Annotated in this window: 60 protein-coding genes and 3 tRNA genes (1 of these 63 only partly in view); 45 read left to right on the forward strand and 18 right to left on the reverse strand. The window is 54.3% G+C overall.

Annotated elements, in window-relative coordinates; all coding sequences use genetic code 11:
* The 6 genes from treY to PHC90_02695 form a co-directional block, all read right to left on the reverse strand.
* A partial coding sequence (treY, locus tag PHC90_02670) for a malto-oligosyltrehalose synthase (GenBank protein MDD3845248.1) occupies positions 1-2,670 on the reverse strand: 2,670 nt, incomplete at its 3' end.
* A gap of 2 nt (positions 2,671-2,672) precedes the next feature.
* Complete coding sequence (gene treZ, locus PHC90_02675) at positions 2,673-4,553, reverse strand: malto-oligosyltrehalose trehalohydrolase (GenBank protein ID MDD3845249.1); 1,881 nt, start codon at positions 4,551-4,553, stop codon at positions 2,673-2,675.
* Between the two features lie 54 nt (positions 4,554-4,607).
* Positions 4,608-5,819, reverse strand: a complete 1,212-nt coding sequence (locus PHC90_02680) for a glycosyltransferase (protein MDD3845250.1) — start codon at positions 5,817-5,819, stop codon at positions 4,608-4,610.
* Positions 5,813-6,502, reverse strand: a complete 690-nt coding sequence (locus PHC90_02685) for a DUF5752 family protein (GenBank protein MDD3845251.1) — start codon at positions 6,500-6,502, stop codon at positions 5,813-5,815. The genes PHC90_02680 and PHC90_02685 overlap by 7 nt, the downstream gene beginning before the upstream one ends.
* Before the next feature lie 63 nt (positions 6,503-6,565).
* Positions 6,566-6,814 carry a LapA family protein gene (locus PHC90_02690; protein ID MDD3845252.1) on the reverse strand — a complete coding sequence of 83 codons (249 nt, stop codon included), beginning with the start codon at positions 6,812-6,814 and terminating at the stop codon, positions 6,566-6,568.
* 43 nt (positions 6,815-6,857) lie between these two features.
* The gene (locus tag PHC90_02695) at positions 6,858-8,069 is read right to left on the reverse strand and encodes a hypothetical protein (GenBank protein MDD3845253.1); all 1,212 of its coding nucleotides are present in this window, start codon (positions 8,067-8,069) and stop codon (positions 6,858-6,860) included.
* Positions 8,070-8,174: 105 nt separating this feature from the next.
* Here PHC90_02695 and PHC90_02700 point away from each other — a divergent pair, with 105 nt between their 5' ends.
* Positions 8,175-9,062, forward strand: coding sequence for an HAD-IIB family hydrolase (locus PHC90_02700; GenBank protein MDD3845254.1), 888 nt, complete (start codon positions 8,175-8,177; stop codon positions 9,060-9,062).
* 14 nt (positions 9,063-9,076) lie between these two features.
* Here the strand turns inward: PHC90_02700 and PHC90_02705 are convergent, their stop codons facing one another.
* Genes PHC90_02705 through PHC90_02720 form a run of 4 tightly spaced genes read right to left on the reverse strand, consistent with a single transcriptional unit; the run spans position 9,077 to position 12,561 of the window.
* Complete coding sequence (locus PHC90_02705; GenBank protein MDD3845255.1) at positions 9,077-10,381, reverse strand: TRAP transporter large permease subunit; 1,305 nt, start codon at positions 10,379-10,381, stop codon at positions 9,077-9,079.
* 1 nt (position 10,382) lies between these two features.
* On the reverse strand, positions 10,383-10,865 hold the full coding sequence (locus tag PHC90_02710) for a TRAP transporter small permease (protein MDD3845256.1): 483 nt from the start codon (positions 10,863-10,865) through the stop codon (positions 10,383-10,385).
* On the reverse strand, positions 10,862-11,845 hold the full coding sequence (dctP, locus tag PHC90_02715) for a TRAP transporter substrate-binding protein DctP (GenBank protein MDD3845257.1): 984 nt from the start codon (positions 11,843-11,845) through the stop codon (positions 10,862-10,864). Before dctP ends, PHC90_02710 begins: the two co-directional genes overlap by 4 nt.
* A complete protein-coding gene (locus PHC90_02720; protein MDD3845258.1) occupies positions 11,842-12,561 on the reverse strand; it encodes a Crp/Fnr family transcriptional regulator in 720 nt (239 codons plus the stop codon). The genes dctP and PHC90_02720 overlap by 4 nt, the downstream gene beginning before the upstream one ends.
* Positions 12,562-12,876: 315 nt before the next feature.
* Here PHC90_02720 and PHC90_02725 point away from each other — a divergent pair.
* Together PHC90_02725 and PHC90_02730 are read left to right on the forward strand one after the other, a co-directional pair.
* A tRNA-Gly gene (locus PHC90_02725) sits at positions 12,877-12,951 on the forward strand.
* Positions 12,952-13,031: 80 nt separating this feature from the next.
* Positions 13,032-13,106 (forward strand) — tRNA-Cys (locus PHC90_02730).
* Positions 13,107-13,253: 147 nt separating this feature from the next.
* On the opposite strand, the gene PHC90_02735 is transcribed toward PHC90_02730, so the two are convergent.
* Genes PHC90_02735 through PHC90_02745 form a run of 3 tightly spaced genes read right to left on the reverse strand, consistent with a single transcriptional unit; the run spans position 13,254 to position 14,534 of the window.
* Positions 13,254-13,718: a hypothetical protein gene (locus tag PHC90_02735; GenBank protein MDD3845259.1), complete on the reverse strand. Its 465-nt coding sequence runs from the start codon at positions 13,716-13,718 to the stop codon at positions 13,254-13,256.
* Positions 13,719-13,759: 41 nt separating this feature from the next.
* On the reverse strand, positions 13,760-14,143 hold the full coding sequence (locus tag PHC90_02740) for a secondary thiamine-phosphate synthase enzyme YjbQ (protein ID MDD3845260.1): 384 nt from the start codon (positions 14,141-14,143) through the stop codon (positions 13,760-13,762).
* A gap of 7 nt (positions 14,144-14,150) precedes the next feature.
* A complete protein-coding gene (locus tag PHC90_02745; GenBank protein MDD3845261.1) occupies positions 14,151-14,534 on the reverse strand; it encodes an iron-sulfur cluster assembly scaffold protein in 384 nt (127 codons plus the stop codon).
* Between the two features lie 130 nt (positions 14,535-14,664).
* Here PHC90_02745 and PHC90_02750 point away from each other — a divergent pair, with 130 nt between their 5' ends.
* The 6 genes from PHC90_02750 to PHC90_02775 all read left to right on the forward strand — a co-directional run bounded on the left by PHC90_02750 (position 14,665) and on the right by PHC90_02775 (position 19,005).
* On the forward strand, positions 14,665-15,804 hold the full coding sequence (locus PHC90_02750) for an alanine--glyoxylate aminotransferase family protein (GenBank protein ID MDD3845262.1): 1,140 nt from the start codon (positions 14,665-14,667) through the stop codon (positions 15,802-15,804).
* 55 nt (positions 15,805-15,859) lie between these two features.
* Complete coding sequence (locus tag PHC90_02755; GenBank protein MDD3845263.1) at positions 15,860-16,507, forward strand: HAD family hydrolase; 648 nt, start codon at positions 15,860-15,862, stop codon at positions 16,505-16,507.
* A gap of 189 nt (positions 16,508-16,696) precedes the next feature.
* A complete protein-coding gene (locus PHC90_02760; GenBank protein ID MDD3845264.1) occupies positions 16,697-17,464 on the forward strand; it encodes a DsbC family protein in 768 nt (255 codons plus the stop codon).
* 33 nt (positions 17,465-17,497) lie between these two features.
* A complete protein-coding gene (locus PHC90_02765) occupies positions 17,498-18,019 on the forward strand; it encodes a gamma carbonic anhydrase family protein (GenBank protein MDD3845265.1) in 522 nt (173 codons plus the stop codon).
* Positions 18,020-18,073: 54 nt separating this feature from the next.
* Positions 18,074-18,469, forward strand: a complete 396-nt coding sequence (locus PHC90_02770) for a cupin domain-containing protein (protein ID MDD3845266.1) — start codon at positions 18,074-18,076, stop codon at positions 18,467-18,469.
* A gap of 2 nt (positions 18,470-18,471) precedes the next feature.
* The gene (locus PHC90_02775) at positions 18,472-19,005 is read left to right on the forward strand and encodes a hypothetical protein (protein MDD3845267.1); all 534 of its coding nucleotides are present in this window, start codon (positions 18,472-18,474) and stop codon (positions 19,003-19,005) included.
* A 97-nt stretch (positions 19,006-19,102) separates the two neighbouring features.
* Here the strand turns inward: PHC90_02775 and PHC90_02780 are convergent, their stop codons facing one another.
* On the reverse strand, positions 19,103-20,749 hold the full coding sequence (locus PHC90_02780) for a methyl-accepting chemotaxis protein (GenBank protein ID MDD3845268.1): 1,647 nt from the start codon (positions 20,747-20,749) through the stop codon (positions 19,103-19,105).
* Positions 20,750-21,006: 257 nt separating this feature from the next.
* Here PHC90_02780 and hisF point away from each other — a divergent pair, with 257 nt between their 5' ends.
* A complete protein-coding gene (gene hisF / locus PHC90_02785; GenBank protein MDD3845269.1) occupies positions 21,007-21,771 on the forward strand; it encodes an imidazole glycerol phosphate synthase subunit HisF in 765 nt (254 codons plus the stop codon).
* An 88-nt stretch (positions 21,772-21,859) separates the two neighbouring features.
* On the opposite strand, the gene PHC90_02790 is transcribed toward hisF, so the two are convergent.
* Positions 21,860-23,032 (reverse strand): class I SAM-dependent rRNA methyltransferase, encoded by a 1,173-nt coding sequence (locus tag PHC90_02790; GenBank protein ID MDD3845270.1) that lies wholly within the window; start codon positions 23,030-23,032, stop codon positions 21,860-21,862.
* Between the two features lie 128 nt (positions 23,033-23,160).
* On the opposite strand from PHC90_02790, the gene PHC90_02795 reads away from it, so the two are divergent.
* The 3 genes from PHC90_02795 to PHC90_02805 all read left to right on the forward strand — a co-directional run bounded on the left by PHC90_02795 (position 23,161) and on the right by PHC90_02805 (position 24,613).
* Positions 23,161-23,766: a molybdopterin-dependent oxidoreductase gene (locus tag PHC90_02795; protein MDD3845271.1), complete on the forward strand. Its 606-nt coding sequence runs from the start codon at positions 23,161-23,163 to the stop codon at positions 23,764-23,766.
* Between the two features lie 91 nt (positions 23,767-23,857).
* The gene (gene trxA, locus PHC90_02800) at positions 23,858-24,181 is read left to right on the forward strand and encodes a thioredoxin (protein MDD3845272.1); all 324 of its coding nucleotides are present in this window, start codon (positions 23,858-23,860) and stop codon (positions 24,179-24,181) included.
* Between the two features lie 3 nt (positions 24,182-24,184).
* Positions 24,185-24,613, forward strand: a complete 429-nt coding sequence (locus PHC90_02805) for a PaaI family thioesterase (protein ID MDD3845273.1) — start codon at positions 24,185-24,187, stop codon at positions 24,611-24,613.
* A gap of 94 nt (positions 24,614-24,707) precedes the next feature.
* Here PHC90_02805 and lptA read toward each other — a convergent pair whose 3' ends face one another.
* On the reverse strand, positions 24,708-26,234 hold the full coding sequence (lptA, locus tag PHC90_02810) for a lipopolysaccharide transport periplasmic protein LptA (protein MDD3845274.1): 1,527 nt from the start codon (positions 26,232-26,234) through the stop codon (positions 24,708-24,710).
* Positions 26,235-26,280: 46 nt separating this feature from the next.
* On the opposite strand from lptA, the gene PHC90_02815 reads away from it, so the two are divergent.
* The 12 genes from PHC90_02815 to PHC90_02870 all read left to right on the forward strand — a co-directional run bounded on the left by PHC90_02815 (position 26,281) and on the right by PHC90_02870 (position 35,715).
* Positions 26,281-26,898 carry a class I SAM-dependent methyltransferase gene (locus tag PHC90_02815; protein ID MDD3845275.1) on the forward strand — a complete coding sequence of 206 codons (618 nt, stop codon included), beginning with the start codon at positions 26,281-26,283 and terminating at the stop codon, positions 26,896-26,898.
* A 27-nt stretch (positions 26,899-26,925) separates the two neighbouring features.
* Positions 26,926-27,696 (forward strand): AAA family ATPase, encoded by a 771-nt coding sequence (locus PHC90_02820; GenBank protein ID MDD3845276.1) that lies wholly within the window; start codon positions 26,926-26,928, stop codon positions 27,694-27,696.
* A complete protein-coding gene (locus PHC90_02825) occupies positions 27,693-28,499 on the forward strand; it encodes a ParB/RepB/Spo0J family partition protein (GenBank protein ID MDD3845277.1) in 807 nt (268 codons plus the stop codon). The genes PHC90_02820 and PHC90_02825 overlap by 4 nt, the downstream gene beginning before the upstream one ends.
* A 136-nt stretch (positions 28,500-28,635) precedes the next feature.
* Positions 28,636-29,061, forward strand: a complete 426-nt coding sequence (locus tag PHC90_02830; protein MDD3845278.1) for a hypothetical protein — start codon at positions 28,636-28,638, stop codon at positions 29,059-29,061.
* Positions 29,061-29,555, forward strand: coding sequence for an ATP synthase F0 subunit B (locus PHC90_02835; protein ID MDD3845279.1), 495 nt, complete (start codon positions 29,061-29,063; stop codon positions 29,553-29,555). The genes PHC90_02830 and PHC90_02835 overlap by 1 nt, the downstream gene beginning before the upstream one ends.
* Complete coding sequence (gene atpH, locus PHC90_02840) at positions 29,552-30,094, forward strand: ATP synthase F1 subunit delta (protein MDD3845280.1); 543 nt, start codon at positions 29,552-29,554, stop codon at positions 30,092-30,094. Before PHC90_02835 ends, atpH begins: the two co-directional genes overlap by 4 nt.
* A gap of 5 nt (positions 30,095-30,099) precedes the next feature.
* Positions 30,100-31,608, forward strand: a complete 1,509-nt coding sequence (gene atpA / locus PHC90_02845) for a F0F1 ATP synthase subunit alpha (GenBank protein ID MDD3845281.1) — start codon at positions 30,100-30,102, stop codon at positions 31,606-31,608.
* Between the two features lie 11 nt (positions 31,609-31,619).
* Complete coding sequence (atpG, locus tag PHC90_02850; GenBank protein MDD3845282.1) at positions 31,620-32,480, forward strand: ATP synthase F1 subunit gamma; 861 nt, start codon at positions 31,620-31,622, stop codon at positions 32,478-32,480.
* 17 nt (positions 32,481-32,497) lie between these two features.
* Positions 32,498-33,919 carry a F0F1 ATP synthase subunit beta gene (gene atpD / locus PHC90_02855; GenBank protein ID MDD3845283.1) on the forward strand — a complete coding sequence of 474 codons (1,422 nt, stop codon included), beginning with the start codon at positions 32,498-32,500 and terminating at the stop codon, positions 33,917-33,919.
* 9 nt (positions 33,920-33,928) lie between these two features.
* Positions 33,929-34,330, forward strand: a complete 402-nt coding sequence (locus PHC90_02860) for a F0F1 ATP synthase subunit epsilon (GenBank protein MDD3845284.1) — start codon at positions 33,929-33,931, stop codon at positions 34,328-34,330.
* Positions 34,330-35,028: a phenylalanine--tRNA ligase beta subunit-related protein gene (locus PHC90_02865; protein MDD3845285.1), complete on the forward strand. Its 699-nt coding sequence runs from the start codon at positions 34,330-34,332 to the stop codon at positions 35,026-35,028. The genes PHC90_02860 and PHC90_02865 overlap by 1 nt, the downstream gene beginning before the upstream one ends.
* A 33-nt stretch (positions 35,029-35,061) precedes the next feature.
* On the forward strand, positions 35,062-35,715 hold the full coding sequence (locus tag PHC90_02870) for a nitroreductase (protein ID MDD3845286.1): 654 nt from the start codon (positions 35,062-35,064) through the stop codon (positions 35,713-35,715).
* 13 nt (positions 35,716-35,728) lie between these two features.
* Here PHC90_02870 and PHC90_02875 read toward each other — a convergent pair.
* Positions 35,729-35,807, reverse strand: a tRNA-Pro gene (locus PHC90_02875).
* A 112-nt stretch (positions 35,808-35,919) separates the two neighbouring features.
* Between PHC90_02875 and ahbC the strand changes: the two genes are divergently transcribed.
* From ahbC to PHC90_02890, 3 genes are all read left to right on the forward strand, one after another.
* On the forward strand, positions 35,920-37,104 hold the full coding sequence (gene ahbC, locus PHC90_02880; GenBank protein MDD3845287.1) for a 12,18-didecarboxysiroheme deacetylase: 1,185 nt from the start codon (positions 35,920-35,922) through the stop codon (positions 37,102-37,104).
* A gap of 210 nt (positions 37,105-37,314) precedes the next feature.
* Positions 37,315-38,301 (forward strand): porphobilinogen synthase, encoded by a 987-nt coding sequence (gene hemB / locus PHC90_02885; protein ID MDD3845288.1) that lies wholly within the window; start codon positions 37,315-37,317, stop codon positions 38,299-38,301.
* Positions 38,277-39,293: a radical SAM protein gene (locus PHC90_02890; protein ID MDD3845289.1), complete on the forward strand. Its 1,017-nt coding sequence runs from the start codon at positions 38,277-38,279 to the stop codon at positions 39,291-39,293. Before hemB ends, PHC90_02890 begins: the two co-directional genes overlap by 25 nt.
* Positions 39,294-39,297: 4 nt before the next feature.
* Here PHC90_02890 and PHC90_02895 read toward each other — a convergent pair whose 3' ends face one another.
* The gene (locus PHC90_02895) at positions 39,298-40,497 is read right to left on the reverse strand and encodes a prolyl oligopeptidase family serine peptidase (protein MDD3845290.1); all 1,200 of its coding nucleotides are present in this window, start codon (positions 40,495-40,497) and stop codon (positions 39,298-39,300) included.
* Positions 40,498-40,734: 237 nt separating this feature from the next.
* Here PHC90_02895 and PHC90_02900 point away from each other — a divergent pair, with 237 nt between their 5' ends.
* The 17 genes from PHC90_02900 to nuoL all read left to right on the forward strand — a co-directional run.
* Positions 40,735-42,702, forward strand: coding sequence for a thioredoxin domain-containing protein (locus tag PHC90_02900; protein MDD3845291.1), 1,968 nt, complete (start codon positions 40,735-40,737; stop codon positions 42,700-42,702).
* Positions 42,703-42,832: 130 nt separating this feature from the next.
* Positions 42,833-43,450 (forward strand): DUF502 domain-containing protein, encoded by a 618-nt coding sequence (locus tag PHC90_02905; GenBank protein MDD3845292.1) that lies wholly within the window; start codon positions 42,833-42,835, stop codon positions 43,448-43,450.
* Positions 43,429-44,139, forward strand: a complete 711-nt coding sequence (locus PHC90_02910; GenBank protein ID MDD3845293.1) for a twin-arginine translocase subunit TatC — start codon at positions 43,429-43,431, stop codon at positions 44,137-44,139. The genes PHC90_02905 and PHC90_02910 overlap by 22 nt, the downstream gene beginning before the upstream one ends.
* A 171-nt stretch (positions 44,140-44,310) precedes the next feature.
* On the forward strand, positions 44,311-44,886 hold the full coding sequence (locus PHC90_02915; GenBank protein ID MDD3845294.1) for a DedA family protein: 576 nt from the start codon (positions 44,311-44,313) through the stop codon (positions 44,884-44,886).
* Positions 44,873-45,097 carry a hypothetical protein gene (locus PHC90_02920; protein MDD3845295.1) on the forward strand — a complete coding sequence of 75 codons (225 nt, stop codon included), beginning with the start codon at positions 44,873-44,875 and terminating at the stop codon, positions 45,095-45,097. Before PHC90_02915 ends, PHC90_02920 begins: the two co-directional genes overlap by 14 nt.
* Positions 45,094-46,119 (forward strand): lytic transglycosylase domain-containing protein, encoded by a 1,026-nt coding sequence (locus PHC90_02925; GenBank protein MDD3845296.1) that lies wholly within the window; start codon positions 45,094-45,096, stop codon positions 46,117-46,119. The genes PHC90_02920 and PHC90_02925 overlap by 4 nt, the downstream gene beginning before the upstream one ends.
* A gap of 239 nt (positions 46,120-46,358) precedes the next feature.
* Positions 46,359-46,712 (forward strand): NADH-quinone oxidoreductase subunit A, encoded by a 354-nt coding sequence (locus PHC90_02930; protein ID MDD3845297.1) that lies wholly within the window; start codon positions 46,359-46,361, stop codon positions 46,710-46,712.
* On the forward strand, positions 46,703-47,197 hold the full coding sequence (locus PHC90_02935) for an NADH-quinone oxidoreductase subunit B (protein MDD3845298.1): 495 nt from the start codon (positions 46,703-46,705) through the stop codon (positions 47,195-47,197). The genes PHC90_02930 and PHC90_02935 overlap by 10 nt, the downstream gene beginning before the upstream one ends.
* Entirely contained in the window at positions 47,194-47,685 is a 492-nt protein-coding gene (locus tag PHC90_02940; protein MDD3845299.1) for an NADH-quinone oxidoreductase subunit C, read from the forward strand. The genes PHC90_02935 and PHC90_02940 overlap by 4 nt, the downstream gene beginning before the upstream one ends.
* On the forward strand, positions 47,686-48,858 hold the full coding sequence (nuoD, locus tag PHC90_02945) for an NADH dehydrogenase (quinone) subunit D (protein MDD3845300.1): 1,173 nt from the start codon (positions 47,686-47,688) through the stop codon (positions 48,856-48,858).
* 8 nt (positions 48,859-48,866) lie between these two features.
* Complete coding sequence (locus PHC90_02950) at positions 48,867-50,816, forward strand: FAD-dependent oxidoreductase (protein ID MDD3845301.1); 1,950 nt, start codon at positions 48,867-48,869, stop codon at positions 50,814-50,816.
* Between the two features lie 13 nt (positions 50,817-50,829).
* Positions 50,830-53,238, forward strand: coding sequence for a 2Fe-2S iron-sulfur cluster-binding protein (locus PHC90_02955; protein MDD3845302.1), 2,409 nt, complete (start codon positions 50,830-50,832; stop codon positions 53,236-53,238).
* 3 nt (positions 53,239-53,241) lie between these two features.
* Complete coding sequence (gene nuoH / locus PHC90_02960) at positions 53,242-54,234, forward strand: NADH-quinone oxidoreductase subunit NuoH (protein ID MDD3845303.1); 993 nt, start codon at positions 53,242-53,244, stop codon at positions 54,232-54,234.
* Complete coding sequence (locus PHC90_02965; GenBank protein ID MDD3845304.1) at positions 54,234-54,653, forward strand: NADH-quinone oxidoreductase subunit I; 420 nt, start codon at positions 54,234-54,236, stop codon at positions 54,651-54,653. The genes nuoH and PHC90_02965 overlap by 1 nt, the downstream gene beginning before the upstream one ends.
* On the forward strand, positions 54,650-55,183 hold the full coding sequence (locus PHC90_02970) for an NADH-quinone oxidoreductase subunit J (GenBank protein MDD3845305.1): 534 nt from the start codon (positions 54,650-54,652) through the stop codon (positions 55,181-55,183). Before PHC90_02965 ends, PHC90_02970 begins: the two co-directional genes overlap by 4 nt.
* A gap of 9 nt (positions 55,184-55,192) precedes the next feature.
* Positions 55,193-55,504, forward strand: a complete 312-nt coding sequence (nuoK, locus tag PHC90_02975) for an NADH-quinone oxidoreductase subunit NuoK (protein ID MDD3845306.1) — start codon at positions 55,193-55,195, stop codon at positions 55,502-55,504.
* Positions 55,505-55,518: 14 nt separating this feature from the next.
* On the forward strand, positions 55,519-56,098 hold the 5' portion of the coding sequence (nuoL, locus tag PHC90_02980) for an NADH-quinone oxidoreductase subunit L (GenBank protein MDD3845307.1). 1,406 nt of this gene lie beyond the right edge of the window; only the first 580 of its 1,986 coding nucleotides appear in the window; the start codon lies at positions 55,519-55,521; its stop codon lies off the right edge, out of view.

Consider the following 56,098-nt stretch of genomic DNA (forward strand, 5'->3'; position numbering starts at 1 on the left):
TTCGAAGACCTCCCTGGTCTTCCGGCGAAGGCCGAGAGCCCTGTACGTTATGTACAGCTTTATTCTGCCGTCTTGCATGGAGCTTGTCAAATCTTTCGCATAAGCGGCCTCGCCTTTTTGGGAGAGCTCCTCCTTCATCTCGTCAAGCATACGCATGCGAAGCCCGTAATCGACAGGCATCCTGTTGTCGGGGTCGACGAGTCTGAAATCCCATATCTCCGTTCCCTGGTAGAAATCGGGTATTCCAGGGGAACATATCTTGAGAAGGGTTTGCGCCGCCGAGTTATACATGCCGTAGAGGGACACCCGCTTTTGAAAAGGAATGAAATCATCGAGAAAAAGGTTTTCCCTGTTCCTGTCGAGAATGGTATCCACGAATACGGTGAGAGCCTCTTCATATATCCTGTCCGGGTTTATCCAGCTGGTGTTGACCTTTGCTTCCTTTACCGCCTTGACCATGTAGCCCTTGATCCGTTCCCTGTATGATTCGTGTTGCTCATCACTCACCGCGCCCAGGGGCCAGCTGCCGACAAGCGTTTGGTAGAGAAGGTACTCTTCGTTTCCGTCAGGTACGCGGCGGTTGTTGACGACGATCTTTTTTCTCCTGTTCAGCTTTGCCCAGAGGATGGAATGCTCCCTCCACTCCCCGGGTATCTCGGAAAGGACGTTTATACGCGCCCGGACATCCTCGCTGCGCTTTGTGTCATGAGTGGAGGATGTGATAAGGGCATAAGGCCAGCTCTTGATGCGCTCTATGTTCTGCCCGTGGAAGGTGTCCGGAGGGGTGCCGAACCTGTCCGGACTGCCGCCGACCTCATTGAGGGATACGAGGCGGTTATAGATGTAGAATGCCGTGTCCTCCACTCCCTTTGCCATGACGGGACCTGTTATCTGCTGGAACTTCATGGTGAAATCGAGGCGTGCCTGGCGCTCCTCGTCGTTCATGTCGGCAGAAAACTCAAGGAGAAGGACGCTTTTCATGAAGAGGAAGATCGATTCATTGAGGCCGGGATTTCTTCTGACAGCCCGGGAGACTGCAAGCTCGATATAATGGCGGTCCCTTTCTTTCACGTCGGGTCCGTTTATGTAGGTCCTGTATACGGGAAAGCAGGCAATGACCTCGATGATGGTCTTTATGAGACTGTTCAGGGTAAAATCGCGGGTCTGGCGGTTCATTTCAGTGATCCTGTTCAAACTATGACCCAGCGTGTTGATTTCGCTCGACATGGCGGCTTCCATGACCAGCTTCTTGTTCTGGTAGAGCACCTCATGGAAATCCATCCCTATCCGTGTGAACCGTCTGTAAAGGGCATCGAAGGCCTTCGCGTTCCGGCCGTCCACGAAGAGCCCGCTCAAGGAGTTCAGGAATACATAGCCCGTGGTACTGAACAGGGGCCATTCCTCGGGCATGATCTCGCCCCTCCCGAGTATCTTCTCCGCGACGATATAGAAAGGCTTGAAGTGCTTCTGCATCTTCAAGGCCTCCTCATAGCGTTTCGATATGGTCGATTCTATATAGGTTCTTCCGTAAGGGAGTTCGACGTTCTCCCTGACCTCTTCCACGTGTGATTTCATTGCTATGGCGAAGCATTGCCGCTGGAGGCGGTCGAAGTATTCCGAAGGGTCATAGAGACCGTCCGGGTGGTCCACCCTCAAACCGGTGACGCTTCCGGCTTCGATGAGCTCGAAGACAAAGCGATGCGTCTCCTCGAAGACCACGGGGTCTTCCACCCTGATGGCGGCGAGGCTGTTGATGTCAAAAAACCTCCTGTAGTTGATCTCTTCCGTTGCAACCTGCCAGTACGACAGCCGGTATATCTGTCTGGACAGCAGATCGTCAAGGAGGTCGAAACTCTTCTGGTCGCCCGCTGTACCGTTGAAAACTGCTATGTTCCTCTCCACGAAGGCACGTATGTCCGTATTGCTTCGATACATCTCGTTGAGCCTTTTCTTTATGATCTCTTTTTCCCGGATCCGCTCGGCCGCCATTTCCGGATCTGTCTCGAGATATGTGGGAAGTCTTCCCGTCGAAGCCACGATGCTGAGGAACTCGTCGAAACATGTCGTGCCGCGGATGCTCTCCTCGAGGTCCTCTATCTTCCAGGAAAGGATGTCAGAGTATGTTTCAGGAAGAAGAGGCAGCTTGCTGTCATAGACGCAGACAAAAAAGGAGCCTTCCTCGAACCTCAACTGGATCTGTTTGTTCTCAAGGGCGACCCCGTACTGGTCCCCGAGAAAGGGCAGAAGGATCTTGTTGCACAGTTCCTTCTTGACCGGGTCCCAGTCGATGTCAAAAAAACCGCTGCACGACGAAGCCAGCCCATTTTCCAGGAGGTCCATCCAGTATTGATTGTTGCTGTCGATGCACATGTGGTTGGGAACGATGTCAAGGATCTGTCCCATATCGTTATCCCGCAGTGTCTTTACGAAGAGATCGTAGTCCGCCGGGGTGCCGACCTCGGGATTTATCCTGGTGGGGTCTGTGATGTCATAACCGTGAAGACTGCCGGGATGGGCCGCAAGGTAGGGGGACGCGTAGAGGTCGGTGATGCCCAGTTCCTTGAGATAGGGGATTATCGCCGCGGCCGCGCTGAACCGGAAGCCGTGATTGAATTGGACCCTGTACGTCGAAAGAGGTATCCGCAGATTTCGGAAGACGGGTTTTTCCATAACTAGTTCCTCGGGTGTTCCATATATTGTTCTCTTCTGTATACGACGGCATTCAAGGGGCCGAGAGAAAACTGGGCCCCGGCCCTCGCTGAAATACGTGCCGGCGCCGTTTCGCCGCTTCCGCCCCACTGTGGTGAAAGCGTGTCGACGATCTTCAGCCATGAGCCTTCATGGAGAGGTGACGCAAGGGATGCCCCCCGTTCATTGAAATTGAAAAAGCAGGCGATATCGCCTGAGTCCAGAGACATCGTTACACAGACCGGTGCCCTGTCGTCCTGGTACTCGACGGCAGGCCATCCATCTGTTATCTCCCACATCCTGAGAGATCTCCGCAGTCCGCAGAGGTGCCTGTAGAACGCGAAGATGAGATCGTGGGGTTTTTTGAAGCGAAGCCCCCGGTCTGTTTTTGATCGAAGGAATGTCTCTTCCGCCTGGGGATCGGGAACCTCAGCGCCAGAGTGGAATCCGGCAAATTCTTCCGTCCTGCCTGTCCTCACGGCCTTGATGAGCTCATCGTCGCCGTGGCTGACGAAATACTGGAAGGGGGCCGTTTCCCCGTATTCCTCTCCCATGAAAAGAAGGGGGATGGTCGGCGACATGAGAACGGCGGTGGCTGCCATCCTCAACCTGTCGGGGTCTACGAGACTGCCGAGGCGTTCGCCACCCGGCCTGTTGCCCACCTGGTCGTGGTTCTGCGAGAATACGACAAATTGCCTGGCAGGCCTGTGCCGGGACGGGCTGCCATGCGTTCTCCCGCGATAGCGCGAGAACTGTCCCGTGTATACGTAGCCTTCGCGGAAGCTCTTCGCCATGCCTCCAATGGTGCCGAAATCAAGATAATAACCTCTCCGCTCTCCCGTCAAAAGGGCATGGAGGGCATGGTGGAAGTCATCATTCCATTGGGCATCAAAGCCGATACCTCCGCTTTCCCGCGGTGTTACCACGCGGATGTCGTTGAGGTCGCTCTCGGCGATGAGATAGGCCTTCGGCTCGCCGGTGATTGCCGATGCCACGGTTTCGACCAGTTCCTGGAGGAAGGTCCTGGCGCTGAGATCGAATATGCCGTGGATGGCGTCAAGCCGAAGGGCGTCCACGTGGTAATCCGTGAACCACTCAAGGGCGTTCTCGATGAAATAATGGCGCACTTCATCGCTCAGCGCCCCGTCGAAATTCATGGCATCGCCCCATGGTGTCCGGTAGCGGTCCGTGAAATAGGGACCGAACCGGGTGAGATAATTGCCTTCCGGCCCGAGATGGTTATAGACCACGTCGAGGATAACTGCAAGGCCGTGATCGTGACAGGCGTTTACGAGGCCCTTAAGCCCTGATGGCCCGCCATAGGTGTTTTGAGGCGCGAAGGGAAAGGTGCCGTCATAACCCCAGTTCCTGCTGCCGGGAAACTGGCTGACGGGCATGAGTTCGACGGCGTTGACGCCCAATTCCTTGAAGTGATCGAGACAGCCCGCGACGGCCTCAAAGGTTCCCTCGTACGTGAAGGTCCCCACATGGAGTTCGTATATGATGTACTCCTCGATGGGAAGGCCCCGCCAGCCGTTGTCATCCCAGGAAAAAGAAGAATGATCGACGATACGCGACGGGCCATGCACCCCCTCGGGCTGTGACCGGGATGCCGGATCGGGCAAGCGATGGTCCCCATCGACGATATATCGGTAAAGATCACCGTCTCCGGCCGCATCCATCCTGCCCTGGAAATAACCCCGGCGTGTCGGAAGCAGGGTTGCCCTGCGGCTGCCGGAACCCGTTCCGATCTCGACGGATACCGTCCTGGCAAAGGGTGCCCATACCCGGAACGTTGTGGATCCGTCCCCCGCGGGAAATGCCCCGATGCGCATTCCCGCACCGCTGTCGTTGAGCCGTCTCATATTTGACCAGTATAGCGGAACATCATGGCATGCAAGTTGCGGTCTCCCCTCTCCCTACAGTTCTACCAGGCTATTGGTCTTTGCAGAGAGCGTGTACCACACGGCCAGGTAATCGCGGATCTGGCGCGTGATGAGAAAATTCTGACGCACGTATTCACGGGCCTGCTCTCCCATCCGCTGTGCCATCTCGACGTTGTTGAGGAGCTGACGTATCCTGAAGGCCGTTCCTTCGATCGAATGGACGAGAAAACCCGTGACCCCATGGGTGATCTGAAGCGGTATGCCGCCCACCGCTCCCCCGATGACGGGCTTGCCTTTCCACATGCCTTCCGCCACGGTAAGACCGAAGCCTTCCTTGAGCGACTTTTGAAGTATGACCGTGGCCATTCGCTGCAGGGCGTTGATATCCTTGTCGCTGAAAGGAGGCAGCAGAAGGATGCGGATATCAGGATCATCAGAGGCAAACTGCCGGACCTCGCGCAGTACTTCGGCGCCTTCGGGGTCATCCGCGGCCGGGCTTCCCGCCAGGACCAGGATACAGTCGTTATATTTCTTTACGGCCCTGTAAGCCATGATGACACCGGTGGGATCCTTGAACCTGTCAAAACGGGAAACCTGAAGGATGATCGGCCTGTCCGTGGGAATGCCGAGACGCTCCGCCGTTTCGGCGATCTCTTCATCGGTGAGCTCCCGGTTTTTTTCGGCAAGCGGGTCGATTGAAGGAGGAATGATGAATTCGTTGATGCCCAGTGCGCCGGCAAAACGGGAAACGGAATAGATGGCAGCGTCGAATTTCCTCGCATATTCGCCAATATGGCCAAAGACGTCTTTCTGCGGATTTGAGACGTCGATGTGGCAGCGCCAGATCCAGACGCCTTCCTTGCGGAAAGTGGCGAGGGGGATGGGCTGGGGATCATGTATCAGCACCGCGTCGGCATTGAGGTCCAGGCTCAGGGCGTTCTTTTCGTTGACCTCAAAATGATGTTCCCACATCTGTTTGTCGATGAATTCCGTATATCCCTGAAGGGAGTTGTGCACTTTCTTCGTCATGTCGAAGAACTTTTCGTCACCTGTAATGATGTCCCACCGGGCGTTGATCCCGAGACTCAACATGATGGGGATCATTCTCTGCAGTATCTCGGCGACGCCGCCGCCTTCACGGGTGGAATTGATATGGAGAAAGGTCTTCCCCGCAAGATGGTCCGCCAGCTTCCGAAGAAGAAGGAGGTCCCCTCTCGGCGCGATGCCGGCATATGATTCTAGCATGGCCTCACCCCCGTCTTTTCCATATCGGAGCTCACTTCCTCCATGATGATCCCCGAAATGTGCGTCCTTATCTCTTCCGCATTATGCATGAAGGGGTCGATGGCCCGTATCTTTGCCGCCAGTTCTTTCTTGCCGAGCACCTCGTCGACCCATCGGGAGAAGTCGTCTGTCCCCCCGGGAACACGTATGCGGGCCTCGTGAAAATGATAGTAGATACAGCCGCTGTCCACAAATTTCATGGCAAGGAAGAACTCCGCGAGATTGTTGGCGCAGACGCCGACAGGAAAGACGAAGGTGACGGTCTCATTGAAGAAGAACTCGTCTCCGGGAAGGGCATAGCGCGGCTCCGGGAACACTTCCAGATAGGAATCGATGACGGCGACAAGCGCTGCACGAAGGTCAGCTATTGTTTCGCACGAGTAGGGATCGATATTGGACAACTGCTCGGCCAACGCCCGCTCCTCAAGGCTTTCGCCGGCCCACTGGGCGAAATCGTTGGTGTACTCGAGAATATGTTCCTTCAGGAAATACTGGTACGTGTGATGAAATAACGAATCATTGCTCACCGTCTCGATTATCTCCCGCAATTCCTTCAGATTTGCGGCCTTGTTGCCCGTCGATTTTATGATGGTTATGCACTGTCTGAAAGCGAAAGGGCTTTCCAATTGTTCGAGACCTTCCATTGTTGTACCTCGCTGAATGAAGCCGGTCCTTTGGAACCGGTCCCTGTTCCCTGTTTCACGACCCTATCTTTTCGGCACCCCGGCAATAGTCTCCGGCTCCTTCCCCGCCGCCTTCTGTTTCTTTGACATGCGCAGGAAAAGCGATACGAGGATGCCTATGGCTACTCCGGATATGGCGGAAAGGAAGATGACTATGGCGAGGGATGCCTGAAAGGTCCACACAAGGAATGAGACGGTAACGGGCTGTGAATTCTGGGTGGACAATACGGCCACGAGAATGACGATACAGACGATAAGAACAAGAAAACGCATCCTTCCTCCCTGCCGGCGCTTATTCAAACCGGTCCCGTGCTCTTTACGAGCGATTATCCTCCTCGACTGCCTCCTGGATCCTGTCGAGCATGTCAGGCAATGCCGCCGTCACCCTGTCCCAGCTTGAAATGAGGGGAACGCCCATGGGGTCCTTCGTAATGACATCCGCGGCCCTTTTTATTCCCCTCGTGAAGGTTTCCACGGAAAGACTCTCTTCGTGACGGTCGAAACGCAGGCTGTTTATCGAGGCATCATCCTCATATCGCTTCAGCATGTCCTGGGCGGTGCGTGTGTAGGTGGCGAAGAGCGTCTTGAAGAACCCGTCGGAAAAGACTATCCCCTCGGAGGCAAGTGTCCGGAATATGGACTTGCAGATGTCCACGCACATCTTGTTGAGGCCCTTGGAGGCGTCTTCGGGGGAAAGCTCCTGGTGTTTGTGTTCGTAGTTCTCGGATATATCGACCTGGCAGACGCGGTTTATCGAGGTGTTCTTGTACACCTCCGCCAGCGTGCCGACCTCAAGGCCCCAGTCGCCGGGGATCTTGTTGATGCGGGCAAGATTGACGTCCATGGAAAACTCGCCCGCAAGGATGTACCGGAAACTGTCGAAGAAAACGAGGAGGGGATGATAACCGATGATCTTTTGAAGCGCCCTTATGAGAGGGGTCACCAGCAGCCGGGTGACCCTGCCATGCATCTTGTCCGTTACCCTCGTGTAGAAACCCTTACAGAAATCGTAATCAAGACTGGGGTTTGTGACGGGATAGCAGAGCCTTGCCAGCATATCACGCGTGTACGTCAGGATGTCGCAATCATGGAGCGCGATGGCGCTGAACTCCCGCCGCGCCAGCACGTAGCCGTAAGCCATCCATACAGAGCGCCCCTTGCCTTCGAGGCCCGTGGGGAGATCCTCTGCCTCGATGGCGCGGTACAATTTCTTCATCCTTTTTCCGTTGTTCCATATGACGCATATCTTCTGGGGAAGGGTGGAGAAGAACCGCCGTGCGTTGTTGAACTCGCTGTCCGATGCAGGGCCCAGGGTTACGACGATCTCCTTGATATAATTCACCTTCTTGAGCTCTTCGACGATTCTGGTGAGCGCGGGGCCGGAAAGCTCGCTGTACAGCGAGGGAAGGACAAGGGCTATCGGTCTGTCGTGGGCGAACCTCGCGAGCCTTGACTCCATCTCTTCCAGATTGTTCTTTCCCAATCTGTGCAGCGTGGCTACGGCGCCGGTCTGGTAAAAATCGGACATACGCGCCTCCTTGATATAGTCTAGCACTCTAGCCGAGTAGCAAAGCAAAATATGTAAACTGTTTTACGCTTCCCTTGGGCCATGCAACGATAGCATAATATATATATGATACCACACCGTGTCGACAAAGGATACAGCGGTATGCGCCCGGGAAGACCGGGGAAGGGTGTCCGGGCCGTTGTTTTCACGGATCTCGATGGAACGCTCCTCGACGCGCGGACCTATTCCTTTGAGGCGGCTTTGCCCGCACTCGAAAACCTGAGGGACCGGCATATACCCCTTGTCGTCTGTTCGAGCAAAACAAGGGCCGAGATCGAGCACTACCGGGTAATGCTGGGAAACGGAGATCCTTTTATCTCCGAGAACGGCGGAGCGGTTTTCGTGCCCAGAGGGTATTTTTCGGGAAATGCGGGATCATGGGTCAACCCCGAGGAAGATGAAGGACATTCCCATTTTGTCCTGAGGCTTGGCGCCAGGTACGAGGAGCTTCGCAGAGCGATCGGGGAACTTCGCGAAGAAGGATTTGACGTTCGCGGGTTCGGCGACATGACCGCTCGGGAAATAGCCGCGGCAACGGGCCTTTCCTTGAACGAGGCGGTCATGGCGGCGGAGCGGGAATTCGATGAACCTTTTCTTTTCAGTGGTGACGAGGCAGCACGCGAAAGCCTGGTACGCTGTGTCACGGGTAAGGGTTTCAATATCACCCGGGGTCTTTTCTATCACTTAATGGGGGAAAGCGACAAGGGAAGGGCCGTTTCCATTCTTATCGAAATGTTCCGGAAGGAATATGGCCAGATCCTGACCGTGGCGCTGGGGGACAGTCCCAACGACCTGCCCATGCTCCAATGCGTTGAACACCCCGTTATCGTGGAAAAGCACGGGGGCGGTTACGATCCGGTCCTTGCCGGGCAGAATTTCAGGCGGGCGCAAGGCGCGGGACCTGAGGGCTGGAACGGGGCGGTGATGGATATCCTCGCCAAAAATGACCAATAACCATTTCGTTTCTCTCACTTCGCAAAAAACAGAACGATCCGGGGAAAGGCCAGTATGAGGGCAAGCGTGAAGAGGTTGCAGGCGATGAACGGTACGGCTGCCCTGTAAATGTCCATCATGGTGATATCTTCGGAAGTGATGCCCTTCATGACAAAAAGGAGGAGGCCGAAGGGCGGGGATGTGAAGGCGATGTCGAGGGCAATGAGCATCATGATCCCGAACCAGAGGGGGTCGATGTTTGCCTGATAGACGATGGGCATGAAAAGAGGCACCGTGATCATCATCATGGCTATCTGGTCCATGAAACAGCCGAGCACGAGCAGTACCGACAGCATGATCATAATGAGAAGGATATCGGGCAGGTTGAGCGAAACAATGGAGGCGATCAAACCCGCTCCGGCGCCGCTGAAGGAGATTATCTGACTGTATCCGACGGAGCCTGCTATTATGAGGAAGATCATGGAGCTTGTCTTCAGAGTGGCTGCCAGCGCTTCGGAGAATATCGCAAGGGTGAGTTTCCTGTAGGACATTGAAAGTATCAGAGCCCCGGCGCAGCCAAGGGATGCCGCCTCGGTGGGCGTGGCGATTCCCATGTATATCGGGCCCAGAACGAGGGCAATGACGGAGCTCAGGGGCATTACATAAACGAGCAACTCCTTCAGAATACTCACGGTGTCCAATCTTCGAACCTCGTAATCCGGAGCTATGGAGCGATCGAGGAGCGTCCTCCCTATGATGTAGACCGCATAAAGGAAGGCCATGATGAGTCCGGGAAGTATGCCCCCCATCAGTATCCCCGATATGGATATGTGGGCCACGGAACCGAGAACGACGGCAAGGGCGCTTGGCGGGATCATCATGGCAAGCCCTCCCGTCCCGATTATGGGGCCGATCATCAGCGGTTTGCCGTAGCCCCTCCTGCGCATTTCCGGCATGAGGGACGACCCCAGAAGGGCCGTATTGCTGATGGCGGAACCCGTGAGACCTGAAAAGAACGTGGAAGCGGCCACGGCCAGAATGCCGAGCCTTCCGGGAATCTTACCGAAGAACTTATCGAATATATTCAGGACATTGCGCGCTATGCCGCATTTGAAGAGGATCTCCCCCATGAATATGAACAGGGGAATGGGGGTAAGGGTGAAGTTGGCGAGGGAACTGTACATGTTGAGGACAAGCTGCTTGACGCCTTCCGTTCCCCCCATGAAGAAGTAGGCTCCGACGAGATTGATGAGGAGAAAGGCGAAAGCTACCGGGAAACCTGTCAGGACCAGTGCCATGAAACCGCCGAAGAAGACAAGAAGTATGACCCACCATTCCACGTCAGCCTCCGCCCCGTATATCATCGACGAGCTTCACGAAGAATTCGATGGCGACGAGGAACATACCGATGGATATGGGCGCAATGACGATCCATTTCGGCACTTCCAGCGACTTGATGACGGGTGTTCCGAGAAGGAACTGTTCGGCGGCCACTATGGCCGCGAACAGGGACAGCGCCGCAGCCACGATGATGCCGAGGATATCCGTCACGATCCTGAATACCCGTTTGCCTCCGGGGCCGAAGCGGTCCACCGCGATGTCAAGCGTGACGTGGCCTTTCTTTCTCAAGACCCAGGCTGCGCTGAGAAAGGCAAGGTATATCTGAAGGTATTCCGAGATCTCGACGGTCCACCTGAGAGGTCTGTGAAAGAAATACCGGGCGATGACCTCGCAGCATATCGATAGAGCGATGAAGGCTATGCATGCGGCGGATAATGCGGCAGTGGCGTCGAGTGTCCTGGAAAGGAAACGGCCCACGATCATTGCCCCATCAATTTCTTTAGGCGCCCCCCGATCACGGGACTTTTCGCAAGGACCTTTTCCCATCCCGCCCGGTAGGCCGTGTCGAGATAGAATTCCCTTTCCCTGTCCTGGAACTCTACTACTTTTACACCCCGGGAAAGGAGAAGCTGTCTTTCCTGCTGGGCCAGTTTCCGTGAAAGGTCGTAGGTTTCCCGTTCCGCTCTTTCAACAGTTCTTGCCATAAGCTTCCTTTCGTCGGCAGGGAGATTTTCCCATGCCCTTTTGTTCATGAGCACACAGACATCGGTCTGGTAAAAACCGGGATCAATGACATAATTCACCACTTCTGCCCACCCCATCTCGTGGACGCCGATGGACGGCCAGCCGAAGCCGTCCACAATGGCCCTTTCGAGGGCGACGTAGACCTCCCCCGGGGCCGTTGTGACGCCAACTCCGCCGAGAGCTCTGACGAAGGGTTCGTAAATAGGCGTCACCCTAAGCTTGAGCCCCTTCAGATCAGGTTCCTTCAGCGGTTTTCTCAGGTACAAATGATATCTGATCCCACCGGCGATCTTCCCGAGATAGATAACGTTAAGATGCCTCTCCATGCGTTCCCTGTAAAATCCGAATATTCCCCTTTTTCGCTCTTCCATGGGAGAATAAGGGGAAAGCTTCATGGCATCGGCTTCGGGCATCTGGGCGACGAAGTAGGCTGCGGGCAGAAGGGCAATATCCACAACACCCTTTCGCACCGCCTCTATCTGCTCAAAGGGCGGTATCGCCTCAGGACCGCCCACAAAGAGGAAACGGATGTCTTTTCTGGTCTCGCGCTGCACGGCGTCGGTAAAGACATGGAATTGTCTCACCCATACGCTGTTCGTCGCAGCAAAGGTGATTGTTTTCAAATCCGCGCAGTAAGCTGGCAGGCGAAGGACGAGACAGGCCGCCATGAGGGTAAGGCAACAGATGATGGCACGAAATGTCAAACCTGTTCTTTTCATTTCGACCGGGCGAAGGACTCAAGCCTGACCCGGTCGATGATCGTGTATTTCAGGCGCGCCTTTGTGATGAGCTTCAGCCTGTCCAGGTAGTTGAGAACATTCGTTACCGTAACCCGTGAAAGCCCCGTGATGTTCGCGAGATCTTCATGGGTGATCCGCTTTTTTATGAGGATGCCGCCGGCCGTGGGCTCCCCAACCTCATGCATCAGCTTCAAAAGAATGCTGGCAACGCGCTTTTGCGCGTCCAGGAACGAAAGGCCCTCAACCTGCAGTCCGAGGAGTCGGAGTTTTCTTATTATGGAGGTGATGATGAGAAGTGAAACGTCGGGATGGGCCCTGAGAAGCGCCTCTGCATCATCGATATCGAACACATGGATATCGGATTCGTCCATGGCTGTCGCCGTGGCGAAATAGGGGTAGCGATCGAAGGCCGCGCTCTCGCCGAAAAAGGTGTTATTCTCCTGGATGGCAAGTATCTTTTCGGAACCGTTCTCCTTGAATATGCTCACCTTGACCTTCCCTTCCCTTACAAAGTAGAAGCTGGTGCTTTCCTCCCCCTGCATGTATATGATCTGGCCGGGGCTGTAATGCTTGATGTGGCCGATGCCAAGGAGGGTGTCCAGTTCATCCGTAAACTTGCCTACGTTATCCGTGACATAAGGCGAATCGGAAAGATAGGGGGGCGATGCTTCGTTGGGATTGGTTTTTATTCTCATCCTATAAAAACTAGCACGAATGTAGCCTGTTTTACAGAAAAATGACAGGAACCCATATAAAATAATACTTCTTGAATGGTCGTAAGTGGTTGGTAAATAAAGAACCGCAGACCACAACGGCATGGGGCGATTGAAGGCAAGAAGCCTTCTGGGCCTCCCTGATGGTGATAGAATGCAGGGTAGCTGGCTTGCCTGCTGAGTGCCGGGGGAGATTATCCGGATCTCCCCCGGTTTTTTTACGCTGTGCAGGTTTGAGACATCGATGCCTTTTCCATCTTGACATCAGGAACAGGTTTGTATTATAAAAGACAACACGCGGGAATAACTCAGCGGTAGAGTGCAACCTTGCCAAGGTTGAAGTCGCGGGTTCAAATCCCGTTTCCCGCTCCATAACTACCGAAGCGGGTGAAAACGCCCGCTGATAACATCTCACGAGTTGCCGACGCGGCTCGCCCGGTCCTTGAATTAATGGCGGCATAGCCAAGTGGTAAGGCGACGGTCTGCAAAACCGTTATTCTCCGGTTCAAATCCGGATGCCGCCTCCAATCTAACCCCAGTTTCAAGTCTAATGTTTCAGACCAAAGACGAATCCTGCAAGAATGGCTTCTTTTTCTAGCTGATGGGAAAGTTGAGGGATATTCGGCGCGTATCTCCCTGGAACCTGAAACGTGGAACCTGAAACTGTCTTCTCGCTAGTCCAGTATAAAATCCCATGCCGTTTCATTGATCCAGATGCTGTAATAGCCTCTGCCAAGCAATCCCTTGGGCTTTATTATGTACATATCCGTTCCCTGGGGTTTGACGTCGATCTCGACATTCTTGCCGAAGGCGAAGCGCGCTTTGCCCAGGACCGACGGCTGAAGTGCGCCCATGGGGTTCACAGTGAGCACGTTGAGGTCGTGCTTGCCGTAGAGGACAAAATACTGGAAATCCTTGAGGGGGAAGTGGGCCGGATTGTTGGATTCCACGAAAAGGACATCGCCCTCATCAAAGACGATGTTCGGCAGAAGCCTGATGAGGCCCTTGCTCGTCTTGATGTAGGCCCCGTAGTCCTTCGGTGTCGTGACCTTTTGGTTTTTCGCGTGGACCGCCGTGACGAAAGCGGCGAAGAGAATAAGGCACAGTACGGCTATGCATGTTACCCTGGTTTTTGTCATTGTTTTCTCCATCTGTTTTTCTCCCGGCAGTCGCCGATAGTTCATGCTATTGTGACCAGGACCTTGCGTTCTCTCGGCCCGTCAAATTCCATGAGGAAAATACCCTGCCACGTTCCCAGTGAGGGCATGTCCCCCGACAGGGGAACGCTCACCGACGCGCCGACGAGGAGGGCCTTTATGTGAGCATCGGAGTTTCCTTCCCTGTGTCTGTACGAATGGCCGGCAGGCGCCAGCCTCTCCAGGGCATCTATTATATCGCGCATGACATCGGGGTCGGCGTCTTCATTGATAGTGATGCCGCATGTCGTGTGGGGCGTGTAAACATGGAGGATATTCCCGGGTTGCCCCTTTATGGCGTTCACGACCTGGCCGGTTATGTTCAAAGCCTCCACCCTTCTCGATGTTCTGACGTAGAATTCCGTCACGAAATGGCTACTTTCCCTGTTTGTTCCTGTAATCTTCGACGGCTGCCCGAAGAGCCGCTTCCGCCATTACGGAACAATGCTGTTTAGCCTCGGGGAGACCGCCAAGCTCTCGAGCGACGATCTCGTTGGTAAGCTTGAGCGCCTCATCAATGGTTTTTCCCTTTATAAGTTCCGTCGTCATGCTGCTCGATGCGATGGCGGCCGCGCAACCGAAGGTCTTGAACTTGGCATCGACGATACGGTCGCCCTCTATCCTGAGAAAGATCTTCGTCACGTCACCGCACGTCGGGTTGCCGACCTGTGCTATGCCATCGGCCCCCTCCATCTCGCCCATGTTCCTGGGGTGTTCGAAGTGGTCGATCACTGTATCGCTGTATGGACCCTGGGACATCTTTGCCTCCTGACGGGAAATCGTATAGGTGAAATATAGCATAAACGGGAAATCTTTTGTAACATCATTTTGCTTGACGGTTTTGAGACGAATTTGTTAGAAACTAGCATTAAAATTCAGGAGATTGACAATGCAGAAACGGTATTTGCTTGCTCCGGGCCCGACCCAGATCCCGCCGGAGGTTTTGCTCAAAATGGCGGAACCCATGGTTCATCACCGCAACCCCATGTTCGAGATAGTGGTGGAAGAGGTCAGGGAAAACCTGAAGCATCTTTTCGGCACCGGGAACGAGGTGCTCATCTTCTCTTCATCGGGTACCGGTGCGATGGAGGGGGCCGTTACGAACATGCTTTCTCCAGGCGACAGGGCCATAGTGGTCCGCAGCGGCAAATTCGGCGAACGATGGGCCGAGATCTGCAAGGCCTACGGCGTGGACTGTGCTAATATCGACCTTCCCTGGGGGGATGCCCTCGACCCCGCAGTGATCGAGAGGGCTCTCAAGGAGAACCCAGAGGTTAAGGCCGTCTATATGCAGGCCACGGAGACATCCACGGGGACCGTTTTCCCTGTGAAGGAGGTCGCCGCCATTGTCAGGGATTATCCCGGCACGCTGATGGTTGTCGACGGTATAACCGGGGTGGGTGTTCTCCCTCTGCCCATGGACGAATGGGGCATCGATATCCTGATAGGGGGTTCCCAGAAGGCCCTCATGCTTCCGCCGGGACTGGCATTTGCCGGGGTCAGTGCCAAGGCATGGGAGTTCAATAAGGTATCCAGGATACCCAGATTCTATTTTAATTGGGCGAAGGAAAGGGAGAACCTGAAAAAGAACCAGACCAACTTTACCCCCGCCATCTCACTGATCGTGGGCCTGAGGGAGTCCCTCAGGATACTCAGGGAAGAAGGGCTGGAGAACGTCTATCACAGGAGCGAGATGCTGGCAAGGGCGACCCGGGAAGGCGCGAGGGCCATCGGCCTCGAGATCTTCTCGAAGAATCCCTCTCCCGCCGTCACGGCCATCTGCGCCCCGGAAGGCATCGACGGTCAGGCGATATACAAGACCCTATGGAAGAAATACGGCGTCACCGGCGCCGGCGGACAGGACCAGCTGAAGGGCAGGGTATTCCGGTTGGCGACTCTCGGCTATGCCGACAAGTATGACGTTATAACGGCCGTCGCGGCCATCGAGTTCGCCTTGAGAGATCTCGGCTATTCTTTCCCGATGGGCGCCGGAGTGGCCGCCGCGACGGATTGCCTCAAAGACCTGTAACGGATGATGAGCGCAGCGATCCAGGGACAGGCGGGCTTCCCGGTTGTGTGATCCTATGATACGTGCCGCTATATTCGATTTTGACGGCACCCTGACCCCTCTTACCCTTGATTTTTCTGTTCTGAGAGCAAAGGTCGAAGAGGCGGCCAGGGAATACGTCGACGAATCCGTCGTCGCCTCCCAGGCGAACGAGTACATCCTCGAGATGATCCATGCCATAGGGGATACACTCGGCGAGGAGGGTTCCGACTTCCGTCAAAGGGCATTTCGCGAACTGCGCCTCCTCGAGATCGACGCCGCCCGGGGAAAATCCCTCTATCCCTACTCGAAGGATACCCTCGCCCGACTGAGGTTAAAAGGCATAAAAGTCGGGATAATAACCCGGACCTGCATCGAGGTGATCGAGACCATATTCCCTGATCTCGATCACCATGTCGATATCGTGGTGACCCGCGACGATACGCGCTACGTCAAGCCCAACCCGGAGCATGTGCGCCTGGCCCTTGCGGGCCTTCATAGCGCGCCGGGTGAGGCGATCCTCGCCGGAGATCATCCGACGGACATAGAGGCCGGCAGGGCCTTCGGCACCCTGACGGCAGGCGTCCTCACCGGCAGGACCTCCCGTGCGCAGTTTACGAATGCCGGGGCGGATTACGTTTTTGACGACATAAGGGGAATAGTGGGCCTGATAACCGATGGGTAACAGGCAAGACACCTTTCCCGTCCGGCAAACAGCGATGGATATCGGGTAAACCAGTTCGTTTTCATGATCAAGGATACGTCCGCGGCGGCGAGCGGAATTCGGCGGCTGCCTGCCTTCGCGGAAAATTAGTCATGGAAATTGGCCCCTGTCGGTGATATATTTGACCATCGAATATCACCTGGAGGAATAATGAAAAGGAGCCTTTGTTTCCTGTATATAATGCTGATAGGGATCGGCGTGTCCCTGCTTTTTGTGACCGCCGGCCGGTGCGCCGAAGCCTGCGAGGAAACATTCAAGAAGGCGTATCCGCAGATACCCTTCGATTCCGTGCGTCCCACACCCGTCAAGGGCCTCTACGAGGTTTCAAAGGGCGGTGAGATCATCTATTTTTTTGAGGAACCGGAGCTTCTCTTTGTCGGCGAGATCGTGGACAAGACGGGCAAGAGCCTGACGGATGAGAGAAAAGCGGAGATACTCGTGGCCAATGTCAAGAATATCCCCCTCGATAAAGCAATCAAGATCGGCAATGGAAAACAGACGATCATAGAGTTCACCGACCCCGATTGTCCTTATTGCCGTCGCGCCTCATCGTATCTGGGACCCCTGAAGGACGTGACCCGGTATGTCTTTTTCTTCCCCCTGCCCTCTCACAAGGACGCCGAGAACAAGATCAGGTATATCTTCTGTTCCTCCGACAGGGTAAAGGCATATGAAGACGCGATGAAAGGGAAACTGGATACCCAAAAATACACCGTATGCAATAAACAGGAAACAGTCGATCTTTTGAATGCCCACAAACAGATAGGAAGCCAGATCGGTGTAAACGGCACCCCGATGTTCATCATCAATGGCAAGGAACTCGTCGTGGGTGCGAACTTCCCTGCAATTGAGGCCGCACTTAAGACGGAGGGCCAGAAGACCCAGCCGCCGGAAAAGAAGGCCCAGAACAACAAATGATCTCCTTTCCCGGTTGAACAGAGGGCGAGGCACATGCTCTACGAATACAACGGAAAAAAGCCGACGGTCGGCAAAGACAGTTATGTGAGCGACATTGCCCACGTCATCGGTGATGTCGTAATAGGCGACAACTGTTACATAGGCCACGGTGCCATCCTCCGGGGAGACTATGGCTCTATTGTGGTCGGAAGCGGAACGGCAGTGGAAGAGGGGGTTGTGGTCCACGCCCCTCCCGACAGGTACTGCCGCATCGGAGAGCGGGTCACCATAGGCCACGGTGCCATCATACACGCCGCAAAGATAGGCGATTCAGCGGTTATCGGCATGGGGGCAATCCTCAGCATATCGAGCGAGGTCGGCAAGCACACCATCGTCGCCGAGGGTGCCGTCGTGAGAATGCGACAGATAATAGCCGACGGTGTCGTGGTCGGCGGGAACCCCGTGCGTGTGATCCGGAATATCGCGCCAAAGGACATGGAATACTGGAACATGGGCAAGGAACTCTACATCGATCTGGCAAAGAAGTACCTCGAAAAAGGGATGAAACCGTTATGAAGCCCCCTGCCGTCGATGGGGATTCACAAACCGGCATGCGCATTCGGAGCGATAATGGATAGAGTGTTCATCGAGAGCCTGCCCGAAAACAGAGAATTGGACGGCGCAAAGCGTTGGGTCGATGAAAAGGGGGAGTTTGCCCAGATATCCTACAGGGAAGACATCGGCCACCTTGCTTTTTTCGAACTGCGCAAAGGCCAGTTTCGCGGCGGTCATTACCACGAAAGAAAAGACGAGGTCTTTTATGTCATAAGCGGCAGGATCAAGGCGGTCTTTGCCGACCATGCAGGAGGAGAGCGAGAGACATCTCTGCTTGAAAAAGGCATGAAGGTTCGTGTTGGAACCGGAATAGGCCACCGTTTCGAGGGGATCGAAGATGCCCTCGTTGTTGAATACAGCACGCAGTATTATGACAGGACCGATGCTTTGAAAATAGATTTGGGAGAGTGATCGTGGCGGAGATAAAAAGCGCCGTTCAACTGGCCATGGAGAAGACAAGGGGCCTTGTCATGGACGATAAGGAAAAGAGGTCCCTTGCCCTCAAAGAACTCGCCGCCGGGATGAAGACGATGTACAGGCGCTACCGTGAAGGCCTGGCCGACGATGACGAGACAAGGGAGCAGCTTGATGCGCTCGAATGCGGCAACGACGAAAAAAGAAAGATCGCCCTCGACATCCTAACCGATGAGTTCGAGGCCGCGGATGATATCTCGGGGATGGGCCCGCTTTTTTCGTTCATCGGTTTCGTGATCGACGAAAGGTCCTGCAGAGAATTGAAGGCCATCGAAAAGGCCTGCATGGAGGAGCTTGAAAGGATAAAAGGCACGATTCGTTCGCATGTAACCGAAGACCTCGCCGCTTCGGGCATTTCGGGAGACAGCGTGGAGCCGAACGTTGAAGCATGGTCGACATGGAAGGATGCATCCTCGGAGATCCGCCGGACGTTCAGACAACAAATAGGAAAATGGAAGGAAGGGCTCTCGTAAGGTAAAAGAAGGGGCACACGGAAATCCCCCGCATGCCCGCATCTTCCTGTCAGCGGCTTACCCCAGTTACCCCCGGTACCCCTCTTGAAGCCGCGCCTCAGGCATTTATTTTAAACTGTGCCGCCGAACTTCCCAGCACCTCCGTGATCTCGACGAGTTTGTTCACCTCGAACATCACCTGGCCCGAAACCGCCTCGATCTCTTTGGCAATGCTGGACGTGGAGGTGATGTTCCTTGCGATCTCCTCGGAACTGGCGGACTGTTGCTCAACGGCCGTGGCGATCTGCAGGATCTGGTCGCGAACCTGCTCGGACGAGGAGACAATGTTCCCCAGCGACTGTTCGACCTCCTGCATATACTCCGTCACTCTTTCAACCTCGGACGAGGTGATCTTCATGGATCTCGTCGTTTCCTCGGATTCCTTTTGTACCGTGGTCAGGTGGCTGGTGATCTCCTTTGTCGCGTTCATTGTCTTTTCGGCGAGTTTTTTCACCTCGTCGGCGACGACGGCGAAACCGCGTCCGTGCTCACCTGCACGGGCAGCTTCGATGGCCGCGTTGAGAGCCAGAAGGTTTGTCTGGTCGGCTATGTCGTCGATGATGGTTATTATCTTGGCGACCTCGCTGACACGCTGATTGAGCTTCTGGATCGTGTCTGCAAGCTCCATCGAGGAATGCTGGACCTTGTTGACCTCCGCGACGGCCTCCTGCGTGACCCTTTTCCCGGTCATTGCCGCTTCCATGGCGTTTGTCGAGGCGTCCTTGACGCCGTTGGCGTTATTTGCGACATCTATGATGGTCTGGCTCATCTCCTCGGCTGAGACCGATATCTGGTTTGCCTGATCGGCCTGCGTCCTCGTTCCCTGCGATGTTTTTCCTGCAAGCGCCTTGATGGTCTCCACGGACGTGTCGAGACTGCCGACCGATGATTTGATGCTGCCGATCATTGTATTGAAGGAACCTATCATGTTCTTCATCGATTGCAGAAGCTGTCCCGTCTCGTCGGAGCCTGTCGTTCCTATGTCGATGCTCAGATCGCCTTCAGACAGCAATTTGCTGGCATCAACGGCCTTGTTGAGATTCTTCCTTATGCTGTTAGCGATCAGATAGCTCAATCCAAGCACGAAAAGGGCGCAAATGAAGGTGGTGCCGACGATGATCCAGCGGAATTTTGCTATCTCGCGGTTCACGTCGTCGAGAAACATACCCGAACCTATCACCCATCCCCAGGGTTCAAACATCTTGATGTATGACTGTTTCTTCGTGATGATCTTCGTATCCGGTCGTGCCCAGAAATATTCATAGAACCCGGCCTTCTTCTCTTTCGCTATCGCCGTCATCTCCACGAAGATCTTCCTTTTCGTCCGGGGGTCCTCAAATCCGGAGATGTTCTGTCCCTCCAGATCTATCATTACGGGATTCAGCAGCATCTTCGGTTCCAGGTCATTTATCCAGAAATATTCGTTGCCCCGATAGCGAAGCTGCTGGACGGACATCAGTGCATGTATCTGCGCATCCCCCAATGCTATTTCGTTCTTCTTCACCCTTTTGTCATAATCGTTTAGCATGCTGAACGCCACGTCGACAACGTCCTTGACGGCGTTCTGTTTCTCCTTCAGCATTATTCGTTCCATCTGGGGCAGAAGATAAAGGATGTTCCAGAGGATGATAACGACAATGACGATGACCGATATTCCCATGATTTTGTAGAAAATTCCAAGGTTCTTAAGGTTTTGGATCTTCACGTGAGCATACCTCCCGGTTCTTTTGGCCGCACTGGTGGCCGAGGCCTTATGATCGACGCAAGATGGAGAATCGTGCCTGTGGAGATGTTATCGGCTGCTCGCCAAAATACTTTACAGAGATTTACACGGGGCGGCAAGGGCACCTGACGGATTTTGTCAAGTCCCGGCGTTGTTGACAGCGGAGAGTGAAAGCGGGTATTTAATATGAACCGATACGGGCGGCAGGCCCGCGATAAAGGAATAAAGGAGAGCATTATATGAAGATCGTGAAGATCATGCCCTGTCTTGATATGAAGAACGGCCGTGTCGTCAAAGGTGTCCACTTCGTGGACCTCAAGGACGCCGGCGACCCCGTAGAGAACGCAGCCTATTATCAGAAGGAAGGGGCCGACGAGCTTGCCATGCTCGACATAGCCGCTACCGTCGAGAACCGCAAGACCCGGCTCGAATGGGTCAAGGAGGTTTCATCGGTGGTCACCGTTCCCCTAACTGTGGGGGGCGGGATCAACACGACGGAAGACATCGCGCTTGTACTCGAGGCCGGGGCCGACAAGGTCTCCATGAACAGCGCCGCCGTCAAGACCCCGACCCTTGTAAAGGAGGCGGCCGACAGGTTCGGAAGCGACAGGATCGTTATAGCCGTCGATGCCAGGCGCAGCGCTGCCATGCCCTCCGGTTTCGAACTCGTCGTTGCCGGCGGAACGACGCCCGTGGGCAAAGATGCAGTGGAATGGGCAAAACGGTGCCAGGACCTCGGTGCCGGAGTCATCCTTCCGACAAGCATGGACGGAGACGGGACCCTGAAAGGATATGACCTGGAATTCACGAAGGCCATATCCGATGCAGTGACCTTGCCCGTGATCGCCTCAGGCGGTGCGGGAACCCTCGAACATTTCTACGAAGGCGTGGTGCGCGGCGGCGCGGATGTTTTGCTCGCCGCATCGGTCTTCCATTTCCGGACCTTCACGGTGCGGCAGGTGAAGGAGTATTTGAAGGGGAAGGGGATAGGGGTAAATCTCTAGAAGATCGTGTTAAGTTTCAAGCTTCAGGTTTCAAGTGAAAGACGGGAATCTTTCCGTCTTTTCCTGAAGCTCAACACTTAGAACTGTTTCATCCTTTCAAGAAGAAGCATTTCAAATATTCCCCTTCCGTGAAAGGGACCAACTGGGGATGGTCTATTCCGTGGGTGTGGACCTCGAGGAGAGTGAGGGTTCTTCCGGTCTTTGCACCGGCTTCTGACAGCAGAAAGCGGAAATCGCTGAGGGACAGGTGGGCGGAACAGGAACATGTCACGAGGATGCCCTCCGGTGAAAGGTTCTTGATGGCCATTTCGTTGATCGCCCGGTAGCCTGCGAGGCCTTCCGGCTTCTTTCTCCTGTCTTTTATGAATGCCGGCGGGTCCAGAATGATCGCATCGAAGCGCGCAGCGGTTTCCTTGAGGTGTTTTTTTGCATCGTCGCAGATGAATTCGCACCGGGATGGATCGAATCCGTTAAGCATGATGTTTTCCCTCGCCACGTCGAGGGCACGCCGGGAAGAATCGATGCTGACAACCCGGCGGGCTCCCCCGGCCATCGCATAGACCGTGAATCCTCCGGTGTAGGAGAAGCAATTGAGGACATCCTTGTCCGTCGCGTATCTCACGAAGGCCAGGCGTTTGTCACGCTGATCGAGGAAGAAGCCCGTCTTTTGTCCTTCCTTGACGTCGACGAGGAACTTGAAGCCGTTCTCCCTGATCTCGATCACATCGGGTACGCTCCCGTGCAAGAGCCCCTTGACGGCCCCGAGCATCTCGATATTCCTCACGGAGACGTCGGAGCGTTCCCAGATGCCCTCTGGCCGAAATGTTCTTACAAGAGATTCGACGACCTCATTTCTCCAGCGCTCCATGCCCCGGGTATGGAACTGCACCACGAGATATTCCCCGTACCTGTCCACGATAAGGCCCGGAAGGAGATCGCTCTCCCCGTTTACGAGACGGTATGCGTTCGTCCCCGGGCTCTCCACGTAGCGGCGGCGGACATCGCCGGCCCTCTCTATCCTGCGGGCAAAGAAATCAGGCCCGACGGGCTCGCCCTTTTCGCTCCCCCAGAGCCGTACCGATATCTGCCCGTAAGAATTAAAATAGCCGGAGGCCATGAACGAGCCGGACTCGTCACAAAGCTCGACGGGTTCGCCCGGCGTCAGACCCTCCGGTATGGACGCAAGTGCCTTTGAAAAGACCCAGGGATGAAAACCTCGAACGGGTCCGCTGCGGTCCTTCCTGACGGTAAGTTTCATCATGATCGTGTCAGTATATGAGCACAATGACCAATAAATCAATAACCAATAAGCAAATAACGAGAACGATATTTTATTGGTTATTGGAATTTGGTCATTGGTCATTATATTATTTAAAATAGGAGATTGTCATGAGCAGTCTGAAAGAATTGAAGACCCCCGTGTTCTGGGCCGAAGGGCATCCCGGAGTTCTCGACCGGGAGGGGTGGGAGATCGAGGTGACGGGACTCTGTGACGAGCCGCGCACATTCACCTGGGCTGACCTCAAGGCCATGCCGAAGAAAGTGGTCGACGCGCGCCTTACAAGTGTTACCCGCTTCACCGTGCGGGGAAACTGGGGCGGTGTCAGGGTCCTCGACATCATGGACTCCGTTAAGGCCCATCCTTCCGTGACATTTGTACGGTTCTGGTCGATAAGGAGGATCTACGACACGTCCATTCCCGTGGAAACGGCCATGAGGGACAGGACGCTCCTGGCATATGAATTCGACGGGGAGTACCTTGAAGAGGATTACGGCGGGCCGGTAAGGGCCTTTGTTCCCTACCTCTGGGGATATAAATCGGCGAAGAGCATCATTCGCCTTACCCTCATGGATCATTACGTATCGGGGTACTGGGAAAAACGCGGGTATACCGATGAGGCCTGCATCGAGGCGGGGCTCGTACGGGACATGAACGACGGCGGCAGGATACGGCGCATCTCCGAAGAGGAATGGAAGGAATGTCTTGAGGGCTGAAATGGTTGACAATGGTTTTCCAAGGGCTTAACTATATGGAAACCTTGCCTGCCCGGATATCTTGCGGCGGAAAACGAATAAGGAGGATGGTATGAACAGCGCAAAAGCGGTAACGGACGGAGAATTCAAGGCGGAGGTGCTCGATTCCAGCATCCCTGTTCTCGTCGATTTCTGGGCCACCTGGTGCGGTCCATGCCAGGTGATGGGCCCGGTGATCGATGCCCTTGCGGCGGAATATGAAGGCAGGGTGAAGGTCCTAAAGCTCAACGTCGATGAGAACCCCCAGACCGCGGCACAATTTGGCGTGCGGGGAATCCCCACGCTTATCATCTTCAAGGGCGGCACCGAATCGGAACGCATTGTCGGGGCGCAGCCCAGGGGAAACGTCGACAATGCCTTGAAAAAGGTGCTCTAGGGGATGGACGACAAAAAGAAGAGCGCCTATTTCGATCAGGTGGGAAAAGAGCCCTTTGCACGTCTTCTCGATATACGCCTTAAAGATGTCAGCGAAGGATACGCCCTCTGCGAGATGTGTTACACGGGGGACATGGACAATATTTACGGCAACGCCCACGGCGGGGCCATTTTCGGGCTCATTGACGAGGCCTTCGAGATCTCGTCCAACAGCCATGACAGGATAGCCGTCGCGCTGAACATGAACATTACCTACATGAAGCCGCCCCGGAAAGGATCCCTGCTCCTCGCCGAATCAAAGGAAACGCACAAGACGAACAGGACGGCATCCTATTACATAACGGTAAAGGACGGAGACGACACCATTGCCGTGTGCCAGGCCCTGGTATATCGAAAGTCCGATCCCGTTCCTTTTCTGGAAGGCAAGACATAGTCTCAGGTTTCAAGGTCAAAGACAAGACCCTTATGTACTTTGCTTTTGCATGGAAGCTTTTCGTGAGATTGTGAGAAATGGTGTTTTGCCGTCTCTACTTTTGTTGCGGATAGATGGTCACTTTTGCTTTCTTCTTCTTTTCCGCGGTGACCACCGCACGGTCTTCATTGACATAGTAAGTGACGACGTCGCCTTCGACCTTGTCCCGGCCCGAGGTCACGACGGCATCCCCCTTGAGGATGATCTCGGCCTTGACGTTATCGAAGAAGGCCTCTTTGCAGGTTGCCGTCCGGTTCTGTTTGATGATCCTCACGTTGCCCTTTGCGTTGGCTTTCTCGATCTCGTTGGTGTCGGCGCTCATGAAGGCCTCCATCGTGTCTGAGTAAATGTAGAGATCATCCTGTTTGGCCACGACGCTGCCCTTGAAGAAGACGTACTTCTCCTTGTCGAAACCTTCCATCGTATCGGAAACGATGTCTATGGGTTTTTTCTGGTCCAGGAAACCCAGTGCCTTGTCCATGCCTTTTGCCTTTGGTTTGTTCTCCGAGGATTCTTTCTCATCGCTGGCGGCTGTCTGAGCAGGCTTTGTTGTTGGGACGGCAGCCACCTTTACCGGCTCTTTTGCCGGCGGTTCCTTTGCCGGCTTATCGGACGCTTGTGCCGCCGCCGGCACCGTCTCTGGAGGTCTCAGATCTATTTCCTTCTTTTTCCTTTCCCTGTACTGCGGCATTTCCGTGGCTGCATTGCCGCCGCCGGAAGTCGTTGCACTGGCTACAGGGATGCCGGGTCCGCTCTGGCTGAGCATGGAGGGACCGGGGGACGCCGGGCGGGGTGCCGCGGCACCGGGTGTGGTAGCGGCAGCACTTTTTTCTTCCGCGCGCACCATTTTCAGGGTCTTGCGTTGCCTGATAGTGGACCGTGCATAAATGCTTTTCGGGTATTCCTTGCGCAACCGTTCCAGGTAGCGATCGCTCTCGTCCTGGTCGCCCAGTTCCCGGTGAGCAGTTACAAGGTAAAAGAGGGCCTTGTCGGCATTCCTCGATTTGGGATAGCGCTTCAGCATACCTTCGAGCCTGATGATGGACGCATTGTACTGGGCGGTCCTGACATAGAATTCCCCGATGTAGAGTTCCCGGTCGGCGAGCTTCTGTATGAACCTCTTCAATCTCGGCTCGGATTCTTTGGAGTAGGAACTCATGGGATAGCGGTTTCTCAGATACGTTATCCGCTCGATACCTTTCACCGTGTTTGCCTGATCGCGGTCGATGCTGGGTGAGAGCTTTTCGTAGCTTTCGCCAAGACGGAAGAGAACATAGGGGATATTCTCTTCATCGGGGTGGGCCTTGAAATAATCTTCGTAAGTGCCGGCGGCCAGAACGTAGTCCTTCTTCAGGAAATATGTGTCACCGAGTTTAACGGCGGCGACGAGGGCCATGGGATCGAAGGGGTATTGTTCACGGATGGCCTTGAATTTCTCTATGGCCTTATCATATTTCTTGGTGTTCATGAGACCGACGCCGGTGACGTAAAGATCGACGGGATTCTCGGTTTTCTTTGGTGCCTTTGAAGAGCAGGAAACGAGCACAAATAAAGCAATTAAAAGCAAGGCAAATTTTCGCATGCGCTTAGTATAACAGAAGAAAAAAAAATATGCTATTCTTTAGCGCGTGGACTTTAAAGGACTGATAGGACAGACTCTGGAGCATTTCCGCATCCCCCTCGATGAGGCCGGATTGATGCGTCTCGTGCGGTTCGTCGGGGAGCTCGATCGATGGAACCGGAGGATCAATCTCGTGGGTCTCAAGGACATGGAACGTGTCTGCAGGGAGCTTTTGGCGGATTCCTTTTTTCTCCACGCCTTCATAAAGGACCGGAGTGCCCTTGTCGATGTGGGCTCGGGGTCGGGTATCCTCGCTGTCCCGCTGGCGATCCTCAATGAAGGGATCACGGTGCATTCCGTGGACAGCAGCGTCAAGAAGATGCAGTTTCAACGCCATGTTCGGCGCATGCTCGAACTTCGCAATCTGATGCCGCAAGAGGGAAGAGTGGAGGTGATCGATCCTCTGAAAGCGGATGGGCTTGTCGCCAAGGCTTACGGAACAACCCGTGCTATCCTCACGGCCGCCGACAGGCATGTTGCATCCGGAGGGCTTGTCTTCGTGCTGAAGGGAAAGAAGGAGAATGAAAGACCCTGCCCGGGGTACGGGGTTGAAAAGAACCTATCCTATGCGTTGCCGGGGGTTGCGAAAGAGTACAGGCTTCTCATCTATAAAAAAGTTTCTTAGCCTACAGTAATATGGTATGGTAATGAAATTGTCATGGTGATCTCCATCGCGAACCAGAAGGGCGGGGTCGGCAAAACGACCACCGCGGTCAACCTCTCGGCCTCCATCGCGGTATCCGAACGCAAGACCCTCATCATAGATATGGACTCCCAGTGCAACACCACCTCCGGGTTCGGAATCCCCTACAATAATGTCACCGACCACATCTATCATGTCCTTATCGGCGAGAAGACCATGGGCGACGTGATACGGAAGACCGCAATTCCCTATCTCGATATCATCCCTTCTCACCCAGACCTCATAGGTGCCGAGATCGAGCTTTTGGACACGAACGAGCGTGAATACGCCCTGAAGAAGGCCATGGAGGAACTGGGCGATACCTATGCTTATATATTCATTGACTGTCCGCCGTCGCTGGGGCTTCTCACGATAAATTCCCTGGCTGCGTCCGACCGTGTCATCATACCCCTGCAGTGCGAGTATTTTGCTCTCGAGGGTCTTGCCATGCTGTTGAGGACCATCTCCATCATCCAGAGAAAGCTCAACCCCGGTCTCGAGGTCATGGGCATACTCCTGACCATGTTCGATCGGAGGAACAATCTTTCTTTCAGGGTGTGGGAAGAGGTTACGAAGTGTTTCAACGACACCGTTTTCACGACGGTCATTCCCCGAAATGTGAAGCTCAGTGAATCGCCAAGCCATGGAAAGCCGGCGCTTCTTTATGATATAAGCTCACGGGGCGCCGAGAGCTATCTCCGGCTGGCCTCGGAAATTCTGGAAAAGAGGAGCGAGGCGTGAAGAAAGACCCGCTGGGAAGAGGACTCTCCGCCATACTCAAGGACATGGAGGAAAAGGGAACGACACGGCTCATCGCCATCGACCAGATCGTGCCGAACCCGGCCCAGCCGCGTATCCGAATGGACGAAAAAGGGATAGACGAACTGGCGGCATCCATCGGCGAAAAGGGTCTTCTCCAGCCGATCATCCTTAAGAGGAAGGGTAAGATATACGAGATCATCGCCGGGGAGAGGCGCTATCGGGCAGCCATTCTGGCGGGCCTCAGGGAAGTGCCGGCGATGGTGCGGGACGTCGACGACAGGGAGGCACTGGAGATAGCCCTCATGGAAAACCTCCAGAGAGAAGACCTCGGGCCCCTTGAAGTCGCTGGCGTCTATGACCGGTTCGTGGAGGAGTTTGCATATACCCATGAAGAGGTTGCTAAGAGAATGGGGGTGGACCGAAGCTCTGTCACGAACTGCCTGCGCCTTTTGAAGCTGCCGCAATGGGTGAGGGAACTCATGGCGGAGGGCAAGCTTACACAGGGTCACGGGCGGGTCATCCTTTCGCTGAAGAACGAAAAAGAACAGAAGAGGTTCGTGGAGAAGGTCCTTCGCGACGGGACATCCGTTCGGGAACTGGAGAGGCAGGCGAGGAAACAGGCCCCTTCCAAGGAGCCCGCGGTGGCATTCCTTGAAGAGATGCTGGTCAAGGCCCTGCGGACCAAAGTGAACATCACGATGAGAAAGAACCGGGGCAAGATCATCATTGAATTCTATTCACGCGAGGACCTGGAGCGCCTGTCTGAGCTGATAACGGGCTGAAATGATGCCCGCATCGGGCTCAAACCGCCGCAGACAACATTTCTTGAAAATATGTAACAAAATAATTGAAATACCGACGGGAATTGTGTTAAAAACCTACGGATAGTTAAACGCCAATCTAATTAGGAAGTTCCCTATGATTAACTTCGATGTAACCATTTTGTACCAATTCATTCACTTCCTCATCCTTCTTTTTATACTGAATTTCCTCCTCTTCAAGCCCGTGCTGAAGGCTTTGGACAAAAGGCAGAGCGCCATCAAAGGCCTTACGGACGGCGTCGAGCGGGCTAAACAGGACACCATAGATCTGGAAAAGAACTATGAGTCCACGTTCGTGGAGAAGAGAAAGCCCATCATCGGGAGCAGGGATGCAGTCCTCTCGGATGCAAACAAGGAAGCCGTTCACGTGATCGAAAAAGCGAGAAGCGAGCTGGCCGAAGAGCTCGCAAAGATCAAGAGCGAGATAGAACTGGAAGGCAAGAAGGTCTACGACGCACTGAGAGGCGATGTCAGCAAACTCTCAGCGGAAGCAGCGCAGAAGATCTTGCAAAGGAGTATCTGATGGCACCCGGCGGCGAGTCGATCTGGAGTTTAGTCTTAAAATTTTTCAATTTCGCGGTTCTCGTGGGTCTCCTCATTTATTTTGTGGGCAAACCCCTGAAAAGCTTCCTCGCAAAACGCCACCATACTGTCAAGACCCAGCTTGAAGAGACACAGAAGGCCCTGAATGAGGCCGAAGCCCTGCGGGCCCAGTATCAAGCTAAGCTCGACAGGCTGGATGGAGAGATCGAGGCTTTCAGGAAGCAGACCGCGCAGGAAGCGGAAACCGAAAAGAAGAAGATCATCGATGAAGCAATGAGCTTCGCGGCAAGAATAAGGGAACAGGCCCGTCTGACAGCTGCACAGGAGACCAAAGAGGTGGCCCGGAGGATCAAGGAAGAGATCTCCCATCTCACCATCGAGCAGGCGGGGAAGCTGATCACCGAAAAGATCACCCAATCGGATCACGACCAACTGGTTGAAGAATTCATCCTAAAATTGAGGAGCATGAATTGATAAGCCAATCCATTGCCAAGAGATATGCAAAAGGACTATTCAATGTCGGTGAAAAGAATGGAAAGTACAAGGAATACCAATCTGAGATAGAAGGTATCCTTGGTGTTTTCGACAGGGAAGAGCGCCTGAAGAGAGCCATCATACTTCCCCTCGTGGAGGTGGAAAAGCGCAAAGAGGTCCTCAGTGACGTCCTGAGATCTCTTGAAGTTTCCACGCCCCTTGCCAGTATGTTCACGATGCTTCTCGAAAAGAACAGGATGGGGTACCTCTCACTTATCAGGGATGTCTACAACGACCTGGTGGATGAAAAGGAAGGAAGAGTGAAGGGCACTCTCTGGACGGCGTTTCCCCTCGACGATGCCATGAAGACGAAAATAGAGACCGAAATGGGTGAGAAGCTCGGGAAGAAGGTCATCCTGACAGTGCAGGAGGACAAGAGCCTCATCGGCGGGGTCAAGGTGGCCATCAAGGGAACAATAATAGACGGAAGCGTGAGAAGACAGCTGCACACGTTGCAGGAAAATATACTGAAGGAGTAGTGTCTATGGAGATCAGGGCCGACGAAATAAGCAGGATTATAGAGCAGAAGATATCGGGCTTCGAAAAGGAGATCGACCTTCAGGAGACCGGCGTCATCATGACGGTGGGCGATGGAATTGCGAGGATCTACGGGCTTGAGAACGCCATGGCCGGCGAGCTCCTCGAGCTGCCCCACGGCATCACCGGGATGGTGCAGAACCTTGAGGAAGACAACATCGGCGCCGTCATCTTCGGCGAGGATTACAAGATAAAGGAAGGCGATCTCGCCAAGAGGACAGGAAAGATCGCCCAGGTTCCCGTCGGTGAGGCATTGATCGGCAGGGTCGTCGACGCCCTCGGAAATCCCATAGACGGTAAAGGTCCCATTGAGGCAAAAGAGTTCCGCGCCGTCGAGCAGATGGCGCCGGGCGTTGTTGTGCGCCAGCCCGTGAAGGAACCCTTGCAGACGGGTATCAAAGAGATCGATGCCCTGATTCCGATCGGCAGAGGCCAGAGGGAGCTGATCATCGGCGATAGGGGCACCGGGAAAACGGTTGTCGCCCTTGACACGATCATCAATCAGAAAGGCAAAGATGTTTTCTGCATATATGTTGCAATCGGTCAGAAGAGATTCTCCGTGGCAAGGATAGTCGACCTTTTGACGGAATACGGCGCAATGGAGTACACCACTGTCGTAGCCGCAACCGCCAGCGACGCGGCGCCTCTGCAGTTTCTCGCGCCCTTCGCCGGTACCTCGATGGGAGAGTATTTCCGGGATAACGGAAAACACGCACTCATCATCTACGATGATCTCTCAAAGCACGCCGTAGCATACCGCCAGCTTGCATTGCTCCTCAGAAGGCCGCCGGGACGTGAAGCGTACCCCGGAGATATCTTCTACCTGCATTCAAGACTTCTCGAGAGGTCGGCGAAATGGGACGATGCCCATGGTGGAGGCTCACTGACCGCCCTTCCCATCATCGAGACACAGGCTGGCGATGTCTCCGCGTACATTCCTACAAACGTTATCTCCATTACCGACGGACAGATATACCTGGAGCCGGAGTTGTTCTACGCCGGTGTCAGGCCAGCCATCAACGTCGGTATTTCAGTATCCAGGGTCGGCGGCAACGCCCAGATAAAGGCAATGAAACAGGTGGCAGGCAGGCTGAGGCTGGAAATGGCCCAGTACCGCGAAATGGCCGCCTTCGCCAAGTTTGGCAGTGACCTCGACAAAGCGACGCAGGCATTGCTCGCCCGCGGTTCGAGGTTGACGGAGCTTTTTAAGCAAGGACAGTATGTTCCGATCCCGATCGAAAAACAGGTCGTGCTTCTCTATGCCGCAGCGAACGGGTTCATCGATACTTATCCGGAAAGCGCCCTCAGGAAGTACGAGCAGGAGTTGATGCGCTTCATGGATTCCAAGCATGCCGGCGTCCTGAAGGATATCGGGGATAAGAAGGCCATAGACGCGTCGATCGAAGAAAAGCTTACGAAGGCGCTCGGCGAATTCAGAGACGGATTTACCTACTAAGGGAGCTTTGAGTGGCTACGCTAAGAGATATAAAGAGAAAGATAGGCAGTGTGAACAGCACGCAGACCATCACGAGGACGATGAAGATGGTCTCCGCGTCGAAGTTGAGGCGCGCGCAGACAGAACTTGAAAAGATCAAGGAATACGCCTTAAAGATGGAGGAGCTCACGGGACGGGTCGTTAAGAACATGCCCGACGACGCCCATCCGCTTCTCGCAGCGAGAGAAGAGGTCAAGAAGGTCCTTATAGTCTCCATCGGGTCCGACAGGGGCCTGTGCGGTGGTTTCAACGTCAATGTGTCCTTGACTGCGGAAAACTTCGCCAGGCAGAACCGCGACAAGTACGAAAGGGTCGGGGTTTATGTCTTCGGCCGGAAGGTGCGCGATTACCTGTCAAAGAGACGGGCGGATGTAGTAAAGGACTGGGTCGATATCAAGAAGGTTGACCAGGAGCTCGTCGATGTCGTTGCCGAAGAGATCATCAGTCTCTATCTGTCGGGCGAGTTTGATAAGGTGTATCTTTCGTATACCTATTTTGCGTCTGCGGTGAAACAGGAGATTGTGTTCGATGAATTCATTCCCATCAAGACCCCTGACGATGTGGAGTATATCGATTACATATCCGAACCGGAACGTACAGAGATAGTTGAATCGTTGATTCCGCGCTACATCAGCACGAAGCTGTATTATGCCCTGATCGAGTCACAGACGTCGGAGCATGCGGCCCGGATGAGCGCCATGGAGAATGCGACGAGCAACTGTGGTGAAATGGTACGGTACCTCACCCTTGTTTACAATAAGAGAAGACAGGAAGGTATAACCAACGAGATGCTGGACATCGTTGGTGGCGCTGAAGCCTTGAGAGGAACATAACCTAAGGAGGAAGATAGATGAGCAGCGTGGAGGTTAGAGGAAAAATAGTGCAGGTCATTGGAACGGTTGTAGATTTCAGGTTTCCACCTGATCAGCTTCCACCAATATATGGGGCGATCTATGTCACAAACCCCGCTATTAACGATAAAGCGGAAAATCTCATCCTTGAGGTAGCCCAGCATGTCGGAGACAATACGGTGCGGTGCATCGCCATGAACACGACCGATGGTCTCGTTCGTGGGCAGGATGCAGCGTATAAGGGTGGCCAGATAGCGATTCCCGTGGGCAAGAGTATCCTGGGCCGGGTGCTCAACGTTGTTGGTGAGCCTGTCGATAATCAGGGTGACGTCAAGACGGATATGACCTATCCTATCCACCGTCCGGCACCGCTCCTGACAATGCAGAACACCAAGATCGAGCTCCTTGAAACGGGCGTCAAGGTCATCGACCTTCTTGAGCCGTACCCGAAGGGGGGGAAAGTCGGCCTCTTTGGCGGCGCCGGCGTCGGGAAGACGGTTGTTATCATGGAGATGATCCACAACATCGCGCAGCACCACGGCGGCATATCCGTCTTCGGTGGCGTTGGTGAGCGCACGAGGGAAGGTAACGACCTCTGGCTGGAGATGAAAGGCTCAGGCGTTCTTGACAAGTGTGCACTCATATACGGACAGATGACTGAGGTTCCGGGTGCCCGCGCCAGGATCGGTCTGACCGCTCTGACGGCCGCTGAGTATTTTCGCGACGAAGAAGGCCAGGACGTGCTTCTGTTCATAGACAACATATTCCGGTTCACACAGGCCAACTCAGAGGTTTCGGCGCAGCTTGGCCGTATGCCTTCCGCCGTTGGTTACCAGCCGACCCTGGCCACTGACCTTGGCGAACTCGAAGAACGGATCACGTCGACACTGAAGGGTTCGATCACCTCGGTGCAGGCCATCTACGTTCCTGCTGATGACTTGACAGACCCTGCACCGGCTACGACATTCGCGCACCTCGATGCGACGACGGTTCTTTCACGTCAGATATCGGAGCTTGGTATTTACCCGGCCGTTGACCCCCTTGACTCCACGAGCCGTATCCTTGACCCGCAGATCGTAGGCGAGGAGCACTATCAGGTTGCCCGTGACGTTCAGGCAGTACTCCAGAAATATAAGGAGCTTCAGGATATCATCGCAATTCTCGGTATGGATGAACTGTCCGAGGATGACAAGCTCACAGTTGCCAGGGCGAGGAAGATCCAGAGATTCCTCTCTCAGCCGTTCTTCGTTGCAGAGGTTTTCACCGGTCAGCCGGGTCGGTATGTTGCCCTGAAGGACACGATCAAGGGGTTTAAGGCGATCGTCGAGGGTAAACACGACGACCTTCCGGAACAGGCATTCTTCATGGTTGGTACCATTGAAGAGGCTGTTGAAAAAGCGAAACAGTTTATGGGAGAATAATAAAACGATATGCTCAACCTTGAGATAATTACCCCTGAGAAAACGGTTGTCAAGGATGAAGTCGATGTGGTGGAGGCCACGGGAGCGGAGGGCGAATTCGGGATCATGCCCGGCCACACCCAGTTCCTCACCACCCTGCGGATCGGAGAGATCCGGTACAAGAAAGGCGGGGAGACGATATATCTTGCGTCGAGCGGCGGATTCGCCGAGGTTGTTGATGACAAGGTGACTTTGCTTGTAGATACAGCTGAATCCTCGAAGGATATAGATGTTGAACGTGCGAAAAAGGCAATGGAACGCGCGGAGACCCTTTTGAAGACGATGTCATATGATCAGGTGGAATACCGGATGTATGAGATGGCACTTCTTCGGGCGATTGCCCGCATTGGCGTAGCGTCAAAGAAAATATAATGGTCTTCACCATCGATGAAGGGCTATTCAGCCTTTTTCCTGCATTGCAGGTCGGTGTGGTTGTTTGCGAGATTGACAACATAAGGTACGGCGAAGATGGACTTGAGGAGGTCGTTGACGATCTGATGGTCCATTTTTCGTTTGAACGCCCGCAGGACCATCCGAACATCAAGGCATGGCGGGAAGCCTTCAAAAAGATGGGCATAGGCACAACAAAATATCCCAGCTCCATAGAGGCCCTTCTGAGGCAGGCCCTCAAGGGGGGACCGTTCCCTCGATTCAATCCCATCGTCGACCTGTATAATTCGATCTCCCTCAAGTACCTCGTTCCTATCAGCGGCCATGCCATCAACGGTATCGATGGCAACATTTTACTTACCTTTGCACAGGGGAGTGAGACCTTTGTCCCCATGGATATGGGTGAGCAGGAAATAGTGGACAAGGGGGAGGTCATCTTCAGGGATGACAGGGACGCCCTCACGCGCAGGTGGGTGTGGAAGCGGTCGAACAAGGACAGGATAGAAAGCGAGACAACCCGCGTTTTCCTGCCGATACATGTTATGTCGGGTCTGCCGGAATGGCTGTGCGAGAGAGTTGTTAAAGACCTGGCGGAGAGCATCCTTGTGAATGAATACGGAAGGATCGTCCACCGGGAAATACTGACGGCATCGCGGAGGGAGACTGAATTTGCGGTCTAAGTGCCCGCAGGGTTGAAAAAGGGAGGGTGATCCATGGATCTGCTCGAAGCCATCAAGGTTAGAAAAAGTGTCCGGGCATTCAGGCCCGAAGCGGTCTCAAGACAGCAGATAGAGGAGATACTGGGCCTTGTCATTCATGCCCCGTCGGCGATCAACCTTCAACCCTGGGAGTTCATCGTCGTCACGGGAGAAGAGAAGGAAAGGCTGAGCCGCCGGCTTGTGAAGCTCTACCGCGAAAAGCAGATCTCCTGCAGTCCGGGGAACGTAAAGCCCCTTTCGGCGGAGTTCCAGAAGAGGGGGGCCGAGTCTTTCATCTTGATGAACCCTTATCTGGAAAAAATGGGGCAGGAGTTCAACCGTTTTGTTAATGAAGGGAGCTGCAACTTTTACGGGGCACCTGCGGCGGTGATTTTTTGCCTCGACAATGCCTTTTCCGAGGCTCGTCTTGTAGATATCGGGATCGCGCTTGGCTATTTTGTGCTCATCGCCCAAAATGTCGGCCTTTCCACGTGCCCCATCGGTCTTATCAACGCATATGAAGACGACATAAAGGACATACTCAGCATCCCCGACAACAAGGACGTGGTCATCGGTGTCGCCCTTGGGTATCCCGATGCCGCAAGCCCCGTCAACGAGTTCACCTCTCCCCGGGACGATCTTGAGAAATTTGTGCGGTGGATAGACTAAGAAACCGTTCTTATGGTCGGGGCGACTGGATTTGAACCAGCGACCTCTTGCTCCCAAGGCAAGCGCGCTAAACCATGCTGCGCCACGCCCCGAACAGCCTCAAGCATATCATAGATAAAGTTGCTTTTCAATAATTCGGGGGTTGCTGCAGGGAAGGACAAGGCCGTTGACTTTTTTCACTTTTCAGCTCAAAATAGGTGCACTATGATTGGAATATCAAAACTCTACTGCGGTGCCGTCGAGGCCTCCGACCCCTTGAGGTACGGCAGGGAATCATCGCGTCTGCCGTCACACCTCCTGCAGTTCTCGAAGGACAAGAAGCCCGTTGTGGTCTGGAACACGACGAAGCGGTGCAATCTCAGGTGCGTCCACTGTTACGCCTTTGCCGAAGGCGAAGACTATAGAGGCGATGAGTTGTCGACAGATGAAGGCAGGGCGCTTATCGACGACCTGGGACGCTTCGGTGTGCCTGTGATCCTCTTTTCCGGAGGCGAGCCGGTGCTGAGGGAGGATCTCCCGGAACTTATCGACTATGCAGTGAAGAAGGGCATCAGGGCGGTCATATCGACAAACGGGACCCTTATCACAAGAGAGAAGGCGCAGATATTTTCGCGGTGTTCCCTTTCCTACATTGGCGTCAGCCTCGATGGCATGAGCGCGGTGAACGACGCCTTCCGCGGCGTTGAGGGGGCCTTCGGCAGGGCGATGGAAGGGATCAGGAACGCGAGGGAGGCGGGGATCAAGGTCGGCCTGCGGTTTACCATTAATAAAAGGAACGTCGATGAGGTCCCGAAGATCTTCGATCTCATCGAGGAAGAGAATATCCAGCGTGTCTGCTTTTACCACCTTGTCTACGCCGGAAGAGGCTCGAAGCTCATGGAAGAGGACCTCTCCCATGTCGAGACTAGGCGCGTTGTGGACCTTATCATGGATAGGACAAAGGCCCTTTTCCACAGGGGCCGGTCCGTGGAGGTGCTCACCGTCGACAACCATGCCGATGGCCCCTATGTCTACTTGAGGCTCCTCAAGGAGGACCCGCGAAGGGCGGTTGAGGTGCTGGAACTGCTCAGGATGAACGAGGGCAACTCCTCCGGTGTGGGCATCGGCTGCATTGACGAGAGGGGGAATGTCCACGCGGACCAGTTCTGGAGGCACTATGGTTTCGGCAATGTCCGCGAACGGCCCTTCAGTGCTATCTGGACCGACCTTTCCGATCCGGTCATGACAAGGCTGAAGGAAAAGAAGAAGCACGTTGGCGGCCGATGCGCAACGTGCAAGTGGCTCGATGTCTGCGCCGGAAACTTTCGTGTCCGTGCCGAAGCCGCGACAGGCGACCTCTGGGCGCATGATCCGCAGTGTTATCTGACGGAAGAGGAAATAAGAAAATAATAACCAATGACGAAATCCCGATAACCAGATAAAGGACAATGACCAGTTGACCAATAACCAAGCAAAGGCAACGGCGAGACGAATTGCATCCTCCATGCGCAGGTGGCCGTTGTTGTTTTTTCCTTGGTCATTGGTGCCTGGTCCATTGGTAATTGTCTTCCCCTGGTTATTGGAATGTGATTATTGGTTATTATGTTCCAGGGAGGTTTTATGCGTTACCCGACGTACAGGCCGAGGAGACTGAGGAAGAGTGAAAAGTTTAGGAGCATGGTGCGCGAGACGACTCTCTCCGCCGATTGCCTCGTCTACCCCGTTTTCGTCAAGGAGATGAGCGAACGGGAGGTGCCCATCGATGCCATGCCCGGCATAAGCCAGTTCTCCGTCGACGGGGTCCTCGGGGAAATCGATAGTGTGCTCGAGGCTGAAGTACCGGCCGTCCTCATATTCGGGATCCCTGAAAGGAAGGACGAGACAGGCAGCGGCGCCTATGACAAGAACGGTGTGGCACAGCAGGCGGTGCGCGCAATAAAAAGCCGCTTCGGCGACGACATTCTCGTGATCACCGATGTCTGCATGTGCGAGTACACAAGTCATGGTCACTGCGGCATCGTGAAGGACGGCCACGTCGACAACGACGAGACCCTGAAGCTCCTGGCAAAGAGTGCGCTCACCCACGTGATGGCCGGCGCCGATATGGTCGCGCCCTCGGATATGATGGACGGCAGGGTGCACGCCATCAGGGAGATGCTTGACCTCCACGGCGATTACAATGTTCCCGTTATGAGCTATGCCGCCAAGTATGCTTCCTGTCTCTACGGCCCCTTCCGGGAGGCCGCCGAGTCGGCACCGCAGTTCGGCGACCGCAGGTCCTACCAGATGGATCCCCCCAACGGCCGCGAGGCCATGAGGGAGATCGCCCTCGATATCGAGGAGGGGGCCGACATCGTCATGGTAAAACCGGCGCTCTTCTACCTCGATGTCCTCAGGTCGGCGCGTGCCGAATTCAACATACCGCTGGCGGCATACAGCGTCAGCGGTGAGTATTCCATGATAAAGTTCGCGGCCGCAAAGGGGTCCTTCGACCTGAAAAGGGCTGTCATTGAATCCACGACGAGCATCCGGCGCGCCGGGGCGGACATCATCATCACCTACTTTGCAAAAGAGATCGGAACATGGGCGAAAGAACATACCCTCTGAGGATGGTCGCCTGGGAACTGACGCGCAATTGCAATCTCTCCTGCATCCATTGCCGCGCATCTGCCGCGTCGGGTCCCTATGAGGGTGAACTCTCAGTGGAGGAATGCAGGAAGGTCATCGATGACATCGTCTCCTTTTCAGAGCCGACGGTCATCCTCACTGGCGGGGAACCGCTCATGAGGCCCGATATCTTCGAAATCATCCAGTATGGGAACGATAGGGGGTTGAGAATGGTGATCGCCGTCAACGGCACCCTGCTCGATGAGGCGGCGGCGAGGAGGCTCAAGACTTGCGGGATCAGGCGGGTGAGCCTGAGCATCGACGGAAAGGACAGGCGAAGCCATGACAGCTTTCGGGCCGTCAACGGCTCCTTCGAAGCCGTGATCGCAGCGTCGCGCGTTCTCAAAGGCACGGGGATGCCATTCCAGATAAACACGACGGTCACGATACTCAATGTCGATGACCTCGACGAGATATACGAGTTCGTGAAGTCTCTGGAGGCTGTTGCCTGGCACGTTTTCCTTCTCGTCCCCGTGGGCAGGGGAACGGGTCTCAAGGGCAAGGAACTGTCCGCTGCGGCCTATGAGAAGGTACTCCACCGGCTTCGTGTCATGGAAAGAAAGAACGAACTGGAGATGAAGGTCACCTGCGCCCCCCACTACTATCGCATCGTGAAGGAAGATGGCGAAACGCCGAAAAGTGCCGGGTGCCTCGCGGGGAAAAGCTTCATGTTTATCTCGCACCGCGGTGTCGCCCAGCCCTGTGGGTATCTTGAAGCCCCTTCGGGCGATGTCCGAAAGGAAGGCGTGAAAAAGGTTTGGGAAGGCTCTGAGGTCTTCCGGCACCTCCGCGATGTTTCATCATATCAAGGCAAATGCGGCCGATGCCGCCATATCCTCATCTGCGGCGGCTGCCGTGCCCGCGCCTATGAGGCGACGGGAAACTATTTGGAAGAGGAACCGCTGTGTTCTTACATGATGCAGGATGAATGACGCATCATCGTCTTGTTTTCATCGCATCATCCAGCCAGTCGAGGATGAGTGCGTTTGATAGGAAGGAAGCCCCTATCTGACAGTGTTCTTCCGCTCCTTCTTCCCTGGTGAAAAGTAAAAAGTCTTTGGGGCCTTTGAGTGCATCGAAGAGTGCCTTTGACTGCCCGGGCATGTCCCTGTCGTCCTGGGAATCGACGACGAGCATCCTGCAGGTGATCCTGTCCGCAACTCCCTTAAGCGTGTAGGCCCGTGTCATCCGGAACCACTCCGACGGGCTTCTTGCATGGAAGGTGAACATGCCGTTGCCGATCGCCCATCGCGATGAGGGGTTGTTCTGCATCATTTCATAAGTCTCCTTGTCGAAGGCCTCGGACGCTTCTTTCGAGTCGATCATCGCTTCAAGTTCCGGTGTAAGCCGCGCGGTTTTATGGAAATCGTAAACGCCGCCATTGGCGATGCAGAACCCGATACGTTTTTCAAAGGCCATGGCCCTCGGCACCAGGTATCCGCCGAAGCTGATCCCCATGATCGCTACACGTTGGGGGTCCACTTCCTTCTGTGCGAGGGCAAAATCAACAACGGGGGTGACCACGGTCTCCCAGTTGTGGCGAAAGGGTATTTTCTGTTCACGTATGACGCGCCCCTGTCCCGGCCCTTCGAAGATAAGACAGTTGTACCCCCTCTCAATGGCGAAGATCGCCACGGAATGATAGAGTTCTTCACCCGTTCCGTCAAAGCCGGTCTGGATAATGAGAAGGGGCCGTTTCACCTCTTTGCCGTCGACCAGGCAGTAATAGCCGGGAAGAGTTGTGTTTTCGAAGGGGATCTCTACGGGGATTATGGGCGAACGAGAAAGCTTTGCCGCCCTGAGAAAACTCTCGCGGCTCTCGCGCCACGTTGCAAGGATGCGATGGTCGCCCGGGTTCTTGTGGAGAAAGAACTCGGCCGCCCGGTAATAATTGGACGCCTTGAGGTATTCCCTGAATGCGCTTATGCTCTTGCCGCGCGAAGCCAGATCGTCCGCTGCTTTCCTTCGCTGCTGTGCCGTGAGGAGCCATTCGCGGTACCAGCTTTCATCGTCACCTTCCTTGATGCGGTATGCGGTCTTGAGGCATTCCCCGATGTCGGCAGCGCCGCCGGCGGCTGCGGACAGTGTCCTCAGGGCCTGGAAAGAGTATTGCGCATCTTTAAAGATGAGGTCCATTGTTTCCCCTTTCGCACATAGGAATATGAGCGCTGCAACACCAAGGGCCAAACATACCGTAAAACGTTTAAGAGATCTCATGGGCGGACTCCTCGTCTTAATTGCTGTTTGTGTGTATTATGCCCGATGAAGGGATAAGTGACAAGGGCAAAAACCATTGGGTACATTGTTGACACGGTTTCCTTTCGTGCTGATATTTGATGACAATATCTGGGTGCCGCTCAGAAGGGAGGAAACATGAACAGGCTTGCCAATGAAAGGTCGGCGTACCTCAAGCATGCCGCGCATCAGAAGATAGACTGGTATCCATGGTCCGATGAGGCCTTCGAAAGGGCGGCGCGGGAGAACAAACCGGTGTTCCTGAGTTCCGGCGCCGTCTGGTGCCATTGGTGCCATGTCATGGCGAAGGAGAGCTTTGAGAACGAGGAACTGGCAGCGATCCTCAATGAGCATTTTGTCGCCGTCAAGCTTGACCGCGACGAGCGGCCTGACATCGATCGCCGCTACCAGCAGGCCGTTGCCGCGATGGGTCAGAGCGGAGGGTGGCCGCTGAGCGTTTTCCTGACCCCCGAGAAGAAGCCTTTTTTCGGGGGGACCTATTTCCCTCCCGTGGATAGTCACGGCATGCCGGGATTCGGGACGGTTCTTGTGGCGATAAGCCGGTATTACGCGGAGAAGAGGGGCGAGATCGAAGAGCAGGGCAGGCTGTTTCTCGATGCCCTCAAGATGGACGGCGCCCCGAAAGCGTCCCTTTCCTCCCCCGCCACTGATGAGGCGGCACAGAAGATGCTGGCGTCATTCGATAAGACATGCGGGGGTTTTGGGGACACCCCGAAATTCCCCATGTCGGGCGCCATCGAATTTCTTCTGGGAAGGTATTTCTTTACAGGCGATGAAAACCTTGCCGACATGCTGGAGAAGACACTTTCGGCGATGGCCGGAGGCGGTTTTCATGACCACATAGGGGGAGGTTTCCATCGTTATTCCACAGACAAGGCCTGGGGTGTGCCTCACTTTGAAAAGATGGCTGACGACAATGCCTGGCTCCTGAGGAATTACTGTGATGGGTATCGGACCTTCAAGGATCCCCGCTTCAAAGACGTGGCCCGGGGTATAATCACTTTCGTCGACAGGGAACTCTCCCATCCCGAGGGCGGTTTCTATGCCAGCATGGATGCCGACGTGACGCCCGATGACGAGGGAGGATATTTCACGTGGACCCGGGAGGATTTCAAGCGGGTCCTGACCGATGAGGAGTTCTCCCTGTTGTCGGCGCATCTCTTCGATCCGGGCAGAACGGTGCACCACGATCCATCCAGGGTCGTGCTCTCTCTTTGCGCGACGGCTGACGAGATCGCCACGAGAACGGGGATGGACGCCGCTCATGTAACGAATGTGCTGCAGCGGGGGAAAGATAAGCTTCTCGCCCAGCGGGACAGGAGGCAGAAGCCCTTCATCGATACCGCTCTCTATACCTCCCTCAATGGCATGATGATATCGGCATATTGCAGGGCCTACAGGACATTCGGCGACAGGAGGATCCTCGACAGGGCCGTTGTGAGCCTCGCCAGGATCCGCGCTCTCAACGTGCGGGAGGGGGAACTTTACCATTCTGAAGGCGTGAAGGCCTTGCTCGACGATTATATTCATCTCTGCGACGCCTTTCTTGCCGTGTACGAGGCAACGGGGGAAAGAGGCTGCCTTACAGAGGCCCGGAACCTTATCGACAGGTGCATCGATTGTTTCTGGGACACCGAAGGAGCAGGGTTTTTTGACACAGAGGGAGAGGTTATCGGAATACGCCTCAAGGGCATTGAGGACGTGCCACGGCCGTCGGCAAATGCCCTTGCCATAATTCTCCTTCTCAAGTTTGCGGCGATCTCCGGCGACAGCAACAGGTACAGGAAACATGCTGAGAATGCCCTGAAGGCGTTCCTCTCCGACGCGATATCCATGTCCATTCACGGAGCCTACTTTTTCTGTGCCCTCGATGCCTTTTTCCGTCTCGTAAAGCTCGAAGTCCGAAGCGGTGCAGGGTCGCAGGTCGCCGAAGCCGCCCTTTTTGCGCACCACCCTTATTCCTTCGTCACCTACGATGCCGCCGGAGAAAATGTCGTCATCCCCTGTATCGGCACAACCTGCTACGAACCGCTCGCCTCCGGCGAGAAGGTGAAGGAATTTCTTAAAGACTGTTCCAGGTTTTAGGTCCGAGTTCTAAGGCACAAACCACATCTTGAGGTTTTTGTTTCTCGACACAGAACACAGTTGCTCGAACATGGAACGGTCCTTGTCTTATATTGACTTTCCCCCTTCCTGACGATAGTATGTCGACACTATGAGTATCGCTAATCACGTGAAAAAGAAGTTCATTACCGGGCTTCTGGTGCTGATCCCCCTTATTGTGACAGCCTATATCGTCTACCTCGTGGTCTCCTTCATCGAGAACTTTATTGGGCCGGCCCTGAGGAACATCTTTTTGCAGGTATTTCAGCGCGAGGTCTATATAACGGGAACAGCATGCATCATTTTTGTCGTTATCACCTACCTCACCGGCCTTTTCGTCTCCAATTATTTCGGGAAGACCGTTTTTTTCCGGGGAGAAAAACTGGTAAAAAGGATTCCCATCATCAAGAGCATTTACGGCTCTGTCAAGGACATGATGGAAGCTTTCTCTTCAGAGAAGATACAATCCTTCAAGGAGGTTGTCCTCATCGAATTCCCTTTTCCGGGCAGGTATGCGATAGGTCTTGTCACGAACAGGGTGGAGATCAAGGGAGTACAGCATTGCTCGGTCTTCGTGCCGACCACGCCGAACCCCACATCGGGATACATCATCCTCGCGAAGGAGGATGACCTGCTTTTTCTTGATATGGCCACGGACGATGCGCTGAAATACATTATCTCGCTGGGGACCTCCCGGAGCGGATCCATATGGAACGGGAAAAGATCATAGGCGCCCTTACAGGGGTGAGGAAGGTTTTCCTCAAGTCACTTGCCTTTATCGCAGTCGCCGGGGTTGTCAGCTTCATCTATTCAAAAGAAATGCTCCTGCTCCTCGTCAAGGCGACAGGCATCAAGGTCTATTACCTGACCATTCAGGAGGTGTTTCTTGCCACCGTTCAGCTCGCCCTCTTTGCCGGCATTTTCTTCGCCCTTCCCGTCATCATCTTCTTTGCCTGGTACGAGATGAAGGGGTTGTACAAGATCAAGCCCGTCTATGGGTACCTTCTTGTGTTCGCGGCCATAATACTCTTTTACGGTGGCAGTCTCTTCTGTTTCAAGGTGGTGCTTCCCTCGGGCATAACGTTTCTCGTCACAGGTTATGAGAGCCAGGTCCTCAAGGCCATGATATCCGTAGAACGCTATCTCACTTTTTCCGCGGCCATGATCTTCGCATTCGGTATCACATTCGAGGTGCCCCTCATTCTCCTCGCCCTGGGAAAGCTTGGGATCGTCAAGGCAAGAATGCTCGTGCGCACAAGGCGATATGCCATTCTGGGCATTGTCGTAGCTTCGGCGCTCATCACTCCCACCCCCGATGTGTACAATCTTACTCTCCTGGCAGGCCCGATGTATATCTTCTATGAGATCGGCATACTTCTCGTGAAGATGGTAGAAAGGCAGAAGGCGATGGACCCCTGAGATACGGAACTTTCAGAGGCGCCAAAGGGAGCGCGTAGGTGAAGCGGCGAAATGTTCTGTTGACCATTCCATGCCATCTATATAAAATGAATGTCCACAAGGAGGACATGAAGCACCTGCCGGAAAGAGGCCTCATTGAGGATCCTTCAAAAGGGCTGACGGCTTAGCGACATGGAAGCATATATCGCAAAATACGGTTACATCGGCATATTTGTCGGTACTTTTCTCGAGGGAGAAACAACGGTCCTCCTCGGCGGTATCTTTTCGCGGCTGGGATACATGAACATTCTCATGGTCATGTTCTATGCTTTTGCGGGAACACTGGCGGGAGACTGCACCTTTTTCTCCATAGGAAGGTGCTTCGGAAAGACCATCATAGACCGCTTCGAGTTTATCAGGAACAAGGTGCCTCTTGCGAACAGGATCATTAAACACTATGGGAACTTCATCATATTCACCATCCGGTTTCTTGTGGGAATAAGAGCCGTTGTTCTCATCCTTCTCGGGTGCACGAACATGAAGATAGGCAGGTTCCTCCTGTTCAGCGTCCTCAATTCCATCTGCTGGAGCATCCTCGTGGGCCTCATCGGATATCTCTTCGGCAGGGTTGTCGTTGTCTTTGTCGATGATATCAAGAAATATGAAACAGTGATCGTGCCGGTGGTCCTCGGTCTCGTTGTATTATTTATTCTTGTATACCGGCACATAGTCAACAAAAAGGAGAGGGAGACCTATGGAGATCAATGAAAAAATGATGCGTGAGCTACGGAGGAAATTTGAGACCGAGGCGAACAAGAAAGAGATAGAGATCGTCGAACACTGGAAGAACGAGATCGAGGCGGTGTACAAAAAGAAATATGACAACCTTGCCGCCGTTCAAATAGAGATGAAGCGCGTTATCGAGCGCATGGGAAACAGGATCTCGATCCTGACGAAGATGGTGAGGGAGGAGTCGTGAAGCACGTAGGGCCGGTGGTGCGGTCCCTCTTCATTCCCATCACCCTCGGTATGGTGTTCATGGTCGGTTTTTTCAACGTATCGGTCCTTTCCGCCCAGAGTGTTCCGAAGAAGACGAATGCGAACATAGAGAAACGAATGGGTGACCTTGAAAAGGACGTGATGAGGCTTCAGCGACAGGCCGATCTTTTCAATCTCGACGCCCTGCCGGATAACCTGGTGCTTTGCGAAAAGAAGATCCCCCTGTACAGAGGGGACGTTCGGGAGCGTTTCGAGCGTGAGTTCTTTCAATTCCTGGAGAACAGAGGATTGCTGACGATTGTTATTAAACGCTACTACAAGTACCTCCCCATGATTTCCGAAGAGGTTCGTCGCATGGGCGTGCCTTCGGACCTCATCTATGTCGCCGTAACCGAGAGCTACCTGAATCCAAGGGCCGTATCCCGCGCAAACGCGGGGGGTATGTGGCAGTTCATAAAGGAAACGGGCAAACGGGAAGGCCTAATCGTCAACGAGCATATCGACGAACGGTTCAACGTGAAAACTGCCACCCGTTCCGCCTTAACGCACCTCAAGAGACTCAACGGCGAGTTCAACGACTGGCTTCTCGCTATGTGCGCCTACAATGCGGGTCCGGGGCGTGTGAGGGAGGTCATCGAGAACCAGGCTACCAGGGATTTTTTCGACATGTACCTTCCGGAAGAGACGGAGCGCTATGTCTTCAGGGTCCTCGCATTGAAGGAGATCATTGCGAACCGTGAGCGTTATGGAATTAAGATAGATGACAAGGACCTTTACCGACCCGTCATCCTCTCGGAGGTAACCATCGAGGCCAGCAGGGAATTCCCGTCTTACATCCTCGCGAAGGCGATGGACGCTCCCTACAGGACCTTCAGGATCAACAACATTCACCTCAGAAGATACCGTCTCCCCAAGGGCCTGTATCGGATAAATGTTCCCGTGGAAAAGAAAGATATATTCATAAAGAAAATGAAAAGCCACGATTATATCGAAGTGAGGTGACCCACGGGGATAAGTATGTAACCCAACGAAACCATGGGTTATCAACGACCACCAGACTCTGGTTTTCACGTTTTTCGACTGGCAAAGAAAAAGCAAATAACGGGGTATTTTATGATTGACAAATGTTTCTCAATTGGGTAAAGTTTGCCATTGTGAAATTGTGAACAAAGTGACCGAATAGTTTCATTTTCTGCCTTTAAGTTTTTTTGCAGCAAAACACTTCAAAGAGGATCTGAGACATGCTCGAGTATGTAGCAATCTTTGTCATGATGTGCCTTGCCGGAATCATTGCGGCCGTGATAATCGGAGCCTCACACCTCCTCGGGGACAGGACGAAAAGCAAGGTAAAACTCGCACCCTACGAATGCGGCATGACGACAAGCGGTCCCACCCGCAGGATCATGACCATTCGGTACTATATCGTGGCCATGTTATTCCTCGTCTTCGATATTGAAATTATCTTCCTCTATCCCTGGGCTGTCATTTCCCGCAAACTGGGGCTTTTCGGGTTCATCGAGATGCTGGTCTTCGTTTTCATACTTTTCATAGGATATATCTACATCTGGAAAAAAGGTGCTTTGGAATGGGAGTAGAAAAGAACGTATTGGTAACGTCCCTTGACTGGATCATAAACTGGTCCAGGAAGAATTCTCTCTTCCCCGTCACGTTCGGCCTTGCCTGTTGCGCCCTCGAGATGATGGTGGCAAGTTCCGCGGAGTACGATATCGCCCGCTTTGGCGCTGAAGTATTCCGCCCGTCGCCGAGGCAATCCGATCTGATGATAGTGGCAGGAACACTGACGAAAAAAATGGCCCCTGTGGTTCGGAGGATTTACGAACAGATGCCGAACCCCAAATGGGTCATTGCATATGGAGCATGCGCATCATCGGGCGGCATCTTCAAATCATACAGCGTCGTGCAGGGGGTCGATCAGATAATACCCGTGGACGTTTACGTTCCCGGATGTCCCCCGCGGCCCGAGGCTTTGCTGAAGGGCATAATAGAGCTTCAAAAGAAGATCCAGAAAGAAACCATCAAGGACAGACCCCTGATATCACTGCCGGGGAAGAGCGCATGAGCGATAACAGCGATTTTCTGAAAATACTCACCGGTAAAGCAGCAGGAATAAAGATCGTACCGACGCCCCCCGGCGAGCCGAGTGCAATGGTGGACAGGGGCAGCATACGTGAAGTCCTCGATCATCTCAGGTACGACCGGGACCTCTCCTTCAACATGCTTGTCGACCTTTTTGCCGTGGATTACACGGGTGAAGAACCAAGGTTCGAGGTCGTATATATCCTGCGCTCAACGAAGCATAACGCGAGGATTGTCGTAAAGACCAGAACCGGGGACGAGGGTATCGACACGGTAAGCGACCTGTGGCCGGCGGCCAACTTTCTTGAAAGGGAGATCTACGACATGTTCGGTCTGCCTTTCGCTAACCATCCCGATCTGCGCAGGATATATACGCCCGATGATTTTGTCGGTCATCCGCTGCGCAAGGAGTTTCCCCTCGAAGGCGATGATTTTGACAAGCCCTTCGTGGTGGACCTGGAGAAGGAATAAATGGCTGACACCAAGTACATGACCATCAACATGGGGCCGCAGCATCCCGCTACCCACGGGGTATTGAGGGTTGTCCTCGAGCTTGACGGCGAAACCGTTATATCGAGCACACCTCATATCGGGTACCTCCATCGCGGCATAGAAAAGATCTTTGAGAACAGGACCTACTGGCAGGGCCAGCCGCTTACGGACAGGCTGGACTACACGAGCGGCATGTCCAACAACCTGGCCTATTGTCTGGCCGTAGAGAAGCTCCTCGGTATCGAGATACCCAAACGGGCCCAGTATATCCGTGTTATGCTCTGCGAACTCCAGCGCATTGCCGCACATCTCCTGTGGGTCGCGACGCACGCCCTCGATATGGGCGCGATGACCGTTCTCTTCTATGGGTTCCGTGAAAGGGAAAACTGCCTCAAGGTATTGGAGACGGTTTCCGGCGCCAGATTGATGCCGGATTATATACGCTTCGGCGGCCTCAGGGAAGAGCTTCCCGATGGATTTATCGGCATGGCGAAGTCATTCATCGAAGAATTGCCGGGAAGGATCGATGAGTACGAAACCCTTCTCACGGAAAACGTAATATGGAAGGGAAGGACGAAAGGCGTCGGCATTCTGAGCGCCGAAGACGCCATCGGGTACGGCGTCACCGGCCCCGTTCTCAGGGCTTCCGGTGTCAATTATGACGTTCGCAAGGCATATCCCTACTCGAGCTATGAGGAATTCGATTTTGAGATACCTCTTGGCACGAACTGCGATATATACGACCGGTACCTTGTGCGGCTGCAGGAGATGAGGCAGTCCATAAGGATCGTCACCCAGGCTATGGATAGGCTCCCGGAGGGGCCAATAAAAGTTGATGCTCCTGAATATGTGGCCCCGGAGAAGGAAGATGTGGGCAAAGACATGGCCGCCCTTATCCGCCACTTCAAGATAATGGCCGACGGTATCAAGCCGCCGAAGGGCGAGGCATACGCCTCGATCGAGTCTTCAAAGGGTGAGCTGGGGTTCTATATCGTCAGTGACGGCTCGGAGACGCCCTACCGGGTAAGGATCCGTCCGCCTTCATTTCTCAATCTCGGCTCCATAGCGAAGATGATCGAGGGAGCTCTGGTGGCCGACGTAGTGGCAGCGATAGGAAGCGCCGACATAGTTCTCGGCGAAATCGATAAATAAGGTTGATTATGGCAGACGTGATCTTCAGTTCCTGGCAGGGTGAGATAATAGACAACAGGGGCAAGGCCCGCGAGTCTTTCGATGCCCCCAAGGTAAAACTCCCCGGAGAGTTTGAGAAGGGCGTTCCCGTCAAGGCTTTCATGGGATGGGACGGTATCATCCTTTGCGATGAGAGCGTGGATATCATCGACATGTCAGTCAAGTATGCCGAGGCGGTCCAGAAGGAATCCTGCGGAAGGTGCGTACCCTGCAGGATAGGAAGCAAGGTCATTTTGGGCATCTTGAGGGGTATCGCCGAAGGTCGCGGAAAAAAGGAAGACCTCGAGAGGATCCCCGGCATTGCGACGAGCATAAAGGACGGATCGAAATGCCAGATCGGGCAGACAGGCTTCGTACCCCTGCTTCAGGCGCTTTCGTTCTTTGGGCCCGAATTTGACCGGTCGATAGGGGAAGGGCGCAAGGCGAAGTCAGGCGAATACCGGATCTCCGTCACGGCCCCCTGCATGAGCGTCTGCCCCACTCAGCTCGATATTCCGAGGTATGTGGAGGCAGTAAGCGAGGGGAGGTTCACCGAGTCCCTCGCCACAATACGTGAGAATACGTGCCTGGCCGGCACCCTGGGAAGGGTTTGTGTCAGGCCCTGCGAATCCAACTGCAGGCGCGCTAACATCGATGAGGCCATATCCATAAAGAGCCTCAAGAGGTTTGTTGCAGACTACGAAATAGAGAAGAATGTTAGGCGCAACATTGAAGCAAAGATAGACAAGAACAAGAAAGTTGCCGTTATCGGCGCCGGCCCTGCCGGACTTTCCTGTGCATACTACCTTGCCCAGATGGGTTACCCGGTGACGGTTTTCGAGAAGCTCGGCGAACCGGGCGGTATGGCCGCGGTCGGCATCCCCGATTATCGTTTGCCGAGAGTTGTCCTGGGCGGTGAGGGTGCCCTGGTGGAGTCATTCGGGGTAACCATGCGCTATGGCGTGACCCTGGGCAAAGATATAACCATCGATCAGATCCGCAAGGATTTCGACGCCGTCTTCATCGGTGTCGGTGCTCACAGTTCGTCGCCTATGGGTGTTCAGGGCGAAGACATGGGTTACCGCGGTTTTATAGCCGGCGTGAAATACCTTCTTGACATCAACAATGGGCAGGATCCCTATCCTGAGGGCAAAAAAGTTGTCGTTGTCGGCGGCGGCAACGTGGCAATGGACTGCGTGAGGTCGTCATTCCGCATAGGCAAGCCCGATGTCCACCTGGTCTATAGACGCACCAAGAAAGAAATGCCTGCCGATCCCGTGGAGATCCACGAGGCAGAGGAAGAGGGCGTTGAGTTCCACTATCTGTGCAACCCCACGAGGATCCTTGAAAAGGATGGCAAAGTGGTCGGCGTGGAATGCATTCGCATGGAATTGGGAGAACCTGACCAGAGCGGCCGCAGGAGGCCGGTGCCGGTCCCGGGCTCTGAATTCGTGATCGAAACAGACATTCTCATCCCGGCCATCGGGCAGGCCGTCGACTTTTCTTTTCTGGATAGAACGGAGGATTTCACTATAACAAAATGGAAGACCTTCCAGGTTGACCAGGAGACCTTCGAGACGAACGTTGCCGGAGTGTTTTCAGCCGGCGATTGCGAGACCGGTCCCGATGTTCTCGTTCGTGCCTGCGGAAACGGGAAGCGCGCTGCCTGGAAGATCGATGAGTATCTGAAGGGAGAGAAACCGAAGGCCCGCATGAGTGAGAAGTTCGTAAAGTTCTTCGGTGATGTCAAGGTCTACGACAAGAACGAAAATGTCGGTTTTCTGGGCGATCGGGCACGACTTCTTCTGCGGCCGATGGCCCCCGAGGTCAGAAAATGGACCTTCGCAGAGGTGGAAGAGGGTTTCCGTACCGATGAGGCGATCACAGAGGCGTCGCGGTGCCTTCGCTGTTACAGAATAGGTATGATTGCGGTTGGTTGAAAAGGGAACGGGAATGATAACACTCAAGATAGACGGCAAAGAGATAAAGACCGAAGAAGGCAAGACCATACTCGAGGCTGCGCGGGATAACAATATATACATTCCCACGCTGTGCTACCATGAGAACCTTCTCCCCATTGGCTCCTGCAGGCTTTGCATCGTTGAGATCGACGGGTACGAAAAACCCATGGCATCCTGTACTACTGCCGCCGCCGAGGGCATATCGGTGACGACCCGGTCAGAAAAGCTTTTCGGCATGCGTCAGGAGTATCTCAGGTTCCTCCTCGTCAATCATCCCCTTGACTGTCCCATCTGTGATTCTGCCGGCGAATGCCGCCTGCAGGACCTCGTATTTGAACATAAGATAGAATGCGTCGACCTTGCCGCCGACAGGGAGCCAAAAAAGGCGAAAGCCTATGCCACAGCGCTTATAAGATATTCCGAAGACAGGTGTGTCCTGTGTCTGCGGTGCGTTCATGCCTGCCGGGAAGTCTCCGGACGGAGGGTCTTGGAACTCGCCGGTAGTGGAATAGAAGCTGCGATGGCCCCGAAGGTCCCCGAGGACTGCATCTCCTGCGGCGAATGTCTTTCTATGTGCCCCGTGGGCGCCCTCACGGAACAGGAGAGTTCCTTGAAGAGCAGGAAATGGCAGACAAAACGCCAGACAACGACCTGCCCCCATTGTGGTTTTGGCTGTTCACTGGATCTTGATGTCTACGAGGACAGGTTCATAACGAAGGTCGTGACCAGTCCGTCGTGTTTGCCCAACAGGGGTTCGCTGTGCGTGATGGGACGGTTCGGGTATGACTTTGCAAATAATGAGGCGAGACTTGCGGCACCCACCGTCAAAGAGGGTGCTCAAGCGGTCGAAACTACTTTGGCCGAGGCCGTAGAAGCGACCGCATCGGCCCTCACGAAATTGGACAAGGAAGGCAAGGCCATCGGTTTTGTCGTATCTTCGCGGGCGACGAACGAAGAGGCCTACATGATATCGCAGATCGGGAAGAGGTTCTCAAAAAGCCAGTTCGGGACTGCCGGGTATTACCATACGGGTAAAGTGCTGGAAACTTTGCGCCGGATGGGTATCCGCTATCCCTACGAATATGATGCCCTGAGCAAGTGTGACCTGGTGGTTGTCGCCGGCGGCGATCTCCTCGGAAACAATCATCTCCTCGGGAACAAGGTGCGTGAGGCGGTGAAGGGCAGGGGCGCCAGGGTCGCCGTCATTGATCCTTCCGCCACATCCCTTACGCGGGTCAGCGATGTGTGGGTCAAAGTGGCCCCCGGGACAGACGCGCTGTTCTTCAATGGTATCGCTTCACAGTTGATCGCAGACAAGAAGAGCGACCCGGAAGCTCAGAATCTGGATGGTTTTTCCGGTTATGCCGCGGGAGGGAAGGCGGATGCCGCAAAAGGGAGCGGCGCTGACGAGAAGAGCGTCGACAGGTTCTATGCCCTTTTTGCCGCGGCCTCCTCGGTTGCCGTCATATTCGGCACAGGTATCAGCAGCAAGACGGAGAGCATGGAATCCCTTCTGAATCTCTGTCTTGTAAAAGGGGTTCAAAGAACGGGAGTGGTGATGCCTATCGCCCTGCAGTCGAACGCCGTCGGTGTCCTTTCCATTCTGCCCGATGCCGTCGGTTCCGGAGAGGTGCTGGAAAAAGCAGAGGGCCTCTTCATCTACGAAGACGATCCCTTTCATTATCTTGGGGGCAAAGGTGTCGAGGAATCACTGAAAAAGAAGGCATTTGTGGCCGCGTGCGACTTGTTCGCCACGGGCACTTCAGCATACGCCCACGTCGTTGTGCCCGCAGGAAGTTTTGCAGAGAAGGAAGGCAGCTTTGTCGCCGAGGATGGTTTTATGCGGAAGGTGGGACGGGCGAAGGGGAGTTCATCGCCGGGATTCGAGTTCCTGAGGCTGCTCCTTGACCGTCTTGGCGGCGGCCTGTATAGAGACGAGGCCGAGGCCTCGACGGTTCTCTTCGGAAAAGAGATCCTTGTGAAAAATGAAGGTGGCAGGGCGATGCTCAAGCCGACGGATGGCACGGCGCACTTTGCTTCATCGGAGAAGGCCGCACCGGAAGGATCGGCGAAGCCCTTCACTCTTGTTTTGAGGAATGTATTCTTTCACCATCATTTGGCGGGCAAGGGAGTTTACTCGAAGATGGTGTACCTCCAGAACCCCGCCGTTGCAGGAGACAAGCTGTTCATTTCCCCGGAGGACGCGGCGGCCCTGGGAATATCCGACGGCGGCCAGGTCGTCGTTGAATCGGATAAGGGGGTTCTGCAGCATCCCGCCACGATCAGGGAAGGTCTTGGCAGGGGAGTGCTTGAATACAGGATGTTAAGGAACAGGCAGGACATATTGAAACTGACCGATGGATACGGTAAACACATCGCAGTGACGGTTAAAAAGGGTTAAGGCATGGAACCGTTCTACACGTTAATCGAAATGGTGGTCAAGAACATAGTCGTAGTTCTCGTTCTCATGGGTTTCGTGGCATATACCACGCTCCTCGAACGAAAGCTTCTCGGCCGTTTGCAGGTGAGGCTCGGGCCGAACAGAGTGGGTCCCTTCGGTCTTCTCCAGCCTATTGCTGATGGTGTCAAGTCCTTCTTCAAGGAAGACATCATACCCGATGAAGCTGACAAGACACTCTACGTCCTGGCACCCGGTATATCACTCTTCGCTGCGCTCAGCCTGTTTGCCGTGGTTCCCTTCGGAGGAACGATCACTCTCCTCGGCAGAGAGATAAAGCTTGTCATCGCAGATATTGATACGGGGTTGCTTTACCTTCTTGCCATGGCGACTCTGGGTGAATATGGCGTCGTTCTCGGCGGGTGGGCTTCGGGGAACAAATACGGCGTGCTCGGAGCATTGCGCGCCGCTGCACAGATGATAAGCTACGAAGTGGCCCTGGGCCTCGCGGTGATCGGAACCATCATTCTTGCCGGGTCGCTGAACCTTCGCGAGATCGTTGCCGCGCAGGACGGAATGTGGTTCATCGTTAAATACCCCTTCGGCTTCATCTTCTACATCGTGGCCGGACTGGCGGAAATCAACAGAACGCCTTTTGATATGCCGGAATCGGAGAGCGAACTTGCGTGCGGCTTCAACATCGAGTACAGCAGCATGAAGTTTGCGACCTTCATGATCGCCGAATACGCGCACATGTTTACCGTTGCGGCGATCGTTACCACCCTGTTCCTCGGAGGGTGGATGGGCCCATGGCTGCCCGGACCGGTATGGTTCGTGATAAAGGTCTTTGTGGTCATCTTCTTCTTCATCTGGGAGAGGGGTACATTTCCACGGTTGAGATACGATCATATCATGCATTTCGGATGGAAGGTGCTCTTGCCTCTTACCCTTCTTAATGTTGTTGTCACCGCCGCCCTCGTGGCACTGGGGGTGCTGTAATGAAAGTGATCCTGCCGCTCCTCAAGGGTCTTCGGCTTACGTTCACGAGAGTCTTCACGAAGCCCATAACCTATCAATACCCGGAGCACAAGCATGAGGTTCCCGAAAGATGGCGGGGCATACACTATTTCAAGAAGAACGAGGCCGGAGAAACGGCCTGTGTGGCCTGCGGCCTGTGTGTTAAAGTCTGTCCCAACCAGTGCATCACCCTGGAGATAGGCGAGAAATTTGACGGGAAGCGCTACCCGCTGAAATACGAGATCGATCCCTGGCGGTGCATATACTGCGGGTTCTGTCAGGATGCCTGCCCGGTGAACGCCATCAATCTCGGGAAAGACTATGAGCAGGCATATTACCGGAAAGAGGATTTTGTTCTGGATATGAAAAAACTCCTTGCCATGTATGAGGATAAAAAATGATCGGCATCGGTATCGGATTCAAATGGTTTATCTTTGTTGTAATGGCCCTTATGGCGACGGGTTCGTCGCTCATGATCGTCACAAGGAAAAACCCTATCCACAGCGCCCTCTGGCTGATCGTGACCTTTTTTTCCGTCGCGATCCTCTATGTACTGCTCAACGCAACCTTCATCGCGGTCGCCCAGGTTATGGTCTATGCCGGGGCGGTAATGATGCTGGTGCTCTTCGTGATCATGCTGATACATCTCGAATGGGGAGCACAATGGAAGTCGAAACTTTCCTTTGCGAAGCTCATGGGAGGGATCATCACGGTAATGCTTTTCCTGCAGATCCTGGCAGGAGTGTTTACATACGGCAGCGTGGGGCAAATGGGCAGCTACAGCACTGAGAAACTCGCTGAACTGGGCAATACGAGGGCGGTGGGAAGTTTGCTGTACGGCAAATATGTGTTCGCGTTCGAGGTTGCCTCGATACTTCTTCTGGTAGGCATCGTCGGGGCTGTGATGCTTGCCAGGAAAAGAAAGGACTAGGAGATAGAAATGTTGCCCGAGATACCGCAGACCCTCTATTACTTGCTCTCGGCGGTGCTGTTCACCGTGGGAGCGGTGGGTGTCATCACGCGGCGGAATGCGATCGTGATCTTTATGTGCATCGAACTCATGCTGAACGCCGTTAACCTGAGCTTCATAACCTCGGGAAGTTTTCTCAATTCCCTGGACGGGACCATCTTCGTTATCTTCATTATGGCCGTTGCGGCGGCGGAGGCGGCGGTGGGGCTCGCCATATTCGTGCTCATATTCAGGTTGAAGGGCACGGTACACGTTGACGATTTTAATCTGCTTAAGGGCTAAAGAAGGGGTTTTAAATGGCTGACCTTATCTGGCTTATACCGGCGTTTCCTGCGATCGGGTTTATAATAAACGGTCTTCTTGGTGTACGCTTCCCTAAGACGCTTACTGCCTGGGTCGCATGCCTTTCCGTGATAGCATCTTTCGTAGTGTCGGCAATCATTTTTGTGCAGTTTCTGCAACTTCCGGCTGAGAGCAGGGTCTATGAAATGACCGTCTTCGACTGGATCGTCTCTGGCGATTTTAAGACAGAGATCGGCTTCAGGATCGATGCTCTGTCGATCATCATGTGCCTCATTGTCTCCGGTGTGGGCTCTCTGATCCATATTTATTCCGCGGGTTATATGCATGGCGATCCGGGGTTCAGGAGATACTTTACGTACCTCAACCTCTTCGTCTTCATGATGCTTACCCTCGTGACGGGTGACAACGTTCTCCTCATGTTCGTGGGATGGGAGGGGGTGGGGCTTTGTTCGTATCTCCTTATAGGATTCTGGTATGAGAAGGACTCCGCATCGAACGCTGGGAAGAAGGCGTTCATTGTCAACAGGATCGGGGATTTCGGCTTCCTCCTCGGCGTTTTCCTGCTGGTTGGGA

Source organism: Syntrophorhabdaceae bacterium (genome assembly GCA_028698615.1).
GTDB lineage: Bacteria > Desulfobacterota > Syntrophorhabdia > Syntrophorhabdales > Syntrophorhabdaceae > Delta-02.

What these genes read in the sequence shown, in the direction of transcription:
- treZ (MDD3845249.1), bottom strand. Translation starts at nt 4,553, where the DNA reads ATGAGACGGCTCAACGACAGCGGTGCGGGAATGCGCATCGGGGCATTT.
- PHC90_02680 (MDD3845250.1), bottom strand. Translation starts at nt 5,819, where the DNA reads ATGCTAGAATCATATGCCGGCATCGCGCCGAGAGGGGACCTCCTTCTT.
- PHC90_02685 (MDD3845251.1), bottom strand. Translation starts at nt 6,502, where the DNA reads ATGGAAGGTCTCGAACAATTGGAAAGCCCTTTCGCTTTCAGACAGTGC.
- PHC90_02690 (MDD3845252.1), bottom strand. Translation starts at nt 6,814, where the DNA reads ATGCGTTTTCTTGTTCTTATCGTCTGTATCGTCATTCTCGTGGCCGTA.
- PHC90_02695 (MDD3845253.1), bottom strand. Translation starts at nt 8,069, where the DNA reads ATGTCCGATTTTTACCAGACCGGCGCCGTAGCCACGCTGCACAGATTG.
- PHC90_02700 (MDD3845254.1), top strand. Translation starts at nt 8,175, where the DNA reads ATGATACCACACCGTGTCGACAAAGGATACAGCGGTATGCGCCCGGGA.
- PHC90_02710 (MDD3845256.1), bottom strand. Translation starts at nt 10,865, where the DNA reads ATGATCGTGGGCCGTTTCCTTTCCAGGACACTCGACGCCACTGCCGCA.
- dctP (MDD3845257.1), bottom strand. Translation starts at nt 11,845, where the DNA reads ATGAAAAGAACAGGTTTGACATTTCGTGCCATCATCTGTTGCCTTACC.
- PHC90_02720 (MDD3845258.1), bottom strand. Translation starts at nt 12,561, where the DNA reads ATGAGAATAAAAACCAATCCCAACGAAGCATCGCCCCCCTATCTTTCC.
- PHC90_02735 (MDD3845259.1), bottom strand. Translation starts at nt 13,718, where the DNA reads ATGACAAAAACCAGGGTAACATGCATAGCCGTACTGTGCCTTATTCTC.
- PHC90_02745 (MDD3845261.1), bottom strand. Translation starts at nt 14,534, where the DNA reads ATGTCCCAGGGTCCATACAGCGATACAGTGATCGACCACTTCGAACAC.
- PHC90_02750 (MDD3845262.1), top strand. Translation starts at nt 14,665, where the DNA reads ATGCAGAAACGGTATTTGCTTGCTCCGGGCCCGACCCAGATCCCGCCG.
- PHC90_02755 (MDD3845263.1), top strand. Translation starts at nt 15,860, where the DNA reads ATGATACGTGCCGCTATATTCGATTTTGACGGCACCCTGACCCCTCTT.
- PHC90_02760 (MDD3845264.1), top strand. Translation starts at nt 16,697, where the DNA reads ATGAAAAGGAGCCTTTGTTTCCTGTATATAATGCTGATAGGGATCGGC.
- PHC90_02765 (MDD3845265.1), top strand. Translation starts at nt 17,498, where the DNA reads ATGCTCTACGAATACAACGGAAAAAAGCCGACGGTCGGCAAAGACAGT.
- PHC90_02770 (MDD3845266.1), top strand. Translation starts at nt 18,074, where the DNA reads ATGGATAGAGTGTTCATCGAGAGCCTGCCCGAAAACAGAGAATTGGAC.
- hisF (MDD3845269.1), top strand. Translation starts at nt 21,007, where the DNA reads ATGAAGATCGTGAAGATCATGCCCTGTCTTGATATGAAGAACGGCCGT.
- PHC90_02790 (MDD3845270.1), bottom strand. Translation starts at nt 23,032, where the DNA reads ATGATGAAACTTACCGTCAGGAAGGACCGCAGCGGACCCGTTCGAGGT.
- PHC90_02795 (MDD3845271.1), top strand. Translation starts at nt 23,161, where the DNA reads ATGAGCAGTCTGAAAGAATTGAAGACCCCCGTGTTCTGGGCCGAAGGG.
- trxA (MDD3845272.1), top strand. Translation starts at nt 23,858, where the DNA reads ATGAACAGCGCAAAAGCGGTAACGGACGGAGAATTCAAGGCGGAGGTG.
- PHC90_02805 (MDD3845273.1), top strand. Translation starts at nt 24,185, where the DNA reads ATGGACGACAAAAAGAAGAGCGCCTATTTCGATCAGGTGGGAAAAGAG.
- lptA (MDD3845274.1), bottom strand. Translation starts at nt 26,234, where the DNA reads ATGCGAAAATTTGCCTTGCTTTTAATTGCTTTATTTGTGCTCGTTTCC.
- PHC90_02830 (MDD3845278.1), top strand. Translation starts at nt 28,636, where the DNA reads ATGATTAACTTCGATGTAACCATTTTGTACCAATTCATTCACTTCCTC.
- PHC90_02835 (MDD3845279.1), top strand. Translation starts at nt 29,061, where the DNA reads ATGGCACCCGGCGGCGAGTCGATCTGGAGTTTAGTCTTAAAATTTTTC.
- atpA (MDD3845281.1), top strand. Translation starts at nt 30,100, where the DNA reads ATGGAGATCAGGGCCGACGAAATAAGCAGGATTATAGAGCAGAAGATA.
- atpD (MDD3845283.1), top strand. Translation starts at nt 32,498, where the DNA reads ATGAGCAGCGTGGAGGTTAGAGGAAAAATAGTGCAGGTCATTGGAACG.
- PHC90_02860 (MDD3845284.1), top strand. Translation starts at nt 33,929, where the DNA reads ATGCTCAACCTTGAGATAATTACCCCTGAGAAAACGGTTGTCAAGGAT.
- PHC90_02865 (MDD3845285.1), top strand. Translation starts at nt 34,330, where the DNA reads ATGGTCTTCACCATCGATGAAGGGCTATTCAGCCTTTTTCCTGCATTG.
- PHC90_02870 (MDD3845286.1), top strand. Translation starts at nt 35,062, where the DNA reads ATGGATCTGCTCGAAGCCATCAAGGTTAGAAAAAGTGTCCGGGCATTC.
- ahbC (MDD3845287.1), top strand. Translation starts at nt 35,920, where the DNA reads ATGATTGGAATATCAAAACTCTACTGCGGTGCCGTCGAGGCCTCCGAC.
- hemB (MDD3845288.1), top strand. Translation starts at nt 37,315, where the DNA reads ATGCGTTACCCGACGTACAGGCCGAGGAGACTGAGGAAGAGTGAAAAG.
- PHC90_02890 (MDD3845289.1), top strand. Translation starts at nt 38,277, where the DNA reads ATGGGCGAAAGAACATACCCTCTGAGGATGGTCGCCTGGGAACTGACG.
- PHC90_02895 (MDD3845290.1), bottom strand. Translation starts at nt 40,497, where the DNA reads ATGGACCTCATCTTTAAAGATGCGCAATACTCTTTCCAGGCCCTGAGG.
- PHC90_02900 (MDD3845291.1), top strand. Translation starts at nt 40,735, where the DNA reads ATGAACAGGCTTGCCAATGAAAGGTCGGCGTACCTCAAGCATGCCGCG.
- PHC90_02905 (MDD3845292.1), top strand. Translation starts at nt 42,833, where the DNA reads ATGAGTATCGCTAATCACGTGAAAAAGAAGTTCATTACCGGGCTTCTG.
- PHC90_02910 (MDD3845293.1), top strand. Translation starts at nt 43,429, where the DNA reads ATGGAACGGGAAAAGATCATAGGCGCCCTTACAGGGGTGAGGAAGGTT.
- PHC90_02915 (MDD3845294.1), top strand. Translation starts at nt 44,311, where the DNA reads ATGGAAGCATATATCGCAAAATACGGTTACATCGGCATATTTGTCGGT.
- PHC90_02920 (MDD3845295.1), top strand. Translation starts at nt 44,873, where the DNA reads ATGGAGATCAATGAAAAAATGATGCGTGAGCTACGGAGGAAATTTGAG.
- PHC90_02930 (MDD3845297.1), top strand. Translation starts at nt 46,359, where the DNA reads ATGCTCGAGTATGTAGCAATCTTTGTCATGATGTGCCTTGCCGGAATC.
- PHC90_02935 (MDD3845298.1), top strand. Translation starts at nt 46,703, where the DNA reads ATGGGAGTAGAAAAGAACGTATTGGTAACGTCCCTTGACTGGATCATA.
- PHC90_02940 (MDD3845299.1), top strand. Translation starts at nt 47,194, where the DNA reads ATGAGCGATAACAGCGATTTTCTGAAAATACTCACCGGTAAAGCAGCA.
- nuoD (MDD3845300.1), top strand. Translation starts at nt 47,686, where the DNA reads ATGGCTGACACCAAGTACATGACCATCAACATGGGGCCGCAGCATCCC.
- PHC90_02950 (MDD3845301.1), top strand. Translation starts at nt 48,867, where the DNA reads ATGGCAGACGTGATCTTCAGTTCCTGGCAGGGTGAGATAATAGACAAC.
- PHC90_02955 (MDD3845302.1), top strand. Translation starts at nt 50,830, where the DNA reads ATGATAACACTCAAGATAGACGGCAAAGAGATAAAGACCGAAGAAGGC.
- nuoH (MDD3845303.1), top strand. Translation starts at nt 53,242, where the DNA reads ATGGAACCGTTCTACACGTTAATCGAAATGGTGGTCAAGAACATAGTC.
- PHC90_02965 (MDD3845304.1), top strand. Translation starts at nt 54,234, where the DNA reads ATGAAAGTGATCCTGCCGCTCCTCAAGGGTCTTCGGCTTACGTTCACG.
- PHC90_02970 (MDD3845305.1), top strand. Translation starts at nt 54,650, where the DNA reads ATGATCGGCATCGGTATCGGATTCAAATGGTTTATCTTTGTTGTAATG.
- nuoK (MDD3845306.1), top strand. Translation starts at nt 55,193, where the DNA reads ATGTTGCCCGAGATACCGCAGACCCTCTATTACTTGCTCTCGGCGGTG.